This is a genomic window from Alsobacter soli (genome assembly GCF_003004785.1).
GTDB lineage: Bacteria > Pseudomonadota > Alphaproteobacteria > Rhizobiales > Beijerinckiaceae > Alsobacter > Alsobacter soli.
In genome coordinates this window covers 1-55,229 of the sequence record NZ_PVZS01000002.1, presented here as the reverse complement: position 1 = coordinate 55,229, position 55,229 = coordinate 1, and the positions used below count along the sequence as shown (strand labels likewise).

55 protein-coding genes and 1 pseudogene are annotated in these 55,229 nt (G+C 66.2%); 31 read left to right on the top strand and 25 right to left on the bottom strand.

What is annotated here, in order from left to right; all coding sequences use genetic code 11:
- Window positions 1-67: 67 nt before the first annotated feature.
- The 5 genes from SLNSH_RS01865 (at window position 68) to SLNSH_RS01845 (ending at window position 6,250) form a co-directional block, all read left to right on the top strand.
- The gene (locus tag SLNSH_RS01865; protein ID WP_106334961.1) at window positions 68-1,957 is read left to right on the top strand and encodes a TRAP transporter large permease; all 1,890 of its coding nucleotides are present in this window, start codon (window positions 68-70) and stop codon (window positions 1,955-1,957) included.
- Between the two features lie 591 nt (window positions 1,958-2,548).
- A complete protein-coding gene (locus tag SLNSH_RS01860) occupies window positions 2,549-3,595 on the top strand; it encodes an acyltransferase family protein (protein ID WP_158266640.1) in 1,047 nt (348 codons plus the stop codon).
- A 151-nt stretch (window positions 3,596-3,746) separates the two neighbouring features.
- Entirely contained in the window at window positions 3,747-4,352 is a 606-nt protein-coding gene (locus SLNSH_RS01855) for a TRAP transporter large permease subunit (RefSeq protein ID WP_146140157.1), read from the top strand.
- A 340-nt stretch (window positions 4,353-4,692) separates the two neighbouring features.
- Window positions 4,693-4,911 (top strand): hypothetical protein, encoded by a 219-nt coding sequence (locus tag SLNSH_RS01850; protein WP_106334958.1) that lies wholly within the window; start codon window positions 4,693-4,695, stop codon window positions 4,909-4,911.
- A 739-nt stretch (window positions 4,912-5,650) separates the two neighbouring features.
- On the top strand, window positions 5,651-6,250 hold the full coding sequence (locus tag SLNSH_RS01845) for a hypothetical protein (RefSeq protein WP_106334957.1): 600 nt from the start codon (window positions 5,651-5,653) through the stop codon (window positions 6,248-6,250).
- A gap of 405 nt (window positions 6,251-6,655) precedes the next feature.
- Here SLNSH_RS01845 and SLNSH_RS01840 read toward each other — a convergent pair whose 3' ends face one another.
- A complete protein-coding gene (locus tag SLNSH_RS01840) occupies window positions 6,656-6,859 on the bottom strand; it encodes a hypothetical protein (protein WP_146140156.1) in 204 nt (67 codons plus the stop codon).
- Between the two features lie 206 nt (window positions 6,860-7,065).
- Window positions 7,066-8,100 (bottom strand): zinc-dependent alcohol dehydrogenase, encoded by a 1,035-nt coding sequence (locus tag SLNSH_RS01835; protein WP_106334955.1) that lies wholly within the window; start codon window positions 8,098-8,100, stop codon window positions 7,066-7,068.
- A gap of 196 nt (window positions 8,101-8,296) precedes the next feature.
- Here SLNSH_RS01835 and SLNSH_RS24795 point away from each other — a divergent pair, with 196 nt between their 5' ends.
- Together SLNSH_RS24795 and xylB are read left to right on the top strand one after the other, a co-directional pair.
- Window positions 8,297-9,253, top strand: a complete 957-nt coding sequence (locus tag SLNSH_RS24795; protein WP_158266639.1) for a sugar-binding transcriptional regulator — start codon at window positions 8,297-8,299, stop codon at window positions 9,251-9,253.
- Window positions 9,250-10,695 carry a xylulokinase gene (gene xylB / locus SLNSH_RS01830; RefSeq protein WP_158266638.1) on the top strand — a complete coding sequence of 482 codons (1,446 nt, stop codon included), beginning with the start codon at window positions 9,250-9,252 and terminating at the stop codon, window positions 10,693-10,695. Before SLNSH_RS24795 ends, xylB begins: the two co-directional genes overlap by 4 nt.
- Window positions 10,696-10,700: 5 nt before the next feature.
- On the opposite strand, the gene SLNSH_RS01825 is transcribed toward xylB, so the two are convergent.
- From SLNSH_RS01825 to gcvA, 8 genes are all read right to left on the bottom strand, one after another.
- Window positions 10,701-11,492, bottom strand: coding sequence for an inositol monophosphatase family protein (locus SLNSH_RS01825; RefSeq protein ID WP_106334953.1), 792 nt, complete (start codon window positions 11,490-11,492; stop codon window positions 10,701-10,703).
- Window positions 11,485-12,327, bottom strand: a complete 843-nt coding sequence (locus SLNSH_RS01820; RefSeq protein ID WP_106334952.1) for a phosphodiesterase — start codon at window positions 12,325-12,327, stop codon at window positions 11,485-11,487. Before SLNSH_RS01820 ends, SLNSH_RS01825 begins: the two co-directional genes overlap by 8 nt.
- A gap of 70 nt (window positions 12,328-12,397) precedes the next feature.
- On the bottom strand, window positions 12,398-13,669 hold the full coding sequence (locus tag SLNSH_RS01815) for an ABC transporter substrate-binding protein (protein WP_106334951.1): 1,272 nt from the start codon (window positions 13,667-13,669) through the stop codon (window positions 12,398-12,400).
- A 90-nt stretch (window positions 13,670-13,759) separates the two neighbouring features.
- Window positions 13,760-14,524 (bottom strand): carbohydrate ABC transporter permease, encoded by a 765-nt coding sequence (locus SLNSH_RS01810; RefSeq protein WP_425352967.1) that lies wholly within the window; start codon window positions 14,522-14,524, stop codon window positions 13,760-13,762.
- A 116-nt stretch (window positions 14,525-14,640) separates the two neighbouring features.
- The gene (locus tag SLNSH_RS01805) at window positions 14,641-15,576 is read right to left on the bottom strand and encodes a carbohydrate ABC transporter permease (RefSeq protein ID WP_106334949.1); all 936 of its coding nucleotides are present in this window, start codon (window positions 15,574-15,576) and stop codon (window positions 14,641-14,643) included.
- Window positions 15,573-16,766, bottom strand: a complete 1,194-nt coding sequence (locus SLNSH_RS01800; protein WP_106334948.1) for an ABC transporter ATP-binding protein — start codon at window positions 16,764-16,766, stop codon at window positions 15,573-15,575. Before SLNSH_RS01800 ends, SLNSH_RS01805 begins: the two co-directional genes overlap by 4 nt.
- A gap of 56 nt (window positions 16,767-16,822) precedes the next feature.
- Window positions 16,823-17,644 (bottom strand): metallophosphoesterase family protein, encoded by an 822-nt coding sequence (locus SLNSH_RS01795; protein ID WP_106335161.1) that lies wholly within the window; start codon window positions 17,642-17,644, stop codon window positions 16,823-16,825.
- 200 nt (window positions 17,645-17,844) lie between these two features.
- Window positions 17,845-18,735, bottom strand: coding sequence for a transcriptional regulator GcvA (gene gcvA / locus SLNSH_RS01790; protein ID WP_158266637.1), 891 nt, complete (start codon window positions 18,733-18,735; stop codon window positions 17,845-17,847).
- Window positions 18,736-18,967: 232 nt separating this feature from the next.
- Here gcvA and leuC point away from each other — a divergent pair, with 232 nt between their 5' ends.
- The 7 genes from leuC to SLNSH_RS01755 are packed head-to-tail and all read left to right on the top strand — an operon-like array spanning window position 18,968 to window position 25,269.
- Window positions 18,968-20,386, top strand: a complete 1,419-nt coding sequence (gene leuC / locus SLNSH_RS01785; protein WP_106335160.1) for a 3-isopropylmalate dehydratase large subunit — start codon at window positions 18,968-18,970, stop codon at window positions 20,384-20,386.
- A complete protein-coding gene (gene leuD, locus SLNSH_RS01780) occupies window positions 20,383-21,018 on the top strand; it encodes a 3-isopropylmalate dehydratase small subunit (protein WP_245421963.1) in 636 nt (211 codons plus the stop codon). The genes leuC and leuD overlap by 4 nt, the downstream gene beginning before the upstream one ends.
- Window positions 21,015-21,911 (top strand): isocitrate lyase/PEP mutase family protein, encoded by an 897-nt coding sequence (locus SLNSH_RS01775; protein ID WP_106334946.1) that lies wholly within the window; start codon window positions 21,015-21,017, stop codon window positions 21,909-21,911. The genes leuD and SLNSH_RS01775 overlap by 4 nt, the downstream gene beginning before the upstream one ends.
- 55 nt (window positions 21,912-21,966) lie before the next feature.
- Window positions 21,967-22,959, top strand: a complete 993-nt coding sequence (locus tag SLNSH_RS01770) for an ABC transporter substrate-binding protein (RefSeq protein ID WP_106334945.1) — start codon at window positions 21,967-21,969, stop codon at window positions 22,957-22,959.
- Window positions 22,956-23,774: an ABC transporter ATP-binding protein gene (locus tag SLNSH_RS01765; protein WP_106334944.1), complete on the top strand. Its 819-nt coding sequence runs from the start codon at window positions 22,956-22,958 to the stop codon at window positions 23,772-23,774. Before SLNSH_RS01770 ends, SLNSH_RS01765 begins: the two co-directional genes overlap by 4 nt.
- Window positions 23,771-24,523 (top strand): ABC transporter permease, encoded by a 753-nt coding sequence (locus SLNSH_RS01760; RefSeq protein WP_106334943.1) that lies wholly within the window; start codon window positions 23,771-23,773, stop codon window positions 24,521-24,523. The genes SLNSH_RS01765 and SLNSH_RS01760 overlap by 4 nt, the downstream gene beginning before the upstream one ends.
- Window positions 24,520-25,269, top strand: a complete 750-nt coding sequence (locus SLNSH_RS01755; RefSeq protein ID WP_106334942.1) for an ABC transporter permease — start codon at window positions 24,520-24,522, stop codon at window positions 25,267-25,269. The genes SLNSH_RS01760 and SLNSH_RS01755 overlap by 4 nt, the downstream gene beginning before the upstream one ends.
- 943 nt (window positions 25,270-26,212) lie before the next feature.
- Here SLNSH_RS01755 and SLNSH_RS24790 read toward each other — a convergent pair.
- Window positions 26,213-26,380: a hypothetical protein gene (locus SLNSH_RS24790; RefSeq protein WP_158266636.1), complete on the bottom strand. Its 168-nt coding sequence runs from the start codon at window positions 26,378-26,380 to the stop codon at window positions 26,213-26,215.
- Between the two features lie 297 nt (window positions 26,381-26,677).
- Here SLNSH_RS24790 and SLNSH_RS25545 point away from each other — a divergent pair, with 297 nt between their 5' ends.
- From SLNSH_RS25545 to SLNSH_RS25680, 4 genes are all read left to right on the top strand, one after another.
- Window positions 26,678-26,812: a hypothetical protein gene (locus SLNSH_RS25545; protein WP_280954446.1), complete on the top strand. Its 135-nt coding sequence runs from the start codon at window positions 26,678-26,680 to the stop codon at window positions 26,810-26,812.
- Window positions 26,809-26,934: a hypothetical protein gene (locus SLNSH_RS25540; protein WP_280954445.1), complete on the top strand. Its 126-nt coding sequence runs from the start codon at window positions 26,809-26,811 to the stop codon at window positions 26,932-26,934. The genes SLNSH_RS25545 and SLNSH_RS25540 overlap by 4 nt, the downstream gene beginning before the upstream one ends.
- 225 nt (window positions 26,935-27,159) lie before the next feature.
- The gene (locus SLNSH_RS01745; RefSeq protein ID WP_106334940.1) at window positions 27,160-27,795 is read left to right on the top strand and encodes a hypothetical protein; all 636 of its coding nucleotides are present in this window, start codon (window positions 27,160-27,162) and stop codon (window positions 27,793-27,795) included.
- A 21-nt stretch (window positions 27,796-27,816) separates the two neighbouring features.
- The gene (locus tag SLNSH_RS25680) at window positions 27,817-28,029 is read left to right on the top strand and encodes an FCD domain-containing protein (protein WP_425352966.1); all 213 of its coding nucleotides are present in this window, start codon (window positions 27,817-27,819) and stop codon (window positions 28,027-28,029) included.
- Between the two features lie 327 nt (window positions 28,030-28,356).
- Here SLNSH_RS25680 and SLNSH_RS01735 read toward each other — a convergent pair whose 3' ends face one another.
- Window positions 28,357-28,809, bottom strand: coding sequence for a Ros/MucR family transcriptional regulator (locus SLNSH_RS01735; RefSeq protein WP_280954444.1), 453 nt, complete (start codon window positions 28,807-28,809; stop codon window positions 28,357-28,359).
- 319 nt (window positions 28,810-29,128) lie between these two features.
- Here SLNSH_RS01735 and SLNSH_RS24785 point away from each other — a divergent pair, with 319 nt between their 5' ends.
- The 3 genes and pseudogenes from SLNSH_RS24785 (at window position 29,129) to SLNSH_RS01725 (ending at window position 31,179) form a co-directional block, all read left to right on the top strand.
- Window positions 29,129-29,275 (top strand): hypothetical protein, encoded by a 147-nt coding sequence (locus SLNSH_RS24785; protein ID WP_158266635.1) that lies wholly within the window; start codon window positions 29,129-29,131, stop codon window positions 29,273-29,275.
- A gap of 789 nt (window positions 29,276-30,064) precedes the next feature.
- Window positions 30,065-30,355 (top strand): annotated as a pseudogene (locus SLNSH_RS25275) (septal ring lytic transglycosylase RlpA family protein); the annotation flags it as partial.
- A gap of 371 nt (window positions 30,356-30,726) precedes the next feature.
- Window positions 30,727-31,179 (top strand): pyridoxamine 5'-phosphate oxidase family protein, encoded by a 453-nt coding sequence (locus tag SLNSH_RS01725; protein ID WP_106334936.1) that lies wholly within the window; start codon window positions 30,727-30,729, stop codon window positions 31,177-31,179.
- 1,273 nt (window positions 31,180-32,452) lie between these two features.
- Here SLNSH_RS01725 and SLNSH_RS01720 read toward each other — a convergent pair.
- On the bottom strand, window positions 32,453-32,854 hold the full coding sequence (locus tag SLNSH_RS01720; protein ID WP_106334935.1) for a hypothetical protein: 402 nt from the start codon (window positions 32,852-32,854) through the stop codon (window positions 32,453-32,455).
- A gap of 671 nt (window positions 32,855-33,525) precedes the next feature.
- On the opposite strand from SLNSH_RS01720, the gene SLNSH_RS01710 reads away from it, so the two are divergent.
- Window positions 33,526-33,942, top strand: coding sequence for a hypothetical protein (locus SLNSH_RS01710; protein ID WP_106334933.1), 417 nt, complete (start codon window positions 33,526-33,528; stop codon window positions 33,940-33,942).
- A gap of 14 nt (window positions 33,943-33,956) precedes the next feature.
- Window positions 33,957-35,009, top strand: coding sequence for a hypothetical protein (locus SLNSH_RS01705; RefSeq protein WP_106334932.1), 1,053 nt, complete (start codon window positions 33,957-33,959; stop codon window positions 35,007-35,009).
- Between the two features lie 64 nt (window positions 35,010-35,073).
- On the opposite strand, the gene SLNSH_RS01700 is transcribed toward SLNSH_RS01705, so the two are convergent.
- Window positions 35,074-35,559 (bottom strand): hypothetical protein, encoded by a 486-nt coding sequence (locus SLNSH_RS01700; protein WP_146140154.1) that lies wholly within the window; start codon window positions 35,557-35,559, stop codon window positions 35,074-35,076.
- A gap of 753 nt (window positions 35,560-36,312) precedes the next feature.
- Here SLNSH_RS01700 and gmd point away from each other — a divergent pair.
- Together gmd and fcl are read left to right on the top strand one after the other, a co-directional pair.
- Window positions 36,313-37,383 carry a GDP-mannose 4,6-dehydratase gene (gmd, locus tag SLNSH_RS01695; protein WP_106334930.1) on the top strand — a complete coding sequence of 357 codons (1,071 nt, stop codon included), beginning with the start codon at window positions 36,313-36,315 and terminating at the stop codon, window positions 37,381-37,383.
- Window positions 37,373-38,332 carry a GDP-L-fucose synthase gene (gene fcl / locus SLNSH_RS01690; protein WP_106334929.1) on the top strand — a complete coding sequence of 320 codons (960 nt, stop codon included), beginning with the start codon at window positions 37,373-37,375 and terminating at the stop codon, window positions 38,330-38,332. Before gmd ends, fcl begins: the two co-directional genes overlap by 11 nt.
- Before the next feature lie 494 nt (window positions 38,333-38,826).
- Here fcl and SLNSH_RS24440 read toward each other — a convergent pair whose 3' ends face one another.
- The 5 genes from SLNSH_RS24440 to SLNSH_RS01670 form a co-directional block, all read right to left on the bottom strand.
- Entirely contained in the window at window positions 38,827-39,336 is a 510-nt protein-coding gene (locus SLNSH_RS24440; protein ID WP_146140153.1) for a hypothetical protein, read from the bottom strand.
- Between the two features lie 316 nt (window positions 39,337-39,652).
- Window positions 39,653-40,867, bottom strand: a complete 1,215-nt coding sequence (locus tag SLNSH_RS01685) for a glycosyltransferase (protein ID WP_146140152.1) — start codon at window positions 40,865-40,867, stop codon at window positions 39,653-39,655.
- A gap of 450 nt (window positions 40,868-41,317) precedes the next feature.
- Window positions 41,318-41,647 (bottom strand): hypothetical protein, encoded by a 330-nt coding sequence (locus SLNSH_RS01680; protein WP_106334927.1) that lies wholly within the window; start codon window positions 41,645-41,647, stop codon window positions 41,318-41,320.
- 36 nt (window positions 41,648-41,683) lie between these two features.
- Window positions 41,684-41,899, bottom strand: a complete 216-nt coding sequence (locus SLNSH_RS01675) for a hypothetical protein (protein WP_106334926.1) — start codon at window positions 41,897-41,899, stop codon at window positions 41,684-41,686.
- A gap of 113 nt (window positions 41,900-42,012) precedes the next feature.
- A complete protein-coding gene (locus SLNSH_RS01670) occupies window positions 42,013-42,690 on the bottom strand; it encodes a sugar transferase (RefSeq protein ID WP_106335158.1) in 678 nt (225 codons plus the stop codon).
- Window positions 42,691-45,269: 2,579 nt separating this feature from the next.
- Here SLNSH_RS01670 and SLNSH_RS25115 point away from each other — a divergent pair.
- From SLNSH_RS25115 to SLNSH_RS01655, 3 genes are all read left to right on the top strand, one after another.
- Window positions 45,270-45,473: a hypothetical protein gene (locus SLNSH_RS25115; RefSeq protein WP_196240197.1), complete on the top strand. Its 204-nt coding sequence runs from the start codon at window positions 45,270-45,272 to the stop codon at window positions 45,471-45,473.
- Between the two features lie 528 nt (window positions 45,474-46,001).
- Window positions 46,002-46,346: a hypothetical protein gene (locus SLNSH_RS01660; protein WP_106334924.1), complete on the top strand. Its 345-nt coding sequence runs from the start codon at window positions 46,002-46,004 to the stop codon at window positions 46,344-46,346.
- 779 nt (window positions 46,347-47,125) lie between these two features.
- Complete coding sequence (locus SLNSH_RS01655) at window positions 47,126-48,325, top strand: pilus assembly protein TadG-related protein (protein ID WP_158266633.1); 1,200 nt, start codon at window positions 47,126-47,128, stop codon at window positions 48,323-48,325.
- Window positions 48,326-48,633: 308 nt separating this feature from the next.
- On the opposite strand, the gene SLNSH_RS01650 is transcribed toward SLNSH_RS01655, so the two are convergent.
- From SLNSH_RS01650 to SLNSH_RS01630, 5 genes are all read right to left on the bottom strand, one after another.
- Window positions 48,634-49,095 carry a hypothetical protein gene (locus tag SLNSH_RS01650; RefSeq protein WP_146140151.1) on the bottom strand — a complete coding sequence of 154 codons (462 nt, stop codon included), beginning with the start codon at window positions 49,093-49,095 and terminating at the stop codon, window positions 48,634-48,636.
- Between the two features lie 528 nt (window positions 49,096-49,623).
- Window positions 49,624-50,124 carry a hypothetical protein gene (locus SLNSH_RS01645; protein WP_146140150.1) on the bottom strand — a complete coding sequence of 167 codons (501 nt, stop codon included), beginning with the start codon at window positions 50,122-50,124 and terminating at the stop codon, window positions 49,624-49,626.
- A 68-nt stretch (window positions 50,125-50,192) separates the two neighbouring features.
- Window positions 50,193-50,711, bottom strand: a complete 519-nt coding sequence (locus SLNSH_RS01640) for a hypothetical protein (protein ID WP_106334920.1) — start codon at window positions 50,709-50,711, stop codon at window positions 50,193-50,195.
- Window positions 50,698-51,189, bottom strand: coding sequence for a hypothetical protein (locus SLNSH_RS01635; protein ID WP_146140149.1), 492 nt, complete (start codon window positions 51,187-51,189; stop codon window positions 50,698-50,700). The genes SLNSH_RS01640 and SLNSH_RS01635 overlap by 14 nt, the downstream gene beginning before the upstream one ends.
- Window positions 51,190-52,072: 883 nt before the next feature.
- Window positions 52,073-52,369 (bottom strand): helix-turn-helix domain-containing protein, encoded by a 297-nt coding sequence (locus SLNSH_RS01630; protein WP_106334918.1) that lies wholly within the window; start codon window positions 52,367-52,369, stop codon window positions 52,073-52,075.
- 110 nt (window positions 52,370-52,479) lie between these two features.
- Here SLNSH_RS01630 and SLNSH_RS01625 point away from each other — a divergent pair, with 110 nt between their 5' ends.
- The 3 genes from SLNSH_RS01625 to SLNSH_RS01615 all read left to right on the top strand — a co-directional run bounded on the left by SLNSH_RS01625 (window position 52,480) and on the right by SLNSH_RS01615 (window position 54,663).
- Window positions 52,480-53,259 (top strand): hypothetical protein, encoded by a 780-nt coding sequence (locus SLNSH_RS01625; RefSeq protein ID WP_146140148.1) that lies wholly within the window; start codon window positions 52,480-52,482, stop codon window positions 53,257-53,259.
- A gap of 104 nt (window positions 53,260-53,363) precedes the next feature.
- Window positions 53,364-54,293, top strand: a complete 930-nt coding sequence (locus SLNSH_RS01620) for a hypothetical protein (RefSeq protein WP_146140147.1) — start codon at window positions 53,364-53,366, stop codon at window positions 54,291-54,293.
- A 1-nt stretch (window position 54,294) separates the two neighbouring features.
- Complete coding sequence (locus tag SLNSH_RS01615) at window positions 54,295-54,663, top strand: HNH endonuclease (RefSeq protein WP_106334915.1); 369 nt, start codon at window positions 54,295-54,297, stop codon at window positions 54,661-54,663.
- A 75-nt stretch (window positions 54,664-54,738) separates the two neighbouring features.
- Here SLNSH_RS01615 and SLNSH_RS01610 read toward each other — a convergent pair whose 3' ends face one another.
- A complete protein-coding gene (locus tag SLNSH_RS01610) occupies window positions 54,739-55,092 on the bottom strand; it encodes a hypothetical protein (RefSeq protein ID WP_106334914.1) in 354 nt (117 codons plus the stop codon).
- Window positions 55,093-55,229 lie beyond the last annotated feature (137 nt).

Below are 55,229 nucleotides of genomic sequence, written 5' to 3'. Positions count from 1 at the left end.
CTCCACCCTTGCGTGTCGCCCCGCGCCCGCGAAGCGGGCGAGAGCCAAACCCTCTCGGAGCAGACCCTTGTCGGCGCATTCCGATCTCCTTGCCGGGTCCGTGGACGTCCTGATCGAGCCCAGCGATGCGCCGGCGCGCCGCATCGGGCTGGTCGAGCGGGCCGCCGAAACCCTGGTCGTGACGGCGCTCGCCGGCGAACTCCTCGCCATGTTCGGCAACGTCGTCTCGCGCACCGTCTTCGGGACGTCGCTGCTGGCGAGCCTGGAGGTCGGGGAGCTCGCGCTCGTGGTGATCACCTTCCTGGGCGGGGCCATCGCCTATCCGCGCAACGAGCACATGGCGCTCCACGTCGTCGTGCAGCGCCTGCCGTCGCGGTGGCGGCCCTTCATCGAGGCCCTCGCCTGCTGGCAGGTTTTCGCCATGGCGCTGGCGGGCGGCTGGCTGGCCTACGGCATGATGCTGTCCCGCTGGGACGAGCGCACGCCCTATCTCGGCCTGAGCGCGATCTGGTTCGCCGCGCCGATGATCCTCGGCATGGCCCTGCTGGCCTATTTCGCCGTCCAGCGTGTTTTGGCTCAGCACGGGCGCGCCGCGCTGGCCGCGGGCGTGGTTGTCGCTCTGGCGATCGGCGCGCTCTATCTCGGCGCCGCATCCCTGGGGAGCCAGGCCCGCGGTTACGCGCTGCCGGCCGCCTTCGCCGTGTTCGTCGTGCAACTCGCGCTGGGCGTGCCCATCGGATTCGTGCTGCTCATCGGCACGCTCGTCTACCTCTACGCATCCAACACCGTTCCGCTCTCGGTCGTGCCGATCAACATGCAGGGCGGCGTCAGCAGCTTCGTGATGCTGTCGATCCCGTTCTTCGTGCTCGCGGGCTACGTCATGACCGAAGGCGGGCTCAGCAAGCGGCTGACCGACTTCATCATCACCCTGGTCGGCCGTTTCCGCGGCGGCATGCTGCAGGTGATCGTGGTTTCCATGTACATCATGTCCGGCATCTCGGGGTCAAAGGTTGCCGACGTGGCGGCCGTGGGCACGACGATGAAGTCGGTCATGCGGCGCGAGCGCTACGACTCCGGCGAGACCGCCGCCGTGCTCGCCTCCTGCGCGATCATGGGCGAGACCGTGCCGCCCAGCATCGCCATGCTGGTGCTCGCCTCGGTGACGTCGCTGTCCATCGGCACCCTGTTCGTGGCCGGGCTGCTCCCGGCGGCGGTGATGGCGTTCTGCCTCATGGTGCTGATCTACCTGCGCTCGCGCAGCCGGGCGGGCGAGACGCGCGGCCATTCGGTCCGCGACGTCGCCCGGGCGGGCGTGGTTGCGATCCCGGCCCTGGTCGCCCCGGTCATGCTGATCGGCGGCATCGTCAGCGGCGCGGCGACCCCCACAGAGGTCTCGTCGACCGCCGTCATCTACGCGCTTGTGCTGTCCTTCGTGTTCTACCGGTCGATGGGCCTTCGCCAGCTGTGGTCGGTTATGGCCAGCACGGCGGCCCAGGCCGGCATGGTGCTGTTCATCACCAGCACAGCGAGCACCTTCTCGTGGTCGCTCACCATCGCCAAGCTGCCGCAGCAGATCGCGTCCCTGTTCTCGGTGCTGCACGGCTCGGCCACGCTGTTCATGATCGCCACGCTGGTCACGCTGATCGTGATGGGCGCCTTGCTGGAAGGCCTCCCCGCGCTGCTCATCTTCGGCCCGCTGCTGCTGCCGATGGCCCCCGGCTTCGGCATCGATCCCCTGCAGTACGGGATCGTCATGATCATCGCCATGGGCTTCGGCGCCTTCGCGCCCCCCATCGGGGTCGGCATGTTCGTGACCTGCTCGATCTGCGAAACCTCCATGGAGAACGCAGCACGGCACATGGCTCCCTACCTGGTGGTGCTGGCCATTGGGCTGCTGCTGGTCTCCCTGGTCCCGTGGTTCAGCCTGAGCGTTCCGCGCGCGCTCGGCCTGATATGAATCCCTGTTCAACGCCCGCTGATCGCGCCGAGCAGAACCGGAAGACCAGCGCGGCGCCTCTGGTACGGGCAGCGCGCACACGCCTGGCGGCGTGAACAGGGGCAAGTCAGGCTGGCGCAGCCGACACTTGCACCTTTCCTTCAGCCGCGGTTGGGCCGGAGGTCAGTCGCACCCGGCCGCCCGCGCCCCCCATGCGCAGCATGTCATTTGCAAGTGGCGGCCTACCCGATGCCGCAAGGTGAGATCAGCGAGCTTCAGGGCCCCAGCCGAACACCCCGACAATAGGCTGCATGCGAGGTGATACGGAATGCGCACCCTGTCACCAAAGGAGGCCGTTCACGCCTGTTATCGTCGGGTTTTGCACCGCGAGGTGAGGAGCACGTGCCCCGGTCCCGATGAAGAACCAGGCCTGGAGCCGTCGCGGGCCGCGAAGCCACGGCCCGAGGCTTTGACAGGTACTTCCATTGACGGATGCAGCCAGACTAGGACGGATGAGACCTGCGCGGCATCTTATTCGAGGATACTCCGGCTGAATTCTGCCTCGTCGCGCCGACGCTTGCGCCGGCTGCCGCCGCCGCTGGGGGCTACAGAGTGAACCGGCATTTCTTGATATTGGATGGGCTACGCGGGATCGCGGCTGTCTCGGTCCTGGTCTACCACGGTGGCGTCGGCATGAAGGGCGGCTTCCTGGCCGTGGACCTGTTCTTCGTGCTTAGCGGCTTCGTTCTGGCTTACTCCTACTCAGGGCGTCTTGCTGCTGGAATGACTTTTTGGTCCTTCTCGTTGCAGCGCTTCATCCGCCTCTATCCCCTCACAGTCGTGGGGACCTTGGCGGGACTTTTGACCTTGCTGGCGCACAACCTGAGCCACGTTGAGGACTCCTACTCTTTGGGAGAGCTCTCCCGGCTCACCGGCCTTTCACTCCTGGTGGCGCCTTCTCTGTCGGGCAGTTCGTTCGCGCACGAAGTGTTTCCGCTCAACACGGTGTTGTGGTCACTCTTCTTCGAGTGGACGGTCAATATCGCATTCGGCGTGATCCACGGGGCGCTCACGACGAAACGCACATTCGCCCTCTGCATGTTCGGTCTCGCCGGCGTGCTGCTCTCCGGCGAATTGGGCGGCAACATGCCCCAGAATTTCTGGTCTGGGTTTCCCCGAGTCACCTTCGGCTTCTTCGGTGGCGTGCTGCTACACGATCTCTGGCGAGGCCAGACGGCGGCCTGGATGCGCCTGGGGTTTTGGCCTGCGGCGGGTGCGATCTTGTTGCTGCTGAGCGTGGATTGGCCAATATGGGCTTTTCCTCTCGCCGGTATTCTGATCGCTGCGCTTATCCTCTCGTCAGCTCGTGGCCAAGTAACGGGTATCGAAGCGATCCTGTGCGCACAGCTGGGCGCCTTATCCTACCCCATCTACGTGTTGCATCGGCCCGTGCAGTACTTCGTCGACGCCGCCATGAAGCGGATCGGGCTCGCGGATTGGTCCCGCTTGGACGTCGCAACGGCGGCGCTGGTCACATCTCTGGTCGGCTTTGGCGTGCTGCGCGCTTACGACGAACCTGTTCGCGCATGGCTCAGCGCTGCGACGCGGGCGACTGCCGATCGAAGGCGGATGTTTGCCAGCCGGCAGCTGGACCAGTAATCCAGTCACGGCTCGGTTGGCTGAATCGCAGATTACACCAACCAATTCTATTCCAGATGCGGCGCGAGCGCTACGAGGCCGGCGAGACCGCCGATTGGTTTCCTCGATAACATCGCCATCCCTTGGCATCCCGTTCGTGGCCGGGCCGCTCATGGTGCTGCTCTACCTGCGCTCGCGCAGCGGCGCGGGCGAGACGCGCAGCCATTCGGTCCGCGACGGCGCCAAGGCTGCCGTGGTGGCGATCCCGGCGCTGGTCGCGCCGGTCATGCTGATCGGCGGCATCGTCAGCGGCGCGGCGACCCCCACCCAGGTCTCGTCGACCGCCGTCGTCTACGCGCTCGTGCTGTCCTTCGTCTTCTACTGGTCGATGGGCCTTCGCCAGCTGTGGTCGGTGATGGCCAGCACGGCGGCCCAAGCGGGCATGGTGCTGTTCATCACCAGCACGGCGAGCACCTTCTGGTGGTCGCTCACCATCGCCAAGCTGCCGCAGCAGATCGCGTCCCTCGGTGCTGCACGGCTCGGCCACCCTGTTCATGATCGCCACGCTGGTCACGCTGATCGTGATGGGCGCGCCTTGCTGGAAACGCTCCCCGCGCTGCTCATCTTCGGCCCGCTGCTGCTGCCGATGGCCATCGATCCCCTGCAGTACGGGATCGTCATGATCATCGCCATGGGCTTCGGCGCCCTCGCTGCTGGTCTCCCTGGTCCCGTGGTTCAGCCTGAGCGTTCCGCGCGCGCTTGGCCTGATCTGAGCTGAGGGGACAGCAGGTTGCCGAGGCGGTCGCGGCACAACCATCCGCCAGAGCGAGCCCAGGGAGGATGTGAACCGTCGGCCAATCTCGGATCACCTTTGGGCAACATCCAGATTGGGATCTTGAAAAAGCCGAGCCAGAGCTAGAACCTTGCTGCACATCATCGCCGCTTGACGTCGGCATTCGAGGTGCGCTCATGACCCACGCCTGTGTTCTGCTGCTGGAGCATCGCGTCGCAAAGGTCGGCTTGCCAGAATGGCCTTTCACTCCGAACGCCATCTGGCGCAAGCGGTCGGCGGGCGAATGAAGGCTCGAAAGTCGCCGAACACAGATGCTCCGGACAGGATGAGCGTCCTGCGGCGGGCGCTCGCAATCGCGATCCCGCTCCTGGGCGGGGCGGCTCAGCTCTCTGGGCGGACGCTCCAGCCGGCAGCCCAGTCCATGGGCCCTGCCGCGGATGACCAGAGCGTGACCTGCGACGTGGCGCAGCGGCTTGAAGGCAAGCGGCGCCTGGCGCGATGCCGCATCGGAAAAGGCGATCTGGCGCGGCTGCCCACGGCCTAGGCATGAGTTCGCCCGGAGGCGCAGGCGGAAGCAGACTACGCTCAGGAACTCAAGCAGGCGCAGTCCCGCAAGGCGGGTTTTTGGAACGGCGGGTGGACCGTGGTCATCGAGGGTCCACCAGCGCGGGAGCCGCTGAACCTGCGTTGAGGTTGGCCACGGCCTGTCCGTGCGCTTCGCCAGAGCTGGCGCCGATCAGTCCGGCTCCTGTTGGCTGAACATGCCCATCAGTTCGACCAAAAGCAGGCCAGCCGCGGCGGCCATCATCAGGATTTCAATAGGCACTAGCGCACCCTTCTGGGCAGAGACGTGGCGGCTAACTAGCCGCTGCCCCTTGCTGTCCCGTGAACAACGGGGGGCGTTGAATGTACCGGACTGGCACGGAGGCAAGCTCTCAACTCGCCGGTTCGTGCGGCGCCGCGCCTGCGATGGCCTTGAGCCAAGCCGCGCAGAGCGAGGGTTCATCCCGCTTGACATCACCTCGTCGCAACGGAGGGCACCAAAGGCCAACCGGCCGCACGCCCGTGATGCGCACCCGCATCACGGGCATCATCAGCAGCGTTCTGCTCGATCAAGCCATTTGAGGTCCAACAGCTTAAGGGCGGAACCCAAGAACTCCGAGGCATTCGCGGCGCCACCATGCGTTAAAAATTTAATTGTCTTGGCTCTTGAAAAATTCATAGCGGAGCTGGAGCCTGGTTTGTGTGAGCGGCCGAATTCGGTCGGCGTTCGAGGTGCAGTGATGCCGCAAGCCGAAATTGAGGATCTGGAAGAGCGCTTGGAGAATGTCGCAAGCCAATATGACGGCGGCATTTTCCTCGCATGGGAGGCCGTTCACGCCGCGCTGGGGTTGGTCGTCTACCTTCTCTCGCAGGCGGAAGCGACCACGTTCCAGGAAGTCGTGGACGACTACGCCGTCGCTATTGCTGCTTGCGACGGCGACATGGAGCGCCACGTGCTCACAGGAACGGCGTCCTACATCGCTGCCCTAGGAGGGCTAGTGATCAGGCCGGCGATCTCCCCTATTCCCGGCGGTGTTTGGGACCGCCTCGTCGATCCGATCCCCGGAAAGGTGTTTCCCATGACGCATCTCCTGCCTCTCGCCAGCAAGGTCGCGGTTGTCGAGGCCATGATCGAACGGAGCGATCGAGCCATGGCGTCAGCCATCGAGCAGTCGGTGGCCGTGCTGCTGGGCCACCTCATCAAGAAAGGCGTCCTGGATCAGGGCCAGGTCGCCGACGAACTCTCCGGGTGCTACGACCCCGAGACGCTTGAAGAGGATTACGCAGGGTGCGTCCTCCACGGGATCCATCAGCGGCTTGGCGAAGCGACGCGCGTCTGACTCCGGTTGCGCAACGGTGCTCCTTTTGCGCGCGGCAGCCTCAGTGTCTTTTCCAACTTGGCGGTCCATGCCCTTGCCGCGGAAGAGAACGTCCTCACACGATGCGAGGACGAGTGCGGCGGTGGCCAAAGGGCCACTTCCGGTGCTGGCGTCAACCCGGTTAGCGATACGCGGCGCGGGCAGCTGGCTCTCGATAGCCTGAGTGCAAGCGCGAGAGGCGATCCGGCCCTCAACGGCCGGCTCCTCAAGGCGATACATCACTGCATTGGCCCGGTCGCCTCTAAGCCTTCCGAGAAAACGCGATCCAGCCGAAGATCACAGGCATCCGGCTTGGCGACGGCAAGGTGGGCCGCACCCGAGGAAAGCATGTTGCGCCCACTGGGTTGGGTGGGGCGCCGACCACTGTTACGCCAGTTCGAGCCGAACCAGCGCATGATCATCGTCGATCAAGTAGATCGCGCTGCCGCAGGCATCCTCCGCGACGAGGTAGCAACCCGGGCTGATCTGGGGCGTGGGCAGGAAGTCCGGGCTGACCACGGTTATTGCCATGTCCAGCTCGCATTCCGCGTTGGAGACGGCCAGCAGGCGGTCGCGGATGTGTCTGGTCATGATGAGGGCTTCTGGGCGCATGGGGATCCTCGCTCACCGCGAACCTAGCCGCCCCTCCGCCTTGCCTCTTTGCGCGGGAGCAACCGCCCATTGGCTTGGGCGGCGCGACTTCATAGGTTCCGGGGCCGGACGCCACCCACCGGGATTGTCCGACGGCTCCGGCTCTCGGACGCCATGGGCGCGGCCGGCTTCGCGCCGAATGGCCTTCAACCTCGATCCAAACCCTGCGGGAAAATGAGGCTTTTCACCATGCCGGGCTCGTTGGCGGCATGCCGGCGGAACGCCTCGGGGCCCTCCGCCAGCGTGAAGCGGTGGCTCACGACCGCGTCCACGTCGACCTTGCCTTGGGCGACGAGCTCGATGGCGCGCGGGTAGACGTGCCCCATGCGGCGGGAGAACCTGATGGTGAGGCCGCGCCGCCGGGCTTCGGATGCAGGAACGACGTAACTGTCGCCATCCGGGATGCCGACGAGCACCATCCGCCCCCCGATCCGCGCGGCGCGGACCGCGTCGCGGAAGCCTTCGGGCGCGTTCGTCGCTTCGACGACAAGGGGAGCCCCCTCCCCCTTCGTCCACTCGGCGATATCGGCGACGCTTGCGCCGGCCCTGTCGGCGCCGAGCTCGAGCGCCAGGGCGCGGCGATGCGGCTGGGGATCGCAGGCCAGGACCTCACCGGCCCCCACGGTCCGGAGAACCTGCAGGATCAGCAACCCGATGGGGCCGCAGCCGAGAACGGCGACCCGCTCCAGGAGGCGCGGCCTGGCCAGGTCCACGGCGTGAATGGCCACTCCGAGCGGTTCGAGCATGACAGCCTGGCTGGGCGTGAAACGCTGCGGCACGGCGACGACCTGCGACTTCGGCACCCAGATCCGCTCCGTCATGGCGCCGTCATGGGGCGGCGCGCCAATGAAGACGACATCGGGGCACAGGTTGGGGTGACCTTCGCGGCAATGCTCGCAGCGACCGCAGGCCTGGTTGGGATCGACCGCGACAAGCGCGCCGCGCGCCAGCCCGAGCTCCGGCACATCCTCCGTCAGCCACCCGCTGAACTCATGTCCCGGAACAAAGGGCGAGCTGATCACAGCGGATCCGATGCCGCCGTCCTTGTAGTAATGCAGATCGCTGCCGCACAGGCCCACCGCTGCAACATCCAGCAAGGCCTCGCCGGGCGCCCCCTCGCGCAGGTTGAACGGCGCGAACCGCGCGTCGGCCGCGGCGTGCAGGAAGACGGCGTGGGACATGATGCGGCGACTCCGGACAAGGAAAGCATTGCACAAATGTATTCTCGTATTTACATTAGTGAGGGTCAAGGCCGATCTGCCCGCGACAGCCATCCTGTCCGGCGTTGTGAGCGCCCGATCAGATGCTGTAACCCGGATCGGAGTCGACGCCGCGCAATGGGCTGCGTCGCGAGTGGCTGGCCCTTGGGGATGCGCGATGCCGGACGACACTCAAACCCAGGTCAGAGCCGCCTGGCTCTACTTCATGGAGGGCCTGACCCAAGCGGAGATCGCGGACCGGCTGAAGATGACGCGGCTGCGGGTCAATCGCCTGATCGCGGACGCGCGCGGCAGCGGACTGGTCAGCATCACCATCAACTCCCGGCTGGAAAGCTGCGTTCGCCTGGAGCAGCAATTGGTCGAGACCTTCGGCCTCAAGGAGGCCATCGTCGTGCCGACGCCGACCGATCCGGAGCAGGTCACAGCGCAGATCGGCAAGGCCGCGGGCGAATTCGTCTCCCGGCTCGTCGATGAACACCCGGCGGGCGTCTTCGGCGTCGGCTGGGGCGGAACGCTGCGCGAGACCATTCGCCATGTTCGGGCCGGCCAGTATCGCGGGCTGACCGTCACCTCGATGATGGGCGGACTGACCTATGGTCTTGAACTCAACACGTTCGAGATCGCCGGCCGCTTCGCCAGCCTGTGGCAGGCGGAATGCCATTACCTCGCGGCGCCGATCTACGCCGGCGCGCCGCGCTCTCGCGACATCATCCTGGCACAGGACGTGTTCGAGACAGCCTTTGCGCGCATCCGCGCCACGCACGTGGCCATCCTCAGCGCGGGCGATCTCAGCGCGCGCTCGCTGCTGGTGCGCCGCGGCCTGCCCGCGGACGTCGGCGCCGAGGAGTTGCAGGCGCATGGCGCCGTCGGCGACCTGCTCGGTCAGTTCATCGACCGGCGCGGCCGCCCCATCGATCACCCCATCAACCGCCGCGTGATCGCGCTGCCCCTGGACGAGTTGCAACGGATCCCGACGGTGATCCTGGCCTCGGGCGGGGCGCACAAGGCCCCCGTCATCGCGGCCGCGCTGCGGGGCCGGCTGGCCTCCGTGCTGATCACGGACGAGGGCGCCGCCGCCGCGGCGCTGGCGCTCGGCAGGGACGCCGCGGCATGACGCTCGCGCTCGGAATCGACCTCGGGACGTCCGGGGTGAAGTCCGTTCTGGTCGACGAGCGCGACCATGTCGTCGCCGAGGCAGCCGCGCCCATTCCGATGTCGCGGCCGCGGCCGCTGTGGTGCGAGCAGGAGCCGCAGGACTGGTGGAGCGCCACGGCGGCCACCCTGGACGCGCTGCATGCCGCGGCGCCGCGCGCGATGGCGGGCGTCGGCGCGATTGGGCTGTCCGGCCAGATGCTCGGCGTCACCTGCCTGGACGCCGCCGGCCAGCCACTCCGGCCCGCCATTCTGTGGAACGACGGCCGCGCGGAAGCCGAGTGCGCCGCCGTGGAGGCGGCGGCGCCGGACTTCGCCGGGCTCGTCGGCTGCCGCGCCATGGTTGGCTTCCCCGCCCCCAAGCTCCTGTGGCTCGCCCGTCACGAGCCCGCCGCCCTGGATCAGTCCCGCCACATCCTGCTGCCCAAGGACTACCTGCGGCTGCGGCTGACGGGCGAGGTCGCCAGCGACCTCGCCGACGCCAGCGCCACGCTGCTGATGGACACGCGGGCGGGAACCTGGTCCGCCGACCTCCTGGCGGCCTGCGGCCTGAGGCCAGAGCAGATGCCAGCGCTGCTCGCCTCGCACGCCATCTCCGGGGTCGTCCTGCCGGAACTGGCGGCGCGGTGGGGCCTGCCCCCCGGGACGCCCGTCGTGGGCGGCGCCGGCGACAACATGTGCGGCGGGGTGGGGGCCGGGATCGTCGCGGCCGGCCTGGCCTCGATCAGCCTTGGAACGTCGGGGGTCTATTTCCTCGCCAACGACGCGTTCCTGCCGGCGCGCGGCGGCGGCATGCACACGCACCGCCACGCTGTGGAGGGGCTTTTCGCCCAAAACGGCTGCATCCTCAGCGCCGGCGCGGCGCTGGAGTGGGTGGCGCAGCTCGTTGGAGCTGAGGACGCGGGGCGGCTCGTCGCCCAGGTCGAGGCCGCGGGACTCCCCGTCACAGAGACGCCGGTCTTCACGCCCTACCTTGCGGGAGAGCGCACGCCCCATGACGACGCCGGGCTCACCGGGGCCTTTTCCGGCCTGACGGCGCGGACCACGCGCCTCCACCTGGCCCAGGCCGTGCTCGAAGGCGTGGCCCTGGCGCTCGCAGACTGCCACGCGGCGCTGGCGTCCACCGGCGCGGCGATCCATCGCGCCTCCCTGGTCGGCGGCGGCGCGAAAAGCCGGCTCTGGTCGACCCTCGTGGCCAGCGCCGTCAACATGCCGCTCGGCCGCTCGAACACGGCGGCGGTCGGCCCGGCGCTGGGCGCGGCGCGTCTCGCCCGCCTCGGCGTGGGCGGTCCGCTGCTGGCCGAAGCGGACCACACCGAGGACTGGATCCTTCCCGACGGCGGCATCGCTGAAGCGCTCGCCGCGAAACGCGCGCGCTTCGCGCGGCACCTCGCCCTGCGCTGAGGGGGTCAGGCTTCGCGGATCGCCCGCAGCAACTCCTCGTGAATGCGGCCGTTCGAGGCCACCTTCTCCAGGTCGTCGTCGCTCGCGTCCAGCCCCGCCACGGTGGTGACCCGGCCTCCGGCGGCGCGCACCAGCGGCATGGCGGCGGCGTGGGACACGACGTCGGCCTTGAGGCCGATGAAGGCGTCCAGCTGCCCTGCGGCGACCAGCGACATCTCGAGCCCGCCGGAGACGATGACGCGCACGCCCCGGCACAGGCCCGAGAGCCGGCGGATCACTGCGCAGGTGCGTTCCGCGTCATCAGGACCGTAGTGCGAGGTCAGGCAGATGGAGACGACGGCGTCGGCCAGGCGCGCGGTGGCTGACACGGCGGCCGGGCGGTCGAACACGGTGGCGGCGCCGGCTTCGGCGAACAGGGCCACGAGGCCGGCCAGGGGGGCGCGGGTGAGTCCGAGGACCGTGCGCCCCTCCTCCTGATAGGCCATGGTCACGGCGAACCAGGGAAGGCCGCTGGCGTAGTTCACGGTGCCATCCAGGGGATCGACGATCCAGCGCGGGGCGTCGACGGAACCGGAGAAGCCGGCCTCCTCCGAGACGATCGCGGCGTCAGGGGTCAGCCGGCGCAGGCCGTCGATCACCAGGCGCTCCGAGGCGAGGTCGGCGGCCGTCACGACATCCAGCAGGTCCTTGCGGGTGACCTTCAGCTGGTCGCCCTGCATGCGGACAAGCAGGTCGGCGGCCTCGCGCGCGAGCGCGTCGGCGCTCTTCAACAGCGAAAGCAGGCGCGGCTCAGGCATGAGCCGCCCCGGATAGCTCGCGGCCGGGCTCGGCCGGTTCGACGAAGGCGCGGCGCGGGCCGTAGTCGCCGACCGGCTGCAGATGGCTGACCAGGCCGGTTTCCGGCGTCCACACGTGGACAGCGATGGCGGGCGGCTCCATGACGAAGTGGTTGGCCGTGCCAGGCCGCAGGTCCAGCGCGACCTGATGGGCGGTGCACGGCGCCACGAATCCGATCGTGCCCGCGAAGCGCCGCTGGATGGGGCGGTGATAGTGGCCGCACACTATTCGCTCGACCTCGGGATGCCGGGCGATCAGGTCGACGAAGCCGGGCGATACGCGCGTGGGAACGGCGTCCATTCCGGGCACGCCGACGAGGAACGGGGGATGGTGCATGAAGATCACGGTCGGGCGGCCCCGCCCTTCCGCCAGGCGGTCGGCGAGCCACGCCTCGCGCTCGGCGCAGATCAGCCCGCCCTCCTCGCCCTGGTCGACGGAATCGAGCGCGATGAGCCGGACTGGAAAGTCCTCCGCCACATAGTTCAGGAACGAGCCGCGGGGCAGATAGGGGTAGTCGTGAGCCAGCGCGGCCGCAAAGGCCTCGCGCTGGTCGTGGTTGCCGGGAATGACGTAGGCGGGCGCGGGCAGGCGCGCCAGCTGCGCCCGCACGATCGCGTATTCCTCCGCCGAGCCGTTCTGGGTCAGGTCGCCCGTCACCAGCACGCAGTCCGGTCGGGGCTCCAGGGCCAGAATCGCGTCCACGGCCCGGGCTGCCGCCGCATTGGTGTCGACCACACCGTAGGCCGGCCGTCCATGCGGGCGCACGTGCAAATCGCTGAGCTGGGCGATGATCATGATGGCGGGTCCGGAAGGGAAGGGTGGCCGTCCGGCGGCGCCGGACGGCGTGGACAGGCGCGGCGCCCGATCACTTCATCAGGGCTTCGGTCTCCGATACGATGCGCTCGATGCCTGCCTTGGGCTGGATCTCGCCGCGCATGACGCCGGCGATGACCTCGCGCTGCTGGCGCCAGATCCGCACCGAGTTGCCGCCCGGATAGCCCTCCCACGGCGCCGCGCGCGAGACCTGGCCGTTGATGGTCCTGAAATTGGCGTTCTGCTTGTAGAACGGGCCGAGGAAGGCGTCGTCGCCGGCGCGCAGGTTAGTGGGCATGTAGCCGGCCGTCTCGACAACGATCTTCTGGGCCTCGGGTCCGGTCACGAACTTGATGAACTCCCAGGCGGCCTTCTGCTTGGTCGGGTCCTTGGCGGTGATCAGGGCTGCGTTGCCACCGGTCGGCAGCTTGCCCTTGGCCTTGTCGTCGATGGGAAACAGCGCGGTCCTCAGTGTGAAGCGGTCGCCGACGAGGTCCGTCACCTGGCGCAAGCGGGCCGGCGTGTCGAAGAAGATGCCGATCTTGCCGGCGATGAACTGCTGGCGCGACTGATCCCAGTCGATCAGCGGCATGCCGCCCTCGGTCACGAAGCTCCGCAGCATGGCCAGAAGCTTCTCGCCGGTCTCGCCGCCGAAGGCGACCTTCTTGCCGTCGGGCGACAGCAGCGGGCTGCCGCTCTGAAGGACGACGCCGCGCCACAGCCAGTCGTCGGGCCAGTCGTGGATGTTGTAAGCCATGCCCGCGGTGTCACCGTTGCGGATCTTCTTGGCGAGCGCCAGCACGTCGGCCCAGGTGTCGGGCATCTTGTCGGGATCGCCCCCCGCCTTCTTCACGAGATCGGCGTTGTAGTACATCAACGGGGTTGACGCGTTGAAGGCGAGCCCGACCTGCTTGCCGTTCACCTGCCCGAGCGACAGCAGCGCGTCGGAGTAGTTGGCCTTCACCCAATCCTGCGGCTCGGCCTTGAGCAGCGGCCCAAGGTCCACGAGCTGCTTTCGTTTCTCCAGCGTGTCGGCGAGCTCCGTCAGCAAGTGGAAGCCCGAGTAATAGACATCCGGGAGCTGGTTCGTCACGGACTGGCGCAGCATCGCCTGATGCCCTTCGTCGTAGCTCGCCGCCGGCGCCCGGAAGTTGATCTTGATGTTCGGGTGGGTCTTCATGAATTCCGCGGCGATTGGCTCGTGGAACTTGGCGAAGGCCGGGAAGGCGTAGAACACGTCGAGCGTGACGTCCTGGGCCCTGGCTGCACTGGCGGTGACCAGAGCCAGCGCCGCCGCGGCAAGCGCTTTGCCGAATGCTTTCATGGTGGTCTCCTTGGCGTGACAGCGAAGGCTGTCGGTGGACGTTGCTTCTGGCCTGAATTCGGGCGTGCTGGAGCCCGGGTCGCGGACCGGCTACTTCACGCCGGTCATGGTGACGCCGTCGATGAATCTCCGTCTGGCGATGAGGAAGGCGATGACGAGCGGAGCCGTCAGGATGGCGGCGGCGGCCGTGAGCGCGCCGTAGTTGGAGCCGGTCTCGGCATCGGCGAAGAACATCATGCCGAGCGGGGGCGGGGCGAGCTTGGCGTCGGAGATGACGATCAGCGGCCAATAGAGGTCGTTCCAGTGCGCCACCGCCGAAAACACCGAGAAGGCGGCGATGGCTGGCCAGGCGCTGGGGGTGACGATGCGCCAGACGATCTCGAACTCGCTCACGCCGTCGAGCCGCGCGGCGTGGATGATGTCATCCGGGAAGCTGCGGAAGAACTGCCGGAACAGAAAGATGGCGAAGACCGACAGGAAGAAGGGCGCCATCATCGAGAAGTAGGTGTTGAGCAGGCCCAGCTGGGCGAGAGCGATGTAGAGCGGCATCGCCGGCACCTGCACGGGGATGCACAGCCCGAGCAGCACCAGGACGAATAGGACATTGCGGCCGGGGAAGCGCAGCTTCGCCAGCGCATAGGCGCAAGGAATCGCGACCAGCAGCTGGACGACGAGGATGCCGCCGCACAGGATGACGCCGTTGAGCGCGAAGCGCAGCAGCGGCGCCTTGTCGAGGGCGACCCGGTAGTTCTGCAGGCCGTAAAACTGCTTCGGCCACAGTGAGATCTCCGCGCTGAAGATCTCGGCCGGCGGCTTGATCGAGGTGACCAGCATCCACACGAAGGGCGCGAGCATGAACACCGCGCCGGCGAGCAGGATCGCGTGGACGAGCGCAAGGCCGACCAGTCGCCGCAGGGCCGAGCGGGCGGGCGTGACCGGAGCGGCCGCGGGGTGGAGCGCGAGTTCGGCCATCAGTAGTGCACCTTCTTGTCGAGGGCGAAGGTCTGCACGGCGGAGAAGACGAGGATGAAGGCCAGGAAGATGAAGGTCAGCGCCGCGGCGTAGCCGGTGTGGAAATACTGAAAACCCTCAAGGTAGACGTTGTAGAGCAGAACCTCCGTGGAGCCGACCGGCCCGCCCCGGGTCATCACCGCCACGGTGTCGAACACCTTGAAGGCGGTGATCATGGTCGTGACGAGCACGAACATGGTGGTCGGTCCGAGCAGCGGCCAGGTGATGGTGAGGAAGCGGTCGAGGCCCCCCGAGCAGCCGTCGATGTCGGCAGCCTCGTAGAGATCGCGCGGAATGGCGGTGAGCCCGGCCAGGAACAGGATCATGTTGAAACCGAGCAGCTGCCAAACGCCGATCACGGCGAGGGTCGCCAGCGCGGTCGAGGGCTCGCTGAGAAAGGCGATCGAGCCGACTCCGAGCCACTTCAGAACGCCGTTGACGGGTCCCAGGGTCGGGTGAAGCAAGAACTGCCAGACCGTCGCCATGGCGATCAGGGTCGAGGTCACTGGCAGAAAGTACGCCACCTCGTACAACGAGCGCGTGCGGCTGCGCCGATGAACCAGGACGGCGATCAGGAGCGCGCCCAGCACGCCGCCGGGTACGACGATCGCGACATAGAGCAGCGTGTTCCACAGCGAGCGGCGGATCACCGGGTCCGCAAGCGCCTTCTGGTAGTTGGCGAGACCCACCCAGTCCATGTCAACGCCGCCGAATTCGTAGTTCGAGAGGCTGAGAACCAGCAGCACGGCGAGCGGAAGAAGGATGGTCAGCATCAGCAGCACGAAGGCCGGCATGGCGAAGCCCAGCCCGGTCAGGCGCTCGAGCAGCAGCCGGCGCCCAATCGAGGGCGGTGCGGCGGCGGCCGAAGCAATGGAAGAGGATGCCGCCAGACTCATGGCCAGGCCCTCAGCGGCACGACGGAGCCGGTGGCCCCGCCCGGGCTGCGGGGCTCGACCCGGGCCCCGTCGGCGTCGAACACGTGGCAGGCGGCTTCGTCGAAGCCCAGCGTGACCTCGGCGGCCTCGTTGACCCCGGCCGCGACCGCGGGACTGGCGCGCATGGTCACACCGGCGGCGTCGCGCCCGGCGAGATCAAAATGGAGGATGTACTCGGAGCCGAGGTTTTCCTTGCGCCGCAGCCGCGCCGAGAACCAGGCGCGCCCGGGTCCGGCGGAGTCGCCGTGCAGCAGCGACAGCGCCTCGCAGCGCACGCCCAGCGTGACCGCCTGCCCTTGTGCCAGGGGGGCTGAGAGCGCCAGGGGCCGCCCGAAGAGCTCGATGCGTCCGGACGAGCCCACCGTCGCGGGCAGCAGGTTGATCGCGGGGCTGCCGATGAACTGGGCGACCTTCAGCGACGCCGGGCGCTCGTAGAGTTCGGAAGGAGCGCCGAGCTGCAGGATGGAGCCGGCATCCATCATTGCGACGCGGTCCGACATGGTCATCGCCTCGACCTGGTCGTGCGTGACGTAGATGAAGGTCGCGCCGAGCCGCTTGTGCAGCTCCGCCAGCTCCGTGCGCATGTGCACGCGCAGCTTGGCGTCCAGGTTGGACAGCGGCTCGTCCATCAGGAACACCTCCGGGCTGCGCACCATCGCCCGGCCGAGGGCGACGCGCTGGCGCTGTCCGCCGGAAAGCTGCGCGGGCTTGCGGTCGAGCAGGTGGTCCAGCTGCAGCTGACCGGCCACGGCGGCGACGTCGGCGTCGATGTAACGCATCACGCGCCGCCGCTGCGCGGAGAGGAGCCGCAGCAGCGGCAGGCGCTGCCACAGCCTGAGGCGGCTCATGGTCAGGGGCAGCCCGATATTGGCCCGCACCGTCATGTGCGGGTAGAGGGCGTAGGACTGGAACACCATGGCGACGCGCCGCTCGTGGGGGCGCAGGTGGTCGACCGGGGCGCCGCCGATGGCGACGCCGCCGGCGTCCTGGTGCTCGAGGCCCGCGATGATCCGGATGAGGGTCGATTTCCCGCAGCCGGACGGGCCGACGAGCGTCAGGAATTCGCCGTCGGCGATATCCAGGTCGACGCCTCCGAGAACACGGGTCGACCCGAAGGACTTGGCGATGGAGGACAGTGCGACGGTTGCCATGTCGAGCGCCTTTCTGCGGGCCGCCGGCCCAGTCGAAGATCGGCCGAAGCGGGCGCTCAGGCGGCGCGCGGCGGATAGACCTCGTGGATCACGTCGTCGATCCAGAGCCTCTCCAGGCCGGCGATTTCATGGATGGCGGCCGCGTAGTCCCGCCCGTCGAAGCGGTAGGCGACGGCGCCGAGCGCCTTGGAGCCGCCCAGTTCCGGCTGCAGCTCCGGACCAACCACGAAGCCGGAGGACGGCCCCCAGAGGTAGCGGGTCCCGTCGACGGCGAAATCTCGGGCGAGATGCAGGTGGCCGCTCGCGACGAAGGCGACCTCGCTCCGGCGCAGCAGCTCGAGCAGCTGGGCGCGCGGCCGCGGCGGCACGCTCCAGTAGCCCTTGTCGCCCTCGTCGGGGCTTTCGACGAAGAGCGGGCGATGCAGGAACCAGCCGATGCGCCGTCCCTGCGCTTCGGTCACCTGCCGTTCGAGCCAGTCGAGCTGGCGGGCCTCGTCCGCCTCGTCGCTGCCGAACAGCATGGAGTTCAGGCCGACCAGGCGCCAGCTCTCCAGGTCGCGAACCCAGAAATCCGCGCCGAGGTGAGCGCGCCAGCGGGCGAGCCGCTCACCATTGACCGGCTGATGCGGGTGATGGGCCTCGCCAATGTCGTGGTTGCCCGGCACGCTCAGGACCGGCGCGCCCAGCGCGTCGAGCAGCCCGCGGCAGTGCCGCATGTCCTGGTCGAGATCAGCGCCATCCACAGTGACGTCGCCCGTATGGACGATCAGGTCCGGGCCCTGCGCGGTCACCCACGACTTGAGCGGCTCCCAGTTGCAGGCGAAGTGCGGCTTGGTCGGACTGAGGTGGGTGTCGGAGATCTGAACGACCCGCTGCATGCGACCCTCCGCGCGCGCTTCCATCCCGGAACAGGCCGCCTCCGTCACTGCGGGGCGGCGACTTTGTCGTGGAGCATACAAATGAATGTTTTATGACACAAATGTATTTTCGCCCGGTCCCCGCAGCCTCGGAACGAGCGCGTCTGCGGCAGGGCGCGGGAAGCGCGCCGCACAAACGCAGGGCCGAGCCGGCCGGGAAACTAGGATTCCAGCATGAGCGCGGCTTCCTCGCTCACCCACCGCTCGAAGGCTCTGATCATGGGCGAGCCGGCCCGCGACTGGGGGTAGGCCAGGTAATAGGCGCTCGGCGTCCCGACCCGCAGTTCGAGCGGGGCGACGAGCCGACCCGTGCGCAGGTCGTCTTCCACGAAGGCGCGCTGGGCCATGACCACGCCCAGTTCGTCGATCGCCGCCTGGTAGGCCAGCGCCGAGTTCTCGAACTTCAGGCCGCTGTTGCCATCCACCGTGGTGATCCCTGCGGCGCTGAGCCAGGACGGCCAGTCGTTCGGCCGGTGCATCGAGCACAGCAGGACGTGGCGCTCGAGGTCGCCGGGCTGGCCGAGGCCCCCGTTTGCGGCGAGCAGGCCAGGGCTAGCCACGGGCGTGAGCGTCTCGCCGAACAGGCGCCGGCTCACAGCGCCCGGCGGGGGCGCGTCGCCGGAATGAATGCACAGGTCCGCCTCGTCCCTGGCGAAGTCGACCGGCTGGTGCGACGTCGTGATCTGGACGTCGATGTCGCGATGCTTGGCGTGGAAACGAGCGAGCCGCGGCACGAACCAGCGGATCGCGAAGGTGGGCGGCAGCTTGATGCGCAGCCTGTTGTCGTTCGGCTTGGCCATGGCCCGCCGCGTTCCGGCCTCGATCTGGTCGAACGCGTCGCGAACCGCGGCCGCATAGGCCGCCCCGGCGGGCGTCGTCTCCACCCCTCGACGCAAGCGCACAAGCAGCGGCAGGTCGAGCCAGGCCTCCAGCTGGCTGACATGCCGGGAGATGGCGCCCTGTGTGACGCTGAGCTCGTCCGCCGCCCGGGTGAGGCTGCCGTTCCTGACGGCCGACTCGAAGGCGCGAAGAGCGTTCAGGGGTGGGATCACTCGGGCCATCTGCTCTGACCTCAGCTCATGTCACCGGCCGAAATTGTGGGTAGGCAGCACGTCGATGAGACCGTAGCCTGTTTACACAACAAAATCATTGCAGGCCCACAGGCGCGGCAAGCGCGCGTCGTTCGGTTCTGCTCCCGGGAGGAAAACTCATGCCTTGGCGTCCACGGCGCCGCTTTGCGCCCACGTGCGCCCGGGCTTCAACCCTTCGCTTGGGCCGGCTGGCATGACGGGTGTCCCCGCCCTGACGCTGTTCGAAAAAATCTGGGACGCGCACCTCGTGCGGCGCCTGGATGACGGCCGCGACCTCATCTTCGTGGACAGGCACGTGCTCCAGGAGACGACCAGCGCGGTCGCGTTCGAGAACCTGAAGCGCGCCGGCCGTGGGGTCAGGCGGCCCGAACTGACGCTGGCCACCCAGGATCACATCGTCTCCACCGCGCCCGGGCGCGACGAGGCCACCAACCCCGGGGGCCGCGAACTGCTTGCGCTCATGCGCGCCAACGCGTACCGGCATCGAATCCGACATTTCGGGGTGGATGATCCGCGGCAAGGCATCGTCCACGTGATCGCGCCTGAACTGGGCCTTGCCCAGCCGGGCTGCGTGCTGGCCTGTGGAGACAGCCACACCTCCACGGTGGGCGGCCTCGGCGCGCTCGGCATCGGCGTGGGCACCAGCGAGGTGGAGCACGTGCTGGCCACCCAGACGCTGGCTCTCTCCCGGCCCAAGCCGATACGCGTGCGCTTCCAAGGACGGATCCCACCCGGCCTCGTCGCCAAGGACCTGATCCTGCGCGCCATTGGCGCACTGGGCGTGGCGGGCGGACGAGGATCGGCGGTGGAATACGCCGGCTCGGCCGTCGAGGCCCTCCCGGTCGAAGGCCGGCTGACCCTGTGCAACATGTCCATCGAACTTGGGGCGCGGCTCGGCTTCGTGGCCCCCGACGAGAAGACGTTCGATTACCTGCGCGGGCGCGAGTTCGCTCCGCGGGGGCCTGCGTTCGACGCCGCGATGGCCGCGTGGCGCAGCCTTCACTCCGACCCGGGAGCGGCTTTCGTCCGCGACGTCGCGATCGAATGCGACAGGCTCGCCCCGCAGGTGACCTGGGGCACCACGCCCGAGGACGTCGCCGGCGTCGACGACCGCATCCCGGATCCTGCCTCCTATGGCGACGCCGGCCGGCGCGAGGCTGCGGCCAAGGCCCTCCGCTACATGGAGCTCGCGCCCGGTGTTCCCCTGGAAGGGCTGCCCATCGACATCGCTTTCATCGGCTCCTGCACCAATGGCCGCCTCTCGGACCTGCAGGCCGCGGCGGCGGTGGTAAGAGGGCGCAAGGTGGCCCCGCGCGTGCGGGCCCTCGTGGTTCCAGGCTCCATGGCAGTAAAGCGAGAGGCCGAGGCTCTTGGCCTCCACGAGATCTTCCGCGACGCCGGCTTCGAGTGGCGGGACGCGGGCTGCTCCATGTGCGTCAGCATCAACGAGGACGTGGCCCCGCCCGGGTCGCGGTGCATCGCGACCAGCAATCGCAACTTCGAGAACCGGCAGGGGCCCGGCAGCCGCACCCATCTGGCGAGCCCGGCCACGGTCGCGGCGGCGGCGCTGGCCGGCCGCATCGTGGACATCCGCAAGGAGGCGCGCGCGTGAGGCGTCCCGTGAGCACGGTGGTCGGGACGCTGGCGGCGATGCCGGCGCCCAACATCAACACCGACCAGATCATTCCCTCCGCCTGGCTTCGGACCGCGACCGCCGATCTCGGAAACGGCTTGTTCGGCTCCCAGCGCTATGACGAGGCTGGGAGCGAGCGGCCGGACTTCATTCTGAACCAGCCCGGATGGCGGAACGCGCGGATTCTGCTGGCCGGCGAGAACTTCGGCTGCGGCAGCTCGCGCGAGGCCGCCGTCTGGGCCCTGGTCCAGTTCGGCGTCGGCTGCGTTTTGGCGCCGAGCTTCGCCGACATCTTCTACGAGAACGCCTTCCGGAACGGGCTGGTGGCGGGCGTGATCGACGCCGACGCGTTCGAAGATCTGCGCCGGGCGGCCGCCGCCGGCCCCGCCAGCTATGCGGTCGACCTCGCCTCCGGCACGATAACGGGGCCGGACGGGACCCGGTGGGCCGTCTCTGTTCCCGCTTCGCGGGCCCGCGCGCTCATGCGCGGCGACGACGAGATCGCCATCACGCTGGCGATGCAGCCCGAGATCGACGCCCATTTCGACCGGAGTCGGGCGGCAACGCCCTGGCTGTTTCCCGAGAGCCTGATGGAGAGGCCGTCCCGATGAACCGCGCCACCCTGCGCCAGGCGCTCGCCGCCGAATTTCCGCTGGTCACGCCACTGGCCCATGACGCGCTCTCGGCGCGGCTGATCGAGCAGGCCGGCTTCCGCGCCATCTCGGTCGGCGGCTCGGCCCTCCTCGCGGCGCGGCGGGCCTATCCCGACATCGGGCTGATCGGGCTCACCGACATGGTGGACGGCCTGCGCGACATCGCGGCGGCGTCCACGCTGCCGCTGATCGCCGACGCGGACGACGGGTACGGAGACGTGAAGAGCGTGGCCCGCCTCGTGGCGGCCTACGAGGCCATCGGCGTCGGCGGCTTCCTCCTGGAGGACCAGGACCGGGACAGAAAGCAGCAACGGGCCGACAAGGCGGCGGCCGTTGTCGACGAATCCGTCATCGAGGCCAAGCTGCGCACGGCGCTCGCCGTTCGCAGCTCCGCGGAGACCTTCGTGATCGGACGCACCGACGCTTACGGACCGCTGGGCCTCGACGCCGCCATGCGGCGGGCCGAGCGTTTCCTGAAGCTCGGGGCGGACGGCGTCTTCATCGCCGGACTGAAGACGGAGGACGACTACCGGAAGGTCGGCGCCGCCTTTCGTGGCGTCTATCTGTCTGCGGCCATGTTCGAGGGGGGCGACACGCCCTGGATCAGCCCGGCGGACCTGGGCGCGATGGGTTTCAGCCAGGTGTCTTATCCGGCCAGCCTGATGTTCCGCCTTGTCGCCACGCTTCGGGACGCCCTGCAGGCGCTGCGGGGCCACGCCGACGGATCAGCGCCCATGCAACCGTTCGCCGGCGGCGCGGCGGCGCGCGCCACGCTGGACAAGGCCGTCGATCTCGACCGGTGGCGGCACATCGAGCAGAATCACGCGCCGCGAACAACGACCGCGACCTGACCAGCCCAGCCTGGCTTCATCGTCCGCGACAAGACGGACACCACGGGAGGAGAATATGAGGAACCACAAGAGGACCGCCCTGCTGGGCGCCATCTGCGCCGCAGCCCTTCTGACGAGCGCGAGCGCGCGCGCGGAGGAGATCGTCGTCAGCAACTACGGCGTCTCGGCGAATGGGATGCCGTTCGCAGTGGCCATGGAGAAGGGCTTCTTCAAGGAAGAGGGCGCCAACGTCACCGGCATCCTGTCGAGCGCCGGCGGCGGGACGACGCTGCGCAACATGCTGGCGGGCAACGCGCCCTACGCGGAGGTGAACCCCAACGCGGTGATCGCGGCCGTGCAGCAGGGCGCCGACATCAAGTTCATCAGCGACAACGTGCTCACGGTGGCGGAATTCGTCTGGGCCGTGAAGCCCGACTCGCCCATCAAGTCCGTCAAGGACCTGAAGGGCAAGAAGATGGGCTACACCAATCCGCGCTCGACCAGCCAGGCGCTCGCCACGCTGGTGCTGCAGTCCGGCGGACTGAAGACGGAGGACGTCGAGCTGGTCAAGACCGGCGGCTTCGGCGAGGGCGTGGCGGCCCTCGACATCGGGCTCGTCGACGTCGCCCCTGTTCCCGAGCCCCTCTGGGCGAAATACAAGGACAAGTACCGGGCTATCGCCAAGGCCTCGGACATGCTGCCGCCCATCGCCAACGTCCTGGGCGCCGCCTCCGGCGCCGCTGCGGCGACCAAGGGCGAGTTCATCAAGGGCGTGATCCGGGCCCGCCGGCGCGCGGTGGCCTACATGCAGGAACATCCGGACGAGGCGGGCGACATCGTGGCGAAGGTCTACAACCTCGACCCCGCCGTGGCCCGCGCCGCCGTCAAGAGTCTCGTCGACAGCAAGACCAACGGGGTCGAATACTGGGGCCCCGGGCAGTTCCATATGGACGGCCTGAAACGCGCCATCGAGGTGCAGAAGATGGTCGGCGCCATCTCGGGCGACGTCGACGCGCACACGCTCGTCGACACCCAGTTTCTGCCGGACGATCTCAAGGCGCTGAAATGAGGGATGTCCCCACGCCCCTGGTCCTGCTGCGCGGCGGCGAAAAGGTCTTTCCGCCGCCCGGCCCGTCGGGGCGGCCCGTGCACGCCCTGGGTCCGCTCGACCTGGAGCTGCGGCGCGGCGAGTTCTTCGCCGTGGTCGGGCCCTCGGGCTGCGGGAAGTCCACGCTGCTGGAGCTGATCGCAGGCCTCTCCACCGCGTCCAGGGGGGAGGTGGCCTTCGAGGGCCGGCCGATTCGGGGCGAGATCCCGGACGGGGTCGGCGTCGTGTTCCAGGAGGACGCCTCCTTCCCCTGGCTCACGGTGCGCGACAACATCGCGTTCGGGCTGAAACGGCTGCCGCTGCCCGCGGACGAGAAGACCCGCAGGATCGAACGGGCGCTGGCGATGATGGGGCTCGCGTCCTTCGCCGCCAGCTACCCGGCGCAGCTCTCGGGCGGCATGCGGCAGCGCGTCTGCATTGCCCGCACCCTGGTGACCGAGCCGAAGCTCATCCTGCTCGACGAGCCCTTCGGCGCCCTGGACCAGCAGACCCGCCTGCTCATGGGCGATGAGGTCCTGAACCTCTGGCGGAAGACGGGGGCGACCGTCTTCCTGATCACGCACGCGCTGGACGAGGCCGCCATGCTGGCCGACCGCATCGGCGTGATGTCGGCCCGCCCGGGCAGGCTCATTGACGTGGTCGAGACGGGCTGGCCCCGGGACCGCGACAGCCGCATCGTCGAGGAGGAGGCCTTCGGGGCCATCACCGCCCGGCTGTGGCGCTCGCTGCGGGCGGAGTCGATGAAGTCGCTTGGCCACGCGGGCGCCGCCGCATGACGCGGGCCGCGACCTGGCGCACGCTGCTGCTGCTGGGCGCGGTCGCCGCGCTCGAGGCCCTGTGCCTCGCCGGCGTCATCGACCGCATCACCATGCAGCCGCCGCACAAGATCCTGATCGACCTCTGGCGGCTGCTCGCCAGCGGCTCGCTTAACCGCGCCATCGCCAAGACGCTCGGCAACGCCGCGGCCGCCTTCGCAGTCGCGATGGCGCTCGGCGTCGCGAGCGGGCTGGTCATTCACCGCTTCCGGCGGCTGCGGGACACGCTCGACCCGCTGTTCGCCACCTACTACGCCATCCCGGTCTTCGCCTTCTACCCGCTCCTGATCGTCCTGTTCGGCCTGGGCGACGCGCCGCAGATCTTCATCGGGGCCATGCTGGGCGTGGTGGCGGTGATCGTGAACACCCTGAACGGCCTCGACCGCGTGCCGCGCGTGCTGCTCAAGACGGCGCGGGTGAACCGGCTGTCGCCGCTGCAAACGGCGCTTCAGGTCACCCTGCCCTGCGCCGCCCCGTTCATCCTGACCGGAGCGAAGCTCGCCGTCGCCTATTCGCTCATCGGCATCATCGGGGCGGAGTTCATCATGTCGAACGGCGGCATGGGCTACGAGATCAGCTTCGCCTACACGAATTTCGACAACGCCACGATGTACCCGCTGATCGTGCTGATCCTGCTCGTCTCGATCACGATCAACATAGTGATCGCGCGGTGGGAGAAGAGGATCCTGGCGCGACGAGGCCTGGCATGAGCCGCTTCATCACCGGCCCTTTCCGCAATGCGCTGACGCTCCTGGTTGGATTGCTGGTCCTCTGGCAGGCGCTGTACTGGGTTGTCGGCGACGTGGCGCTGCGCTCGCCGCTGCAGACCGCCGCCTTCATGGGGCGGTTCATGACCTCGCCGCAGTTCCTGCCACACCTGGCGGAGACGGGCCGGGCCTTCGGCCTCGCTCTCGTGCTGGCCGTGGCCATCGGGCTCTCGATCGGCTTCAGCCTGGGACTCAACCGCTTCATGAGCGACGTGTTCGAACCGGTGCTGGTGGCCGTCTACTCCATCCCCAAGATCACGCTCTATCCGATCCTGCTGCTCGCCTTCGGGCTCGGGATCTCCGCGAAGGTGGCCTTCGGGGCGATCCACGGGATCATTCCGATCGCGCTGTTCACCATGGCCGCCGTACGCAGCGTCCGGAAAGTCTACCTGAAGACGGGGCGGGTGCTGCGGCTTCCACCTACAGAGGCAATCCTGCGCATCGTGCTGCCGGCGGCCATGCCGGAAATCTTCGCCGGTCTGCGCATCGGCTTCTCGCTGACGCTGATTGGCACACTGCTGGGCGAGATGTTCGCGTCGCAGCGCGGGCTGGGTTTCCTGCTGATGAACGCCATCGGGCTCCACAACGTCGATCTCATCATGGGCCTGACCGTGCTGCTGGCGGGGTTCGCCGGCGTGGCCAGCGCGGTGCTGCTCAGTCTCAACAAGCGCCTGCAGGCGCGAACCTGATGGGGATCGGTTCGGACCTCACTTGGCCCCTCGCGATCCTCCTGCCGCGAGCAGGCGGGGACTGCGGGCCAATGCGCTCGCCCTCGGGTCCACCGCTTGCGAATCCCGGCTCCAAGCCCGTTTTTCCTTGCAGCTTTGGGTACGCTCGCCTCCCCCTCCTGCAACAATGCGGCGATAGGCGTCGAGGCTGGCCAGTGCCAGACCTCGCCCCCCGACGAACAGGACACTGAAGCGGCTCGCTTCAGGCGCTCCAGTAGCGGATCTGACGCTCATCATCGCGGGCTAACTAGGGCGCGCCCGGGCAGTTCCGGATCCCTACAATTGACCGGATTCGCGTGCGCCTCGCCTTCAGGCGCAAGGAGAGATCGTATCGCGCGGGTCCATCATCGGCGGTCGGGAACAAACACTCCCGCCCTCTGGAAGCGACAACTCGGAGGCAACTTAACGCCAACCTGACCAGGACCACGGCCGCAGCCCAGAAGAGGATTTCAGGATTATTCCTGTCCGGCACCTTCTGCAAAGCTGAGGATAGTCGAACTTAGGGACCACCCCGCAGGGAGCCTTTCGGGGATGCCAACTCTTCACCCAGAACCAACCAGGGCAACGTCTCGTAAACGTTCCGCCTGCGCCAGAACACCGCCCCCGCGACTGCCCTGGTGGATGACGCGCTCTCGCGCCTCGAAAGGGGGCTCGCGGGCATGCTCATCGTCGAGGGACGGGAGAACGACGCGATCATGCATCCCGGTCCGGCAACGGCACACTGACTTCGGCTGCAACGGCGGTGTGTGTTTGTGTGTGCAGGAGCGGCGAGATCTATGTGGTCGCTGCCGTTAGTGTGCGAAGCAGAATCGTACCACTGAACCAGGAACGCGACAGGACCGAGCTGCTGCGTGTCGTGGAATGCGGCCAAAACGGCCTGCGATGGATCGAGTTCCCCGGGCGCCTAGCCGCGCCGGTCCCTTCCCGGGGCCAGCCGGTCGCGCTCCGCCTCGGTGATCCCGACCGACAAGCGCCGGGCGGCGGCCAGCCCGAACTCGAACACCAGCCCGATGCCCAATCCGCACAGAAACATGATGGCGCAGGTTGCCCAGAGGCCGAGCTGCGACTCCATCAGCTTCGCAACGGCCAAGACAAGCGGCGCAAGGAGCAGCCACCTCGTTAGCCTGCTGGGCTTCCACGTCCGAAAAGACCCGTCGACCATTGTAGTCCATGCCCCCGATCCCGGAGGCGGGGGGCAGCCCGGGATTGCAAGCATTCTAGGCGCGTGCGCCAGCAATGCCGACCATGGCTTAAGTGGAAGCCTACCTCGATTGCCGTACTCAAGAGGGGGAATGCCTGGGCGACCAGATGCGTAGCAGAGGAAGAGGCATGGCGTCCGTTGCCAGATGACGTCCGACGGACCTACGACATGGTCGCGTCTGGCCAGCTCAAAGTGGCCATGCCGGAGATCTTCGCGGGCCTGCTCATCGGCTTTGACATGACGCTGATCGGCACTCTGTGGCGAGATGTTACTCGCAGCGCGGGCTGGGCTTCCTGCAAGTGAGCGCCATCGGCAGCCACAAGGTTGATCTGATCTTGGCCTTGCCCGTGCTTCTGGCCGGCTTCGGCGGGGTGGCGAGCGGCACCTTGGTCAGCCTCAACGAGCGGGTCCAGGCGCGATTCTGAAGCGTTCGGGGTGGGGCTCTTGCCCCCAAACGGGTGCCGAAGCCGGCTTCATAGCAGCTCTGACCGAAGCCGCCCGGGAACGAAGCACGCCGGAGGTCACCTGACCGCCTTGACCCTTGGGATAGCACCGCGTGGCGGATGCAAATTTTTTTTTGAGACGGGGTGGTCCCTTGCGTTCCGAAGCGGCAGGCTTCGCACATTCGCTTCTTTGAACGGAGAAATCGCATGTCCGACGCGACCACCATCCCCCCCTGCAACGACAACGACGCCGACGAGGCGGGCCGCAACTCCGCCTTGGCGACGATCGCCGAGCTGAGCCTGGAGGCTTTCGTCACGGACTGGAACGCCGGGCGCCAGAGCCTCATCACCGACATCGAGGGCCTCCTCATCGCAGCGAGCTTCGAAGAGGCGCTCGCGGGCGGGTTGGCGGACCGGCGCGCACGCGCCTGGCGCGAGGGCCATGGCAGCTCCTACGACGAGCATCTGCGGGTCCAGATCGAGCCCCACATCTGGGACACGTCCGAGGCAGCCATCGTCCACATCGTCGACGCCTGGGCCGACAAGATCATCACTGCGGGCCCTGCTGCCTTCCAGGCGCCGGCCCCGTGGAGCGATGCGGACGACTGGGCCCACTGGGTCGTCGATCACGTCGAGGGCCCCATCCTCTGCGACCCCTATGGCGACCACATCGTGGTTCCCCGGCGCGAACTCGGCCTCCTGGTGCAGGGTCTCCTCTTCGCATCGGCCAAAGCGGTCCACTCTGGCTGGCTCACCCGAGACTTCACCTCCACGGGGCTGCCCCGGTTGCCAGCGTTCCGGCTGGGACCGGCGGCCCGGGGGGAAACGCCGCCGCCGGCGTGAGCCGGCACGACCCGGACCAGGATCGCTCCCCCAGGGCCCAGCCGCCGCGCTCGGGAGATATACGAGATCCTGACGAGCCTCGAGCCGACTGCGGTCGAACTGCTCGCTAGGCGCCGGCCGCCCGCGGCGGAGATCGCCCCGCTGCTGCAAGCCTGCCACGACATGGAGACGGCCCTGGCCGGCCCCGCGGCGGATCTAAAGGCCTGGCCACGGCCGACGAGCAGTGCCACATGAACCTCGCCCGGCTCTGCGGCAGCGGCCGACTGGCAGCGCTGATCATGACCGTCTCGGAGCAGGCCCACCGGCCAGGATGTTCACGCTTTCGCTTCGAGCGATCCCGAAAGTGTCCACGGCCGAGCACCGGAAGGTGGCGGACGTCATTCTTGCCGGCGCCTCCGCCAAGGCCCGGGAAATCTACGCCGCCCATCGCCGCCGAGGCGGCAAAGAGCTCATGGGCATTCTCGAACCCCATGGATTCCAGAGGCTATGACGAGCAATCTGGTCAGGGTCGCGCTGATGCCGGGAGGGGCCCGCGCGATCCCTCCCGCGCGGGCCGAGACATCAGGCCGGCTGAGCGACTTTCTTCGACCGGCCGCGCTTCGCCGGAGCCGCGGCGGGCACAGGTTGCGGTGCCGGCGCAGGCTGCTTCCTGCGGTCAAGCCCCAGGCCCCGGGCCTTCGCCAATTTCGACCGGTGCGCGGCGTAATTCGGGGCCACCATGGGATAATCCTTCGGCAAACCCCACTTGGCGCGGTACTCGGCCGGGGTCATGCCGTACTTGGTCATGAGATGCCGTCTCATGGACTTGAACGCTTGGCCGTCCTCGAGACAGATGATGGCGTTGGGCGTTACGGACTTCCTCACCGGTACGGCGGGCGCCAAAGGCTCGGGCTGGATGTCTGGCTCCGATCCCGCGCCGGTCAGCGCAGTGTGAACGCTCTGGATCAGGGGGGCCAGCTCGGCAGGGGTCAGCTTATTATACGAGAGATAGGCCGAGACGATGTCTGCGACCATATCGATAATTCCTGATGTTTGACTTGTGCTCGTGGGGGACATTTGCGTCGCTCCATTATGGGCGGGCGCACGTTAAGCTTCAGTCCCTCGCATAAGCAAGCTTTTTTCTTTTGATCCAACTGACTGATCAAGATGGAGCTCACGAGGTGACCGCGGCTGCCGCGATCTCGTTTGACGGCGTGCTGGCTTGTCGCGCTAAAATTGGATGACGGCTGCCGGTTTTTCCTGTGCGCAACTGCACGGCGATTGGAAAACTGGCGCTATTACACTTTCACCGGCTGTGAAACAGACCGGAGCTGCTTCGATCAGGAGCACTATCATGCCCGACGAAACAGCCGTCGCTCTCGCCGAAGCGCTCCGGCACACCTTCGAGCCGATCACGTTGGAGCCTCTTCCCGTCGAAATTCAAAAGCTCTTGGACGCCATGCAGGCGATGGAGCAAGCGGACGACGAAAGGGGGGCCTAGCGAGAGCTTGGTATCGCTGCCCGCTGTCGCTGCAGCCCCCCTACTAACCTGCTTCCGGGTTTCCGCACCCGCGGACATGCTGTCCATTCTTGAATTTGATCTTGCCGGCATGACGCAATGCGCGCGCCCTGAAGCGTGAGATCCAAATGGCTGGTCCTTGCCGCGCCCGGTCTGGGCGCTTCACCCGGCCCCGACTGACGCTCCCGGAACGAGGGGATTCAGGGGGCAACGACACCGGGAACAAAGTCGTTCGTTGACGAATATTACGCCGGAGGGGACCGCATTGGAGTGCGGCCTATGATCAAGACACGCCCACCACAGCTCTCGCATCCTCATCACGCCGGCCTTTGCCTGAGCCTGGCACTGCTATTCACAGCCAGCCCGTCGGGCGCGCAGGCGCCACCTGAGCTCAAGCTGGGGCGCCCCGACCCCTTCGCGATGGCCCGGACAAGCGCGCCGGCTTTTGCGCGGCCCGAGGTCAGCCAGTGGCTCCCTGCCCTTCCCATCTCGGACTCGGGCGACCAGTCGCCAACCGGCGCTGAGGCGGCTGCCCCACAGCCCCACACCGGGCAGGGATTCGCCTCCTCATTGAAGCGCCTGATCATCCCGCCTGCGGAAGCAGGCACGAGCCCCATCTCTGCTCCTGACCACTCGCCGCCTCCGCTGCCCTCGGAGACCGCCACCCTCACCGAACATTCAGAGGCGCACCCCCCAATTCAGCCTTCGTCACCGACGACGGGGACGGTCAAGACGGCGAAGGATGAGCGCCGGGGCGTGCTCATCGCGAGAGGTCGCGCGACGTGGTATCAGCACCCAGGCCGCACCGCGAGCGGCCAGGTCTACAACCCCGACGGCCTCTCCGCCGCTCACGCCTCGCTACCCTTCGGGACATCCGTGCGGGTGACCAATCGTGGAAATGGCCGCTCCGTGGTCGTCCTCATCAATGACCGCATGGGGCCGCGGGGGAGAAGCCGTTATCACGTCATCGACCTGTCGCGCGCCGCGGCGCGCGCTCTCGGCATCCAAGGGATCGGCGACGTGGCGCTCTATGCCGAGGGAGCGCAGTTGGCGAAACCTTGAGCACTGCCGCTCCATCATGCGCAGCGGGCCCCGGGTGGTGCGAGAAGGTGTAATAGCGACACCCGTGGGCGAAGCAGATGCGCCGGTTCGGGGGGCCACCGCCGACCTGGTGCACACCGACCCGGCAGGTCTCGTCGAGGACATCACCGGTTCGTCGCGTGCGCGCACGGCGCTGCCTAGCTTCGGCGCTCGGGCTCATAGCGTCCTGGCGGTTTGGAGGGTGTACGCTTTACACGCCACGTCAGGACGCGTGGGGTGCGCAGACCTCGGCAGGCGCTGGCTTGCGCCTCGCCGAACCCTCTGCGCCCGATCAAGATCCGGTCGCTCCAGAGGCTCATGATGGGAGCCAACGATGTCCTTTGGAGGCGACCATGGAAGAGGCGGTTCGAGCTCAAATTCTCGAGTTGCTGAAGCAGCATCGGGACATGTCCATCGCCACGCTCCGGCCGGACGGATGGCCCCAGGTGACCACGGTCGGATATGCCAATGTCGACACGACGTTGTATTTCCTCTGCGGGCGGGAGAGCCAGAAGGCCGCGAACCTGGCTCGCGATGATCGCGTCTCCCTGACCATCGACCATGACACGCCGCAGGTGATGGAGATCACCGGCCTGTCCATGGCCGCTCACGCGAGTCTCGTCACCGACCCGGCCGAAGCCCAGAGAGCGCTGGAACTGCTCTTGCAGAAATACCCGGCGCAGCAGGGCGTCCCGCTTCCTATGCCGAAGCCAGAGGACGTCGCTGTCTTCCGGGTGGCCCCCGTCGTGATCAGCCTGATCGACTACTCGAAAGGCTTTGGACACACCGAACTCGTGGCCTGCTGAGACGTTCAGGGCTTGAACTCGCCGAGGTTTGACAAGGCCGGCGGGGGGATCGCGCGCAATCGCGATTGGCTCAGGACTGATTCCTCTGCATCCGCGATGGTGCATGGCATTCGCTGGCGAGGCGCCATGATCGCCGCGGCTTGAGCGCCAAGCCTGCAGTGGGTGAACGCAGATTCAAAGTTCGTCAACGGCTTGGCCCTAGCCTCATTCCTGCAGGGCTACGCATGCCTGCACTCCGGGGCGAGCCCACGCGATCTTGAATCTCGGGTGGGCTCGCTTCTCCGCTGCTGCTGCGGACGCAGTCTGCATCCCTCGACCCTGACCAGCCTCGCGGCCCCTAGCCGATTAGCCGCGAAGGCCGACGGGCATGCTGCAGGCGAAAACCGATAAAGCCGGCGACCATTAGGTGCGCGGCTGCGCAAAGGTGCAGTCACAAAGCATTGGCATTCGCCGGCAGGCGTGCTCGCATTAGCCCAAAGTCAATGATTGCAAACTTAACCTGTTCGCGTCTCTTGCGGGTGAGGTGCCAGAGTGATCGCTGGGCTTGCGGCTCTGGCCTTCGCAGGAAGCGTGATCGGAGCTTCCACGGGCGCTCTGCTTGGTGGCCACGAGTGGGCGTTTGCCGGCGCCTTGATCGGCTCGATCGGACTTGTCGTCGCGGCAGTCGCCGCCCCCGTTGCGTCCAAGGGGCTCATACGCCGAAACGGACGAAGTTCATCCTAACTCGCTCGCCAATTGCAGCTCCCGATGGACGAGGATCCCGTCCCTGCCCGTTGGTGGACGCGCATTCTGTGCGTCGCACGCAATTTGTTTGGCGACTGACAAGCCCTCAAGCTGAAGGCGGCAGCTTTTGTTCGAGCAGGCTTAGAGACCCTGAACGGCCACCGATGGCCCATAAACGCCCTACGCCGAGTACATTCGCCCCCTTGCGGAAGACAAGAGCCACGCCGTCCAGAAGGAGTATGGCGGCGCCCAGAAGAAGGATGCAGGTGGACAGGGCATTTGGCGGAAGTCGCATTCTGCTCGTCTCGCTCGTGTCTCCATCGGATATGACACAAGGTGAGTTGGACTTCCAGCTTAAGCCCTGCCCCAGAACCGGACGGCACGCATTGTTTCGTGCCCCGCATCACTGCCGCCGGCACGCCTTGCACGGACTCGAGCTGGCGGTGCGCAGGGGGGGCTTCGCACGGCGCGGGATTGAAACTCTCGCTCACCTGGCCAGCGGCAGTTCTCATTCACAGCCGTGCTTGGCCGGCGCTCGGAGCATCGATGGTCACGCGGTCTGGGCGGGCTTGATGCGCCACATCGGCCGACCTTCGATGGAGACGCTTTCGAGCCGCCGGTCTTGTGACAGGTTGGATGAGAGCGTGGCTCGTGGCCGCTTCGCCTTGAGACGCAGCCCTTCCGCATCGAGGCGTGTTTGAATCTCCGAGATCGGCAGCGGTGTCTTGGCGCGATCCAGGACCTCATAGACTGCGGTCCGAAGACTTTTTCGCCGAGTCGAGGCGAGCCTGCGCCGGTCGGAAGACGGCGCCGTTGGGCGCTGCGCCTCCTTGAACTCCGATAAGATCTGCTCAAGGGAAACAAGAAGACGGAATTCCGGGTTGGTCAAGGCCAGCGTCGAGCGAAGCGTCTCGATCAGCCCTGAAAGCGCGGTCCTGACGCCGCTTTCCATGTTCGGAGCAGCTCCATGTTTTGCAGCGCTGATTAGGCTGAGCAAATGCGCTTTTCTCGTGGCGATGCGCGGGCCTCGACCCTTATTGAAACGTATCGGCCGAACCCTCGCCCCCTATGAGCGCCCTGAGCACGGCGATGATCCAGGCGCATTTGTTCGCGAAGTCCATGTTCGACCAACGCTCTTCATCAATCTGGATTCCGGTTTCGGCCGCGAGAGCCAACCTAAGCGCCTCGAGGCTGGCCTGAATTGCTGAGGACATGGTCGACATCCAGAAAACAGCTTGCCCGTAAACCTAACTTGAAAGGAATCGTTCTCGGAAATGGCGCACCCGTACGTTGGCCCTAATCAAAACGAACTATCTGCGGTTTTCAGCGCCCGCTCCTCTTTTGAACACTTCTGGCACTCGCCCAATGCGAGTTCTGCTTCCGCGAAGAGGTCGCCTCGGGAAGCGATTGCATCGAGAAGCCGGGCGGGAAGATCGCCCGCGCTGGGCCACCCTCCCCGTTTAGCTCGCTCGCACGTTTAGGCCAATGAGTTGCTTTTAACGCAGACCGACATATTACATTAGCCAGAGTTGCATTGATTCTCCGCCCAAGTTCAATGTTTTGACGCGCTGGTAAGGAGCTTTGATCCAGTGTCCTCGCGGCGTTAAGCCAAGGAGGCAACAGATGAAGAAACTTATCGCATTCACGCTGACCTGCTCGCTCGTCGCGGCGAGCATCCCGTCGGCCCAAGCGCAGGTGGGCTTCGGCTCGATCATGGGCGGCGCCGTCGGGGCGGCGCTGGGAGGCACGCGCGGCGGCGGCGGGGCCGTAGCGGGCGCGATCATCGGCGTCGCCATGGGCACGATCCTGGAACAGCTCACGGCCCAGGAGAAGAACCAGCGGCAACAGGCGTTGCAGCAGGCGGCGCGGGGCAAGTCCGCCTCCTGGTCCACGCACGGCAAGTCCGGCAAGAAGGCGCGGTACGTCAACAAGGGCGCAGTCGCCAGCGCGGACGGCAAGCGCTGCTCCAAGGTCGAGGAGACGATCCAGCTGCCTGACGGCAAGCAGGGCAAGTCCGTCGAAACCGTCTGCTTCTCGTAAACGGACCAGACGCCATGTCCAGGTTGAGTCTCGTCCTGGCTGCCCTCATCGGCAGTCTCGCCTTTGAAGCCCAGGCTCAGCAACTCGTCATCGATGGCTTGTACGGCTGCGAGCGCGCGACCAATGGTCGAGCTTACTGCAAGAAGCATGGCAGCTCGAACTACGTGCCGGTCTCGGACGAGTTTTTCAACAAGTTCGAGACGGTCCGAACCGGCCGGCCTTCGACGCCGCCACCTGCGCCTGCCACCGTCACCAATGTGACCAACACCAACGTCACAGTCGTGGTGCAGGGCTTGACCAACGAGGCTTCGGATCTCAAGGGACAAGCGCTTCTGCTGGATACGGTGGTGGCCGAGCAGGAGAGGATCCGGTCCGGGCTCACGGGCGTGGAGGCGGAGGCGACCGAGCAGACAGTCGTGGTGCTCAAGAGCCGCGCAGCGGAGCTGCGCGGCAAACTCAGGGGCAAGCTCACGGAGCTGTCGAAGTATTCAACTTCGATCCGGCCTGAAGACCAGGACCAGTATCTCACAGCCCGCAAGGCCTCCGAGATCTATCCAAAGGTGCCCTACTACATCCCAGGCACACCTGAAACCGGCGAATTCTGGGTTGAGCCGTACGTGCGCGACGATGGCACGCTGGTGTTCCGCTTCCGGTTCATCGACCCGAGTTCCACCAATGAGAAGACGCGGTCCGCCGTCGAGATGACGGCAGACGAACTCGAGCGCACCCAGAAGGCGCTCTTCAAGACCTTCGAATGGTCCAAGGTCGCCCATCAGAACCGCGTCCGGAAATACGTCAGCAAGCGGGTGGTCTGCTTTCCCGAACTGAACTGCCCCGAAGAGGGCAAACGCCTCGACGGGAAGTCCTCGACCGAGGTCATCTTCCAGGTCAGCGAGGAGGGCGCCACCAGCGGACGTATCCAGCGCAACAAGGGACGGTTCGACGAAGGCTACAACTTCTCCATCGACTCGGCCCTGCTGCTGCAGGCCTACCTGAAGCACGTTCTGAAGGAGGGCCGGCTTGAGTACAGATCGAACACCGAGGACGTGAACGAGCTCTTCAAGTAGCTCAGCCTGGCAACTCTCCACTCGGGCGTGCCGCGCCAGCGGGCGTGGCACGTCCTGTCTTTATTCAGCGACGGCCGTGACCTCTCGTGCGCTTCTGGGCCCCGCGAACGACGGCGCCCGACGGCTGCTGCGGTCCATGCGGCGGCTCCCTGAGCCGCCACATGGGCTTGCCCTCGGACATCACGTTTTCGAAGCGGCTGTCCTGCGACAGGTTGGAGGACAATGCAGCTCTGGGATTGCGAGCGTTGAGTGTGATGCCCCTGCCCATCAACCGCCGAAGGAGTTCCCCCGTGGGGAGCGGTCCTGCCTCGGCCGTCAGGATCGCGTGCACAGTCGTGCGCAAAGATCGGTTTTGCGCCGCGGCCGGCGCGGGCTCAGGTTCCGCCCTTAAGGCCTGCTCGGCGGTTCCGGCAGGATTCGCGTTCCGTTGGGCGTCAGCAACCGCCGCCTGCAGCCTGCACAGCAAGCGATACTCCGGCGAGGAATTCAGCAAGCCCGCGTGCAGACGCTCGATAAGCGCCGCCATCTCCCTTGTGAGATCGCGATTCACAGGCGTCCCTCCCACGCTCATTTGAGCTTAGGAGCGATCCCCAGGAAGACAACTTAGCGCTAGTGCTTACGCCTGAGGCCCTGCCGCTGAGCGCGTCAGGCCAATCGTGCTCGTCCGCCAGCACGCGCTTCGCGTTGCCCGATGATCCATGACCTCAGGGGCGATGCTGGACCTGGCGTTCGACCCCACAAGCATGATTGTTCGGCTTGGGGCCAACCGCATCGCCCCCGCAGGCCAGCCGGGCACGGCGGCGCCCAGCCCGGTTTCGTTGTGGGGCGAAATGCGCTCGTTTCGAGCCGGCAGGCATGGCCCCCAAAATGCACTGGCTCGGCTATCGATCGGAAGAGCCCATGAGCACAGACCTGCGACGTCCCGAAAAGCCCCGAGGGCTCAAAATTTTAACAGTCGCCGTCCTTGTTACCGGGGCGGCGCTTACACTGTGCTGGGCAGCGGCGCTCCTCTGGATCATCAGTCGGTACGTGCTTCGGGCATGGTAACAGTTCGCCCAAGCACCAGGCGGGTCGCCCTCGCCATTCTCGAAGGCCAAACAGCGATTTTCGCGCATGGCCCTTTAAACCTGCTCCGAGTAGGCAGTCGTGCTAGCCGACAGCTAGGCGCCTAGAGCACGAGAAGGCATTCACCAAGGCGCCCGTTCCTAATGTACAATCGGGTCTACAGTCTGCTTTGCTTCAAAGACGCGAGGCCGCCCGCATTAGAACGGCGCAGCTTCAGACACTCGCAAGGGACAGGGCCATGGCGAACAATGGAAAGGTTGCACTGATCACTGGGGCAACCGGGCAGGATGGGGCCTATCTCTCAGAGCTGCTTCTCTCCAAGGGCTACACCGTGCATGGCGTGAAGCGCCGCTCGTCCTCCTTCAACACGGGTCGGGTGGAGCATCTCTACCAGGATCCGCACGAGCAGGACCGTCGCTTCATCCTGCATTACGGCGATCTTACCGACAGCACCAATCTCATCCGGATCATGCAACAGACCCAACCGGACGAGGTCTACAACCTCGCCGCGCAAAGCCATGTGGCAGTGAGCTTCGAAACGCCGGAATATACGGCCAACGCGGACGCGGTGGGCACCTTGCGCCTGCTCGAGGCCATCCGCATCCTCGGCCTTAAGGACAAGACCCGGTTCTATCAGGCTTCCACCTCGGAGCTGTACGGCCTCGTGCAGGAGGTGCCCCAGCGCGAGACGACTCCGTTCTATCCGCGCAGCCCCTATGCGGCGGCGAAGCTCTATGGCTATTGGATCGTGGTCAACTACCGGGAGGCCTATGGGATGCACGCTTCGAACGGCATCCTGTTCAATCACGAGAGCCCGCTGCGCGGCGAAACCTTCGTCACGCGCAAGATCACGCGCGCCGTCGCCGCCATCAAGCAAGGCTTCCAGGACCGGCTGTTTCTCGGCAATCTGGACGCCCGGCGCGACTGGGGCCATGCGCGCGAGTACGTTCGCGGCATGTGGCTGATCACCCAGCAGGACCAGCCTGACGACTATGTGCTGGCGACCGGCGAAACGACGCTGGTGCGTGATTTCGTGACGCGGGCCTTTGCCGAGGTCGACATCGCCATCGAATGGGCCGGTCGTGGGGTCGAGGAAAAAGGCCTGTGCAGCCGCACCGGGCGCACGCTGGTCGAAGTGGATCCACGGTACTTCCGGCCGACCGAAGTCGATCTGCTGATCGGCGATCCGACCAAGGCGAAGGAGCGCCTCGGCTGGGTGCATGAGACGAAGTGGGATCAATTGTGCGCCGAAATGGTCGCCGCCGACATGATCACGGTCGCCAAGGAGCAGCGCCGCAATGCCGAGTGAGGTCATTTACCCGCTCGCGGGCAAGCGCGTCTGGGTGGCGGGACACCGAGGCATGGTGGGCTCCGCCCTGATGCGGCGGCTGGCCGACGAAGGCTGCGAGATCCTGACGGCCGGGCGCGAGAAGCTCGATCTGGAGCGCCAGGCGCAAGTCGAGCGCTGGGTGCAAGCCGAGCGGCCCGACGTGATCTTCCTCGCCGCCGCGAAAGTCGGCGGCATCCTGGCCAACGACACGTATCCGGCCGACTTCCTCTACAAAAACCTGGTCATGGAGTGCAACATCATCCATGCCGCGCAGCAGGCGGGGGTCGGCAAGCTCTTGTTTCTCGGGTCCTCATGCATCTACCCGAAGCTGGCGCCCCAGCCGATCACCGAAGACGCTCTGCTGACCGGCCCGCTGGAACCGACCAACGAGTGGTACGCCGTGGCCAAGATCGCGGGCATCAAGCTCGCGCAGGCGTTCCGCAAGCAGCATGGCAGCGACTTCATCAGCGCGATGCCGACGAATCTCTACGGCCCGGGCGACAACTTCGACCTGCAATCGAGCCATGTGCTCCCGGCGTTGATACGCAAGGCGCATGAGGCCAAGCTCGCGCGCGCCTCGCATCTGACTATCTGGGGCACAGGCTCCCCCATGCGCGAATTCCTGCATGTCGACGATTGCGCCGATGCGTGCGTCTTCCTGATGAAGACCTATTCGGGGGCCGAGCACGTCAATGTGGGAGCAGGCTGGGACCTGAGCATTCTGGATCTGACACGGCGGGTGGCGGCCGTGGTCGGCTTCGAGGGTGAGATCAGGACCGATCCCTCCAAACCCGACGGAATGCCGCGCAAGCTGATGAGCGCCGACCGGCTCCGCGGCATGGGCTGGGCGCCGCGGATCGATCTCGATCAGGGGATCCGCGATACGTACCAGTGGTTCCTGGACCACGTGGCTGAACAGCAGAATTGAACCAGCAGCTGGCTCGCCGACCTGAGCCGGTGGACCTGATCGCCGCATCTCCGGCGGCAGCCCTGAGTGGTCGGTCCAGCTTGTCCGGTCCCAGTTCGCCATCGCCTCGGCTTTGGCGAGCGCCGTCCTCGAGCTTTGGCAGAGGCCTCCCCGGGCGCCCTCCCCCAATCGGCTTACCTGCATCCCGCCAATCCTAGCGGTCCTGGAAGGATTGCGACAACGCCAGCCTCACACACTGGGCTCGAGTCCATTGGGGCGCACTGCCTTGCACCGCGACAAGCGATTCCGGCTGATTACTACAGCTGTTCTCTTGGCAGGCTTGGGGCTGACCTTGGCGTGGGCGCTTGTGCTTGGGCTTGCCGTTTTGGCGCTCGGGCGCCTCTTTTGACCGTGTGTAGGCAAGGGCCGCCTCGGGCTCCCGGCAGAGTTCGTTCAAGGGCCCGGAGCCCGCGATGGTCGCCTCCTTGCCAGGGCGGACTTGAACTCCCAGCGAGCTAGTGATTGCGGCCGCGCCATTGCGCCGCCCGTGAGCTTTGCCGCCAGCGACTGGAACGCGCAGGACCGGAAGCTTGGGTCGAGCGCACCTTGTCGGCCTCCGCCTGGGGCGGCGGCTTCGTCAGCCACCAGCACCACCGATTGTTGAATCGGACACTGCGAAAATCCACCGACTGCGACAAGCTGGACGACAGCGAGGCCCGAGTTCCTGGCCTACCGCCAAATGCGGGCACCAATTGAAGGAGCTCGTCGATGGGCAGCGGCTCGCCGCGAACTTGAAGCGCTCGCTGGGCCGCCTCGAGTTGCGTCACCCGTCCCGCGAGATCAAGCGCGCTTGAATGCGCACCTGAACTCGTGTCAGAAGCTTCGGGGTCGGCGGTCATCGCCTCCGCGCTGCGGATCGCCGAGTCCAAGGCGATCAGACTGCGGTAGTCGGAGCTTTGAGCCTGCAAGCGCAGGTGGACTTCCTCCCGCAACGCCTTAAGCGCCCCTAGGTTCACGTCTGTCATCGGCTCCCCCACCCGGGCCAGCGACTGGCCGCCCCGATCACACGCTACACGGCCCAACCCGAGCCTCGTCTTAAACGCTTAAGGGTTAATAAGGATGCAGGGCGTGAGCGAACTTCGGCTGCTTCCGGAGATGCCTCATGGGTCAGGTCACCCCTTGGCCGGCGGCAGCCGTTCCACTTGCAAACAGGCGCCGGGAGCTCCCCAATTCGGAACGGCGTCCCTGGCGCCAGCCGACCGCAAGCGCCCCCTCGGGGGCGACCGGCCGCGCGCAGCAGCGAGCGCATCGCTTGCGCAAACTTGTCCAGCGCCTCGGCTATCAGGGCGCCGCCGTCTTCGCCTGAGACAAGAACTCGTAGATCCCGCGGTAGCACGCCTCCGGGCTGAAATGGCGCCGCACCAGCCCGATTCCCTGCTCGCCCATCAACAAGCGCTTGCGCTCATCCTGAGCCAATTCGAGAACGCCTTCGGCGAAGGCCATTTCCGGGTCCGCCACAACCACGGCGCCCTGCATCAATTCTTCCACGCCAAACGTCGTGGCTGAAGTCGCAATAACCGCCTTGCCATGGCTCAGCGCCTCGATCAGCTTGATCTTGAGACCGGTCCCGGATCGCAATGGTGAAATCACCACGCCGGCGTGCCGGTAAAGCGGGCGCAGATCATCAACCAGGCCCAGCAGGCTCACGCCGTCCGGCGTCTCCGAGACTCCCCTGCAGACAGCGCCCGCCACCTGAAGGCGAAGCGAGGGCCGATGCTCTCGGACAAGGGGCCACACCTTCGTGAGAAACCAGTTCAGGGCCTCGATGTTCGGTGCGGTGTAGCTGCCAACAAACAGAAGCTGGTCTGAGTCCCCAGGCTGAGCCCGCTCGACCGAAGTCAGGGCCATGGGAGCGACGATCACCTGCGTGTGGGGCAGCCGTGTCGATACCGCGCCTGCCTCCTTGGCTTGGATCGCGATGATGAGGTCGGCCAGGGACAGCCACGCGAACTCGGTCTCACTGTCGACCTCGGGATAATGGGCCGAGAACAAGTCGTGCATCACCACGGCGCTGCGGGCGTCGTCACGACCCACGAATGCAATGGCCGGGGCCAGACTGGCGTAATCACACAGGATCGCGTCAGCGAGGGGGCGGGCGATTTTCGCGAGATAGCGCTTGTCGGCCTCCCTGAGGGTCTCTGGCGTAAAGATCGAATGGGACGCGGGGCGGCCGAAACGCCGCAGGGGCAATTTCAACCTGGCGGCGATCACATCGAACACGGCGACCGCCGCCTGAAGCAGCACGCGGAGATCCGGGTTGATCACCAAGCGCCCGAATTTCCAGGCGCCGCGAATTCGATAGCTCGAAAACGCCTCCATTTCCGGGCGCAACCACAAAAACGGCCACCTGCCAAACACTGAGGGCGACGGACACACATAATGGACCTGCAGGCCGTTCGCGACCAGATACTTGACGATGCTCAGCAGATAAATGGAGCTCCCATTCGTTTCACCGACAATGCGCTGCCTCGACAGGACGCAAACTGATCTCGCCACGGATTCCTCGCTGGCCACTTCTCACACGAAACGAACGCCAGAGCTGCGGATCGTCAAATGCCCGCTCACGCGTTAGCACGGATAGTGGAGGCTTTTAGCCTTAAGATGTACGTATGCTCGTTCCCCTCAGAGAACATCGTTTCCGATGCGTGCTTAGCTCACGGTCATTTTTGATCATCGTCTCGACAGGGGCCGTCGCTCAGCAGGGCGGTTGGCAGTCAGCGCACAGCGCCCTGGACGGCCTCTGGGCCGATCCAGGTCGTCGCTTCGCGATCGCCCTTGCACAGATGCAGGCGCAAATCGATCCGGAAAAAGCCTTGGCTTGGGACCATCGCCATTTTGGCCATCGGCAGCAAGCGCTACGCAGCCCGACGGGACGCCGGACGATGCTGCCTGACACGCCTCGGCTGTCCGGGCGAACTTGTCATTGGCAAGTCAGGGGAAGTCGGTCTAGCCCGCCCCCACCCCCGCCGCCTGCAGGTGCGAAACGATGGTGCGCAGACGCCCGATCTGCTCCTCCAGGCTTCGCAGGCTTGACTGGGCTCTCAGCAGTTCTCGCTCGACTTGATCCACGGCTGGATCAGCGACACCGCCCTCGAGCGCCAGATCGCCGGAATCGGAGATGAGGCAAGCTCTTTCGACCGAGCTCTCGTAGCGGCGGCGCAGACCATCCCGCTCGGCCTCCGCCGCGGCCAGCGCCGATTTTGCGACACGCTCCACCTCGGCGAGACGGCTGGCTCGGGGCATCCTGCGCTCAAATGCGGAAAGGAAGGACATCATGTCGTATTCTCTTTCGCTTGCGCGCCAACCTGGCGTTCATCGTGGATCCGCCAGGGCGATGATCTGCTCGAGCAAGGCGATCTCCTCGCGCAGGCGCGCGATCTCGGTCTCCAGCGCAGGCTCCTGCAGGAGCTCGATGCGCTTCAACTCCGCATACGCCAACTCCTTCGCGGCTGCTGCGGCAGTCCGGACGGAACGCATACGAGGCGCCCAGGTGTCGAGATCGCGAGCGTGAGAGCGGGTGCGGAACATGCAAATCTCCAATGCCGGCGCAAACTGTAGCCGAGGGGCAGTCCAGCGCAAGCGTGGCCTGGTCCCGGAAAGGCCCAGGCGCTCGGAGGGCGCCCGGGCGGGGTCGCAAACTTCTAGTAACTGCCCCGCTGTGCGAGCACCACGACGACGGTCCTGAACAGAATTCTGAAGTCCATGCCGAAGGACCACCCCCTCGCGTAGAGGCTGTCGAAACGAACGCGCTCTTCATATGAGGTCTCGCTACGACCGCTGACCTGCCAAAGACCAGTAATGCCGGGCCGCGCCACGACATAGTCCTGGAAGGCGCCTTCATAGCGCGCGACTTCGGCGGCGACGATGGGCCGGGGTCCCACCAAGCTCATCTCGCCCCGCAGAACATTCACGAGTTGGGGCAACTCGTCGATGCTGGTGGTCCGGATCACCCGCCCGATCAGCGTGATGCGGGGATCGTGGCGAAGCTTCTGTGTGGCGTTCCATTCCAGACGAGCTTCCGGATCCCTCTCCAACAGCTCCGCCAGGATCTCGGCCGAATTCACCGCCATGGACCTGAATTTCAGGCAACCAAATTCGGCGCCATTAAACCCGATCCGGCCATGCGAAAAAATGGCCGGCCCGCCATCCGTCATCTTTATGAGCAGAGCCACAAAGAGCATAAGAGGCGACAACAAAATAAGCGCGAGAAGCGACACTGCGACGTCGAAGGCGCGCTTAGCGTAACCGCCCAGCGGCTGCACCTCCTCCTCTGATCGACTCAGGGCGGAAGCGACCTCGGCAATGGGATGACCGCTCATGACCAGCGACCTCACCTCAGCTGCGTAAGTTTTCAGGATGTCCAAGCGCGCCAATGCAGGATGCTTGGACTGCTCGAGCCATGGTTTTCGATGAAAGGACGTCATCCGCGGTGATACGCGCGCGGCTGAGGTGCTCATTGGTAATTGGTGAGATACCCCCTTTAATTCCCGGTGGCGGTTACCAGCAAGTCTGACCGCTCATAACCCGCCCATAATGCGCAACTCATAATGCCGTACAAACGGCTTCGTTCCCTCTGGTAACGATCCATCACCATTAATGTAAGGTTAATGAGAGCGGTTTGGCCCGTTGCCTGGGGAACGTGGCATTTGTGCACCGCACAGATGGATCTGAGTTGCGCGCTTCCACGACGGCTCAGACCGCCCGGGCTAACCTGCGGACGTTGTCCCCAAGGTGACGACCCCCATGCGACGGGGAGCCCTGCCCTGTTAAGAACCAGAGACTCAGCTGAGCGAGCGGCCAAGGCTCCTCGGAGCCGCTTCATGGATCCTGCTCGCGCCAGCACGGCAGGGAAGAAGCTCCCTGCGCCTCAAACCGGGCGGATCACCACGCACGGGGCTCGGTCAGAAGCCCGCCAGAGTTGGGTACGATAACCACAGCCTCGGCCTGCGTCGGCCCCTGTTCACCGGAGCCATCCGGCTCCATTCCCTCGCTGACCGGGTTGCGCCTGCTCCCGCGGGGCATGCGGCAGTCACGCGACACCATTCCGCCATCGCCGCCGTCTGCGCGGCCGCAGGGGCCCATCGCCTGCACCGGATGGCGTTGACGCGCTCCGCCGGATCTCGTCGCAAGACGATAGCGGCGTGCGCCCTTGGAGCGCACGTCCTCTCTCGTCTTCGAAGCCCGCGACGCCGTTTCGCGGTCGGCGCCCCGCTTCGAGGCGCGACTGCCAGCGGTTTGGGCCGGCTTTGCATTGGAGCTGACCGCCTCGGAGTTCGCCACCGATGTGGCCGGCGCAGGAGCGGAAGCTTGCCACTCTCGGTTTTCGTCGCGATTTCCCCCCGCCCCAAATCGCGCCGCATCGACACTCGCCACTGGACGCGTGCCTGAGTCCGTCTGCATCGGCGCCAACGCGGCCTCTGCCTGGGCATGGGTTTCCGGAAAGCCTCGTTGCGGCAGCCCGATCAAACCAGCCTCACTCGGGATCGTCGCCGTCAGGCTCTCGACGACTGCGCGGACGTCAACGGATCCGCTTCGGAGCGGATCAGGGTTCGGATGCCCAGCGTCCTGGGTCGGCTCGCCCGTTAGGCCGAGAGCCGTTGCCATGGGCGCATCAGGCCTCGCTGGCGACGGGCGCGTGAGGTGTTCTACCGTCGCGCGAGCCGCACCCGGCCCAGCCGCATCGCCCTGCTGGAACTCAGGGGTCCGGCCGCGAACCGCCACAGCCTCACCGTCGGCCGTCAGGCCCTCTTGTCCGTGGCCCTCTTCCTGGGCGCCCATGGCCGGCATTCGCACGACGTCATCTGCCGCATTCAGTGGCAGCCGGGCGTCCTCGGCCGCATTAATAGGAGGTTTCACCCCTGCGGGAAGCTCTTCGGCGCGCTTGGTTTCTGGTCCGTCGCGCGCCTCAGCTGCAAACGGCCGCCCGTCGTCCTGCTCCGTCCCGTGCGGCGTGTCCGCTGGCCCCTCGATAGGCTCGTGCAACCGGGCCACTGCGGCGAGGTCCAGAACCGACGAATTCGAGGGCGCGTCCTCTCGGCTTACCGTGATCTGGCCGCGTTTGGTCAAGCCCGACTGCGCCTCAGAGGGCTGTCCAAATGGCGCCGTGCTGACCGGGGCAGGGCTCGCCGTCGGCGCAGAATCCAGATTTATCTCAGCGGGCGGCGCCAGTTGGCTCCGCTGGCCGGTCGCAGGGGCGCCCTGCGTCGCCGGCCGGCGGCTCGGCGCACCTTGCTCGATCATCTCGCGAAGTTCCGCTCCGCCCCGCGATTCAGGCCTCTCTGGACCCGATAAGCAGGGTCCGGTTCCACGCAGCCGATCAATGTCGTTGCACGTCAGAGAGCTCTTCGACTCGGCTGAACCCGAGAGGATCCACGGCCGATCCTGTGCGACGGCGAGAACCAGCACAAAGAGTGCAATGGCGCCCATGGCGATGACGATCCGGACGCGTCGGCTCCGCGCAGAGTTGCGCGGCCCGTAGTGCTCGAAGTCCTCACCCATGCCCTTCCTGCCGTGTGCTCCCGCGCAGCGCAGCCCCATAGCTCATGTGGAGAGGGGCGTTGAGGTGTTTAACAAGGATGCGCAGCTTTATAATGGACGAGTTAGGCGTTCATTATGGCGAAGGCCCAACTGAGCCAGTCAGCACCGGTTATCCACAACGGATTTGCCTGATGTCGCGCGCTCACTTGTGCGTCCAAGCCGACTCGGACCGCGATCGTGACGCGGCGATCAGCAACCATCACGTCTCCACCAGACTCCTCCTATCGAGCGGTCGCCATTTTAACCGCTTCCAGAAGTGGTAGGCAAAAAGCTCATTTCGGAGAGCCTCTCCCGCTCGAAAGCCACATGAAAGCCTGATACGGGTAATGCCCTTAATGGCGCATGACCCCCGATGCCCAGCATGCTTGCACTTTTCGAAGCGATATCCGCGCTGGACGTGCGCTTGATTCCGGATGATGTCCTGGAACTTGTCCGGCACAATCTAGCTGCCGGCGGCTTCTCTATCGAACCGGGCGATTGGGAAAACTGTTCGCCCGAAGGCAAACTCGATCTGCTCCGAACGGCGCTCGCCAAGTTCGAACGGTTCGGGGATCCGCTTCATTAGCAGGTTTGGCCCTGCAGGCCGGTCTCCTTTGGCTGCCACCTGGCGAGCGAAGTCTTGAGGCGACTGCGGCCGTCGCTGCCGCGCATTGGCACGGATGACCACACGCGCAGGCGCGACAATGGGCCCGGATAGCCGCCGTAAGGATCGGGCGCACGATCTGGGTCGGAGGCTAAAAGGGGTTGGGGAAGCAGCCCCCATCCAGGCGGCCTGCCCTTGGGATCAGGTGCGCTCCTCCGCTGGAGCCTTGGGGGCTCGTTGAGCCCACGTCAGCAGAAATCCGAAGCACGCCAGGTGAAAGACCAGGACGATCATACGCGCTCCGTTCTTCGATCTTTTCGCTCATGGGTCTTACGATCTCCCAGGGGCAGCTTCCTTGTCGCTGAGCAAGGAAACGCAAACCGGCTACGATCCGCGAGCCAGGGTTCGACGCCCCGCCCCTCCCCCTGCCCCTGCAAATCGAATTTGAACGGCTTTCTCCAACATCCCTTCAGCGGCACCTTTTTATGTAGGCCGAGCACCGAGGCCGCCATGCACGAAACCTTGCCCATTCAGACCATCGACTCTGCCTGCGGATTGCTCGTCGACAGCGATGTGGAATTGCACGGCCATATCCAGGGTGGCCTTGTGGTGGCCAGCGGGGCTTACTTGAAGCTGTGCGGGACCGCGTCCTGCGACTTGACGGTGCTGGCCGGCGGACGAGCCGAAATCCACGGCTGGGTTGCAGGGAACGTCTGCAACATGGGCGGCAATGTCACGATCTTTGGGTCCGTGGACGGCGTCCGCAACGAAAGGCCCGGGGCGGTCACGCGCTTGGCGCGGGGCGCTAGCGTAGGGGGCGACTTCGTGGAGAAGCGGCGCTTCAGCCGATACTGAACGCAAGCCAGCCTCAGACCCGCCCCGTAGCGCGGTCCTGACGCGACCCGGCTGCCGGGCTGCCCGGCGGCGCTCCGCGCCTGAGCGAAGCCCTATCCGCAGCCTCATTGGCTTCGTTTCGCCAGAACCCTGCAGCAGGCGAGCACTGGCAGCCGCCGTTACCGCATCCGTATTGGCTTCGTTCCGCCAAGACCAAAGCGGCCAACGCCGGCGTGAATCGGGGCGGGGCAGACGATCTCTGCGGAACCAGACGAGATGACGGTCGATGCGCGCCTGAGCGACGACGAAGGACAGCCGCATGGCTTCGTTCTGCCAAATTCGGCAGATGCGAGCGCCAGTGGCCGAGCGCGTTGCTGCACAGAATCTAAGCGATCCGCCCATGGCGCGATTAGTCGGCTCGGCCTCCAACAGCAGCGGTGGACCGCCCAGGCCTGAGGGCGCCTTGGAGCATTCCGCCACTTTGACTGGTCACATCTGGAGACATCGCCTATTTTGTTCCCTTTTTGTTCTTTGTTCTGGCAACGGCTACTGTCCAGCCTTCGGCCCCGCTGCGGCTCACCAAGACTCAGCCACCTCACACTCTGCTAGTGGTGATGCTGAGAGCGGCCCGCGACACCGAACACGATGAAGGCAATCACAACCGCGCGCAGGAGCGACTCACGCCAATCCCGCGTCCGACTCTCGTTTGTTTAGATAACTTCTATTCTTGGTTGAACCATTACAAGTTTGTCAATTTTCGCTTGCTATTGTTCTTTCGAAGTTGCTGGCAGGGGGCTGCGATGGGACGGTTCTGGCGAGACGTGAAGGGTTCGGTGGCGGTGACGATGGGCGTCGCCTTGGTGCCGCTCAGCGTGGCGGCGGGGGTGGCGGTCGATTACACGCGAACCGCCTGGCTGCAAACCAAGGCGCAGCAGGCCATCGACGCCGCCGTGTTGGCCGGCGCGCAAGCTGCGGACGCGAACCGGTCCACCACCGCCCAGGGCGCGTTCGCGGCCGCCTTCAGCATGCCCGCGGGCGCCGCCGTCACCGCCTCCTTCGCCACCAATGCGGACGGCACGTTCAGCGGCGCAGCGCAAGGCACGATCGCCTCCACGCTCATGCGCCTAGTCGGCGTGCCGGCGATGGCCGTCCGGGCCAGCGCAACCGCCACACCGGCGAAGCGCACGCCGGTCTGCGTTCTGCTGCTGCAGCCAAGCGGATCCGGGCTCACCATGAGCTCCAATTCGCTCATCGACGCGCCGAACTGCGAGATCGACATCAAGTCGAGCGGCGCCTCGGCTGCGCTGCTCAACTCCGGCTCGGCGATCAATAGCAGCCAAGTCTGCGCGCAAGGCGCCTTTACGCTGAACAGCGCCGCCTCGCGCGCCAGCTACAAGGCCAACTGCGCCAGCGCCGCCGACACGCTCGGGTCCGCTCTGCCGGCGCCGCCGGCCGCCTCCCCCTGCCGCTACAACAACAAGACCTGGGCTGGCGGCAACAACACGAGCATTACGGTTCAGCAGGGCGACATCTGCGGCGGCATGAACTTCAACACGCCGGCCACGGTGACCTTTGAACCCGGCGTCTACCGGGTGCGGGGTGGGCCTATCAAGTTCAACAGCAGCGTCAGCGTGATCGCGGCGGGCGTCACGTTTTATTTCGAGGACGCGAACAGCACGCTGCAGATGAATTCGGCGGCCTCGTTCAGCATCACGCCTCCGAACTCTGGGACTTACGCCAACATCGCCATGTATGAGGCGTCGATTGCAAACCGCACCGACCTGACCATCAACTCGTCGTCGAGCGGCTCGATGGAAGGCGTGTTCTATCTGCCGAGCCGCAACATTACGCTCAATTCGGCGGCCTCGTTGAACGCGCGCAGGCTGAGCTTTGTGGCGAACACGATGCTGTTCAATTCCTCCTCGGCGTGGAACATCGACGCGGTCGCTGACGCGAGCAAGCGGATCTACACCGTCACGCCTGCGCACCTTCTGAACTGAGGAGCGGCGGGCCGACGCGCCCGGCCCGCGCGCTGGGGGCGGCAAGCGCACGCCGGATCGCTGCGATTCAGAAAGCAAACCGACGGTCTGTTAGGCGTGTCTCAGGTGCATCGTTTGCATCGCCTGCACTTCGTCTCTTAAATAGCGAGCTCGGACCATGGTGGCGGGGGCGACGTCGCGCCCACGTGATCGTGGGAGGAGTTGCCCCCGCCGAAACGAGCGCGGCCTCGGCAAGGTTCAGCGGTCAACGGGCGCGGAACTGTGACTCCCACCCCCCATTGGGCGCCGGCAAAAAGCATCCGTTTCTGTCAACGCGCCGCCGGGGGCTGGCCGCAAGTCTTGAAGGCTGAGGTGATGGCGTCGTGAAACCGAGCGATCCAGTTGTTCGCGTCGCGAAGTCGCGCCTCGGCTTCCTCGGCCCTGCTTTCGGCTTGCCGCAACAGACGCTCGAGCCGTTGGTTTTCGTCGTGAGCTGTCTTGAGTTGGAGTGAGGCTGCCTGCGCGAGCTTGTGCGCGTGCTCTTCGACCTCTCGAATGCGAGTTTCTGATTTCTCGAGCAAACCCGACGCCATGCCCACCAGATCGAGGGCGTGATTGAGGTCGCGGTTCAACTCCATCCCTTGCCGGGGTGCTCTCGCTTCTGGGGCGCCCCGCGGCGGTGGGGCTGTGTTAAGGAGCTGTTTCACCTGCCAGAGCATGTCGTTCTTCGGCTCGGGGCGATCCGCCGAAGCATCTAACCAGCTCAGAGTATTTGCTTCCGCAAGCCTCATCGACCGCTCCTGTCCGATGTTCGACGGAGCTTTGCGGAAGTATGGTTAATAATCCGTAACTCTTCGGAGGAAGGCGGCCGAGCAGGACCGTCGCGCCAGGAACTGCCTTCCGATCGCAGCGACGAGGGGCCATGTCCCGCCCATCACAGCCGGGCCTTCGAATTCAGGGCAGGCTGGTCCCCTTCCAAGGACGTTCGCCATGGCCGTCCAAACAGCTTCCACCTGCATCTCGGCTTCCTTGCCCGTTGCAGAAGAGCGCGCAAGTTCCGGTTTTTCCTGGTGCTGATATTCACTGCAGTCGGGCTGCTGTTGAGCGTCGCGCTGCTCTTCATCGGTATTTTGACGGTCCCTCTCGAGAGCTGGTGATGCAATAGCCGACCGCTAGGGGCAGCCAGCCAAGCCCCTTCTGGACTCGACCGCGCTGCAGCTAGTTCGTTTTGCGCGCAGGACCACACCGGATGGCTTCGTTCCGCCAAGGGCCGCGTTGGTTCTGGATCTGGCCTTTGTGGTGTGACGGCGGTCTGCGCTTCAGGCTGTTGGCTGAATGCGCCGGCGCTTCGGGCCACCGTCCAGGCGCGCCCCGCCCCGGGTTGGCTGCTCAACCCAGCCGAGAAACTTGAGGCGACGGGCGCGCAAGCTTTCGATGTGGCGGTCCAGGGCTTCCACCTGGGGGTAAAATTCAATCACGGTTTGCGTGATGAAGGCGTCTCGCCCGAGACCTGCCTCGGCCGCGTATTCGAGGATCAATGCGCGGTCGCCGGGCTCATTGCCCGCCCAGGCAGCCGCGGCGTATGGGGCATCTTTCAGACGGAACAGACGGAAGATCTCGCCGGCCCCTTCCCCTTCACCGGCCTTGATCAGCTCGCTGCGCATGCGCTGGGCGCGGGCGATCTCCCAGGTCAAGGCGGCGATGTCGGCGACCCACATCTCTGCAAGGCCATCGGCAGGAGCGAGACAGTCGCGGACGGCGGCCTCGATGGCGGCGTAGGCTTCGGCGTCCTCCCCCGGGAGCAGGGCCGCCTCGCGCAACCATGCGGCGAGCCTTTCGTCGAGGCGACGTTCAAGAGCCGCGCCGCTGGTCTGCGATTTCGACGAACTCATGATCGGTCGCCCTCCCCCGAGCCATCCGCGGCTGCGGCCGCGCTGGTGGCCGCCTGCCCAGACTCGATCCACTGCTGCTCGTCCCAAGCGCGCAGCATGCGTTTGCGCCGCGACAGCGTGCGGCGCTTGTACCGATCCAAGCGCGCCAAGGCGGCGCAGAGCTTCGCGTCCATGAGCTCCTCGGGCGCGCTCGGCTCCGGCGCGCCCTCCGCATGGAGGGCGTGCAGTGCGTGCTTGGCCTGGCGCACCCGCAGCACGTCGATCTCGGCATAGGCCAGCTCCAGCGCGCGGTCGCGCTGGTCCGGCGCGGCGTCCGGGCCGGCGATGGCGTCCGCCATGCGCAGCGCGGCGTCGCCATAGGACGGATCCTCGAGCACGGTGATCGACAGCCCATGGCGCAGGGCGTTGCGGCTGGATGCCACCTTGCCCTTGGGCGTTTTCGGCCCGGTGCTCTTTTGAGCGTTGGCGCGGTTCGCTGCGAGCCGCGCGGCGCTCGGCTCCTTACCGGCCGGCATAGGCGAGCGCCCCGGCCGGTGACGCCTCCGCAACCTTGTCCGAGCGCACCACCTCGACGACGCGCATCAAGGCCTGTCGGCGCTGGGCGCGGCGGCTGTCCAGGGTCCGCAGCAGGCCAGCAAAGCGGTCCTCGAGGCGCTCCTCCATGCGGCTGATTTGCTCCATCATGGTGATGCGGTGCCCCAGGGCGAGACCGTGAACGGCGTCCATGGTCAGCCCAGCCCTGTCCAGCTTGCTTTGGACCGTAGCCTTGGCTTCCGGATCGCCCATGGCCCATTGGCGCGCCAATCCGCCGGCGTCCTCGACCTCTTGCCGAAACAGCAACATCTCAACCGCGTCCTGCGCCCCCAGCGCCAGATATTGCGTTTTCAGGCGACGCCAGCGCCAACGCTCCCAGGAACAGTCCAGCAGCTCACGCAGGAAAATTTCATCGACGAAATCTTCGGGCTGGATCGCCTCCCGCAGCCGCGCGCCCATGGCGGCGTAGTCCTGTGGATCTTCGCCTGGCAGAAGCGGCGCGGGCCCGAACAGGTCGCCAGTTAGCGCCGCAGCGGCGCCGCTGGGCGACACCGTCCCGGCGCGACCGGAGGCAACGTCGGTTTTCCGTTTGGTCATAGCTCGTAGCCTTGGCTTGGTGAGGGAATGAGCATTCACCTCAGCAAAAAATGACGAGATTTCGCAAATTTTGAGAGTTCCTCAGAAAAATCAGCGGCTTACTGCGTATTTGCGCTTTTCTTGAGCTTTGAGAGCCCGTGACTGATGCGCTTCCGACACAGTCAATGCCGCCCACTAGACGGCCTCGTTTGCTCGATTTGACTAATTTGTTAAGCGGTGACGGAAATTCTGTTCTTATTCAAGTGCATACATCTTTCGCTGAGAGCGAAAGCAACGTAAGCCTGCGCAAAATAATTATTCGGCGCTGGGCAGCGCGACGCGACAAGCGCTTGTCCTTCAGACTCAGTCCTTGGCCCCCACGGAGGCGAATCAGCTACATGACCGCCACCGCGCCACAACTTGCGTCGGCCTCACAGGCGGGTATTTGAGCCCACTTTCAATCGCTTGCTTCGGGCGCCGCGGTCTGGACCTGGAGCGGTATTCCTGCTGCGTCACGCACGGCTGACTGAGGCACCCCGTCGTTAGCGACAGCCGGCAGGCGCGGTCTCCGTTCCCGCGGTGCTGGGCCGCGCGTGAAGCGCGGACTGATCGGCAAGTCGGCAAGCCTGTTCGGGCCACCCGGCACCTCAGCGCACCGGCTTAAGCCCTAAACAGGAAAGCTTCGGCCGGCAGCCCGATCCCCGACGTGAGATAGGGTCGTCGTCCACGTGGCGAAACACGCTTGCAGTTTACGCCCAAAAGCAGGTCAACGGCCGTCCTGCTTAGGACGCCTGAGGATCACGCCCGGCTCGTCCGGAGTGCCCATGAATTCAACGCCAGCGTCTTCAAGGACCCGTTTCAGATCCCCAATAGTTCTTGGGTGGGCAGAAGGCACACCAACTGATCTTTCCAATCTCTGCAGTGTCGCTGGGCTCACGCCCGATCTCTCGGACAATGCCTTCGCCGACCAGTCCAGGAGCGCCCTTGCGGCACGCAAATGGGCAGCAACGAGCAGCACGTCTGCCCCTTGCGTTTTTCCATCATTTGAGTATTTTTCACTCATTCAAGTAGAGGAGCCTCGAGATGACCGCTAGTCACGATTTCTGGCAATCAGCCCTGAGCGGGAAGTCATTCCCGATCCACGAGAACGATCCCCAATCAGGATACTACCGCATGAGATCGTTCCGCGGAGGCCCCTGGCTGCCGGTCGCGATCTGGAAGGATTCGGACGGGCAGCTCAAGGCCTTACGCGATGGGGCCCCAGTCGATGCACAGGAAGTATGGACCTGGTGCTGTCAACATCCGGTGTCGTACGAGACCTATGTAGCGGTCGCCGAGCAAGGGCAGCCCTGGCCGGATGAGGTCCCGGCCGGCATCGGCCACAACAGCGGCGCGGCGGATCCGGTCGCGGGTCTCGACCAGAGCGTGACAGAGCTGCGGGAAGCGGCCACCGCCTTCCTCGAAAGCGCCACCCCGATCACCTCGAAGGCGCAGGCCGACAAGGCGGCAAACTTCGCCGAGCGCTTCGCCGCCCTGGAGAAGGAAGCCGAGGAGGCGCGCACACGCGAGAAGCGGCCGATCCTGGAAGAAGGGCGCGCGATCGACGCGCGCTGGCGTCCGGTGATCGAGCGCGCCGCCGAGAGCAAGAAAGAGCTGAAAAAGGCGCTCGAGCCCTACCTGCTGGCCGAGCGCGAGCGGCTCGCCGCGGAGGCCGGACCTGGCCCGCTGCCGCCGGTGCGGGCCGGCTCCGCCGGACGTCGCGTGGGCTTGCGCACCGTACGACGCCTCGTCGTGCGCGACCGCGAGGCGCTGGTGTGCGCCTACCGGCGCGACGCGCGGCTCTGGGCCCACCCGCAGGTGGAGAGCGCCCTGCGCGACCTCGCCGAAGCGGATCTGCGCGCGGGGCGAGCCGTCAAGGGCGTGGAGCTCACCGACGAACAAGTCGCAGCGTGAAGGAAGCAGGACCCATGGGCAAGCCGATTACGCAATTCCAGATGTCACCCCTGCCCTCCGCCGCCAAGCCGCTGCCCCTGGTGCCGCGGTCGATGGACGAGGCCATGACCCTGGCCAAGGCCGTGGTGGCCTCGCGCATGGCCCCAAAAGGGCTCGAAACGCCGGAGGCCTGCATGGTGGCCATCCTGCACGGGCTAGAAGTCGGGCTGACGCCGTTGATGGCGCTGCAGCGCATCGCCGTCATTGACGGGCGGCCGACGATCTGGGGCGACGCCGCCCTGGCGCTGGTGCGCAGTTCGGGCCAGTGCCGGCTGATCAAGGAGTGGGTCCAGGGCGAAGGACCGGACGACTGGACGGCATGCTGCGCCGTCCAGCGCCGGAGCGAGCCGGAGGCGCTCACCCGCCAGTTCAGCGTGGCGGACGCCAAGCAGGCGGGCCTTTGGGGGCAGCCAGGCCCCTGGAGCGGCTATCCGCGGCGCATGCTGCAGATGCGGGCGCGCGCCTTCGCGCTGCGCGACGGCTTCGCCGACGTGCTTGGCGGCCTCTACCTGCGCGAGGAGTTCGAAGACCGAGCGGACTTAGGTGATGCTCAAACTGCGAGACACGCTCAGCAGGCGCTGGAACTGGACGCGTCCGAACATCACAGCCCCGTTCAGCCGTTCGCCAGCGGCTCCACTGACGGCCGACCGCCGCTGCCGCCCGAGCGCCCACGCAGGGCTCGCGGGGGCTGGACGCGGCTGCGCGCTCCGCGCGAGGCGATCCGGCTGCGCGCTCCCCCTCCCCCACTTTTTGAAGCGCTGGGCGAAGAAGCGCGGGAAAGCGCGCAAAGTGTGGAGCCGCCGCTCCCCGACGAGGCCGTCGTTCAACTCTATGACGACGCGCTCGCCTGCGCCGCCGACGCTAGCACCCTGGCCGAAGTGGAGGAGGAATTCAGCGCGCGTCTGGGTGGCCTCTCCCGCGAGGCGCTCGCCGCTGCCGGGGGGGTGCGTGAGCGCCACCACGAGCGAGTACGCCGCCTCGAAGCGGGAGGCTGACATGCGCCGGCCCTTGTCGACCACCCAGCGTCTCGCGCTCTTTCTCGCCGCCAAGGGCCACTGCCAGCGTTGCGGCTGGCGGCTGCCGCCGGGCTCGCGCTGGGAGGTGGATCACATCGTTCCGCTGGCGCTCGGCGGACTCGAGGAAGCCGGCAACCTGCAGGTGCTGTGCGCCGCCTGTCACGGGGGCAAGACAGCCCGCGAGGACCTGCCGGCGATCGCCAAGGCGCGACGGGTGGAGGCGCGCCATTGGGGAGCCGCACGCCCGCGCAGGCTCATCCCCGGCAGCCGCGGCACGCGCTGGAGGAAGCGCCTGGACGGGCGTGTCGAGCCACGGCCAAGCCGCGCCCCTCCCTGCTCTAAGGATTGAGGGAGCTATCCGCCCTCCTGCGCCACGCTACGGTGCTCGCAACGGTGGCGGCGTCCACGCGACAAGCCCAGTTGCTTATCGATCCGAATTTCTTGCTCGGATCTGGCGCGCCGAAAGTGACGTGATCATCACTCCGGCTGCCCCGGCTATGGCCTTGAGCGCTCCGTCATGCACGAGACCATGTCGCGTCGGGATCACGTTCTGCAGAATCTCAAGTAGCATCGCGCCCCCCACGACTACCACCAGGGCGAAGCCCAGTCGCCGGGAATACATGGACCCAAAGAGGAGCCCGACCACCACAAACGCCGCCATGCGTTCAAGGTCGGCGGATGCGCCGGGCACGTGCGGGCGCAAGCCGATCGGAGACAAGGTGGCCACGGCAATTGCGGCAAGGGCCGCCCACGGCGCCCAACGGAGATTGTTGATCATGTCGCTTCTGTGTGCACGGTGACCCTATGAAACGCAACCGGTAGGCCCAAAGCCTCGGCCCCTATCAAAGGGAAATACCTGCCGGCTGTGGCTGATAAGAACGGCTTTTCAGATCGACTGGTTGTAGGCGCCCACCT

Excerpts from the sequence above, each read along its gene's own strand:
- SLNSH_RS01855 (WP_146140157.1), top strand. The coding sequence starts at position 3,747 with ATGGTGCTGCTCTACCTGCGCTCGCGCAGCGGCGCGGGCGAGACGCGC.
- SLNSH_RS01850 (WP_106334958.1), top strand. The coding sequence starts at position 4,693 with ATGAGCGTCCTGCGGCGGGCGCTCGCAATCGCGATCCCGCTCCTGGGC.
- SLNSH_RS01845 (WP_106334957.1), top strand. The coding sequence starts at position 5,651 with ATGCCGCAAGCCGAAATTGAGGATCTGGAAGAGCGCTTGGAGAATGTC.
- SLNSH_RS01840 (WP_146140156.1), bottom strand. The coding sequence starts at position 6,859 with ATGACCAGACACATCCGCGACCGCCTGCTGGCCGTCTCCAACGCGGAA.
- SLNSH_RS01835 (WP_106334955.1), bottom strand. The coding sequence starts at position 8,100 with ATGTCCCACGCCGTCTTCCTGCACGCCGCGGCCGACGCGCGGTTCGCG.
- SLNSH_RS24795 (WP_158266639.1), top strand. The coding sequence starts at position 8,297 with ATGCCGGACGACACTCAAACCCAGGTCAGAGCCGCCTGGCTCTACTTC.
- xylB (WP_158266638.1), top strand. The coding sequence starts at position 9,250 with ATGACGCTCGCGCTCGGAATCGACCTCGGGACGTCCGGGGTGAAGTCC.
- SLNSH_RS01825 (WP_106334953.1), bottom strand. The coding sequence starts at position 11,492 with ATGCCTGAGCCGCGCCTGCTTTCGCTGTTGAAGAGCGCCGACGCGCTC.
- SLNSH_RS01820 (WP_106334952.1), bottom strand. The coding sequence starts at position 12,327 with ATGATCATCGCCCAGCTCAGCGATTTGCACGTGCGCCCGCATGGACGG.
- SLNSH_RS01815 (WP_106334951.1), bottom strand. The coding sequence starts at position 13,669 with ATGAAAGCATTCGGCAAAGCGCTTGCCGCGGCGGCGCTGGCTCTGGTC.
- SLNSH_RS01810 (WP_425352967.1), bottom strand. The coding sequence starts at position 14,524 with ATGCTCGCGCCCTTCGTGTGGATGCTGGTCACCTCGATCAAGCCGCCG.
- SLNSH_RS01805 (WP_106334949.1), bottom strand. The coding sequence starts at position 15,576 with ATGAGTCTGGCGGCATCCTCTTCCATTGCTTCGGCCGCCGCCGCACCG.
- SLNSH_RS01800 (WP_106334948.1), bottom strand. The coding sequence starts at position 16,766 with ATGGCAACCGTCGCACTGTCCTCCATCGCCAAGTCCTTCGGGTCGACC.
- SLNSH_RS01795 (WP_106335161.1), bottom strand. The coding sequence starts at position 17,644 with ATGCAGCGGGTCGTTCAGATCTCCGACACCCACCTCAGTCCGACCAAG.
- leuC (WP_106335160.1), top strand. The coding sequence starts at position 18,968 with ATGACGGGTGTCCCCGCCCTGACGCTGTTCGAAAAAATCTGGGACGCG.
- SLNSH_RS01775 (WP_106334946.1), top strand. The coding sequence starts at position 21,015 with ATGAACCGCGCCACCCTGCGCCAGGCGCTCGCCGCCGAATTTCCGCTG.
- SLNSH_RS01770 (WP_106334945.1), top strand. The coding sequence starts at position 21,967 with ATGAGGAACCACAAGAGGACCGCCCTGCTGGGCGCCATCTGCGCCGCA.
- SLNSH_RS01765 (WP_106334944.1), top strand. The coding sequence starts at position 22,956 with ATGAGGGATGTCCCCACGCCCCTGGTCCTGCTGCGCGGCGGCGAAAAG.
- SLNSH_RS01760 (WP_106334943.1), top strand. The coding sequence starts at position 23,771 with ATGACGCGGGCCGCGACCTGGCGCACGCTGCTGCTGCTGGGCGCGGTC.
- SLNSH_RS01755 (WP_106334942.1), top strand. The coding sequence starts at position 24,520 with ATGAGCCGCTTCATCACCGGCCCTTTCCGCAATGCGCTGACGCTCCTG.
- SLNSH_RS24790 (WP_158266636.1), bottom strand. The coding sequence starts at position 26,380 with ATGGAGTCGCAGCTCGGCCTCTGGGCAACCTGCGCCATCATGTTTCTG.
- SLNSH_RS25545 (WP_280954446.1), top strand. The coding sequence starts at position 26,678 with ATGGTCGCGTCTGGCCAGCTCAAAGTGGCCATGCCGGAGATCTTCGCG.
- SLNSH_RS01745 (WP_106334940.1), top strand. The coding sequence starts at position 27,160 with ATGTCCGACGCGACCACCATCCCCCCCTGCAACGACAACGACGCCGAC.
- SLNSH_RS01735 (WP_280954444.1), bottom strand. The coding sequence starts at position 28,809 with ATGGTCGCAGACATCGTCTCGGCCTATCTCTCGTATAATAAGCTGACC.
- SLNSH_RS24785 (WP_158266635.1), top strand. The coding sequence starts at position 29,129 with ATGCCCGACGAAACAGCCGTCGCTCTCGCCGAAGCGCTCCGGCACACC.
- SLNSH_RS01725 (WP_106334936.1), top strand. The coding sequence starts at position 30,727 with ATGGAAGAGGCGGTTCGAGCTCAAATTCTCGAGTTGCTGAAGCAGCAT.
- SLNSH_RS01720 (WP_106334935.1), bottom strand. The coding sequence starts at position 32,854 with ATGGAAAGCGGCGTCAGGACCGCGCTTTCAGGGCTGATCGAGACGCTT.
- SLNSH_RS01710 (WP_106334933.1), top strand. The coding sequence starts at position 33,526 with ATGAAGAAACTTATCGCATTCACGCTGACCTGCTCGCTCGTCGCGGCG.
- SLNSH_RS01705 (WP_106334932.1), top strand. The coding sequence starts at position 33,957 with ATGTCCAGGTTGAGTCTCGTCCTGGCTGCCCTCATCGGCAGTCTCGCC.
- gmd (WP_106334930.1), top strand. The coding sequence starts at position 36,313 with ATGGCGAACAATGGAAAGGTTGCACTGATCACTGGGGCAACCGGGCAG.
- fcl (WP_106334929.1), top strand. The coding sequence starts at position 37,373 with ATGCCGAGTGAGGTCATTTACCCGCTCGCGGGCAAGCGCGTCTGGGTG.
- SLNSH_RS24440 (WP_146140153.1), bottom strand. The coding sequence starts at position 39,336 with ATGACAGACGTGAACCTAGGGGCGCTTAAGGCGTTGCGGGAGGAAGTC.
- SLNSH_RS01680 (WP_106334927.1), bottom strand. The coding sequence starts at position 41,647 with ATGATGTCCTTCCTTTCCGCATTTGAGCGCAGGATGCCCCGAGCCAGC.
- SLNSH_RS01675 (WP_106334926.1), bottom strand. The coding sequence starts at position 41,899 with ATGTTCCGCACCCGCTCTCACGCTCGCGATCTCGACACCTGGGCGCCT.
- SLNSH_RS01670 (WP_106335158.1), bottom strand. The coding sequence starts at position 42,690 with ATGAGCGGTCATCCCATTGCCGAGGTCGCTTCCGCCCTGAGTCGATCA.
- SLNSH_RS25115 (WP_196240197.1), top strand. The coding sequence starts at position 45,270 with ATGCTTGCACTTTTCGAAGCGATATCCGCGCTGGACGTGCGCTTGATT.
- SLNSH_RS01660 (WP_106334924.1), top strand. The coding sequence starts at position 46,002 with ATGCACGAAACCTTGCCCATTCAGACCATCGACTCTGCCTGCGGATTG.
- SLNSH_RS01655 (WP_158266633.1), top strand. The coding sequence starts at position 47,126 with ATGGGACGGTTCTGGCGAGACGTGAAGGGTTCGGTGGCGGTGACGATG.
- SLNSH_RS01650 (WP_146140151.1), bottom strand. The coding sequence starts at position 49,095 with ATGAGGCTTGCGGAAGCAAATACTCTGAGCTGGTTAGATGCTTCGGCG.
- SLNSH_RS01640 (WP_106334920.1), bottom strand. The coding sequence starts at position 50,711 with ATGCCGGCCGGTAAGGAGCCGAGCGCCGCGCGGCTCGCAGCGAACCGC.
- SLNSH_RS01635 (WP_146140149.1), bottom strand. The coding sequence starts at position 51,189 with ATGGGCGCGCGGCTGCGGGAGGCGATCCAGCCCGAAGATTTCGTCGAT.
- SLNSH_RS01630 (WP_106334918.1), bottom strand. The coding sequence starts at position 52,369 with ATGAGTGAAAAATACTCAAATGATGGAAAAACGCAAGGGGCAGACGTG.
- SLNSH_RS01625 (WP_146140148.1), top strand. The coding sequence starts at position 52,480 with ATGAGATCGTTCCGCGGAGGCCCCTGGCTGCCGGTCGCGATCTGGAAG.
- SLNSH_RS01620 (WP_146140147.1), top strand. The coding sequence starts at position 53,364 with ATGACCCTGGCCAAGGCCGTGGTGGCCTCGCGCATGGCCCCAAAAGGG.
- SLNSH_RS01615 (WP_106334915.1), top strand. The coding sequence starts at position 54,295 with ATGCGCCGGCCCTTGTCGACCACCCAGCGTCTCGCGCTCTTTCTCGCC.
- SLNSH_RS01610 (WP_106334914.1), bottom strand. The coding sequence starts at position 55,092 with ATGATCAACAATCTCCGTTGGGCGCCGTGGGCGGCCCTTGCCGCAATT.